Raw genomic sequence first — 55,490 nt, 5'->3', positions numbered from 1 at the left:
AACAGATGGGCGCCCGCCAGACGTTTGCCTGCGACGTTAGCGCCAAGGCCGCCAAGGACAGCGGTTACCGTGGTGCCGATATTGGCGCCGATGGCCAGGGCCAGGGCGTTCTCATAGGTGATCTGGCCTGTGGTAATGCCGGCCAGGGTGAGGGCCAGCGTTGCATGGCTTGATTGCATGATGACCGTCGCGAGAATGCCGAGCCCGGTATACACGATCAGCCCGATTACGCCAGTCATCGCGTATTCTCGCAGGTTCACCGCCGACTGATAGCCTTCGAATCCGTCCTTCATGAACTCGATGCCAAGAAACAGAAACCCGAGGCCAGCCAGAATTGCCCCGGTGGCTTTCAGGGTGCGGGAGCGCTGGAAGTTCATGACAACGCCGAACACCAGCATCGGCAGTGCAAAGGCCGACAGACTCATCTTCATGCCGATGGTGGCGAACAGCCAGGCGCCAGTCGTGGTACCGAGGTTGGCACCAAAAATGATGCCGATGCCGCTGATCAGGGGCAGCAGGCCAGCACTCAGAAAGGAAATGGTGATGACCGATACCAGAGAGCTGGACTGCATGATCGAGGTACTGACAATGCCAAAACCGACGCTTTTGGGGATCGTATCCGTGGTTCCCTGCAACAACCTTTCCAAAAAACCACCGGTGAACTGGCGAAAGCCGTTCTCCAGCGAGAGCATGCCGAACAGGAAGATGGCGACCCCGGCGGCGATCTGCTTGAACTCAGGGCTTGCCCAGAGCGCAAAGGCAAGCAGGCCGAATACTCCGGCGAGGGTAAATTGACGGTAGTTCATGGGCCTTCGTTTACTGTTGTTGTAATAGGTTGGGCACCAGCAAATCAGAGTGTCACATCATCAATATGGCAGGATTTTTATCAGTTATAGCTTTTGTTGTTCACAAAACGGGCGCTGCCAGCCTCGATAGTTTCACACCCAGCCGCCACCAGAGCGGTCGATGTGCGAGGCTGTCGGGGTCGATCGGCTCGGCGTGCGCGAAGTCCTGTTCGAACATCGCTTCCATCTGCGCGGCGAAGCCCTCATCCAAGATCACGGCGGCGACCTCGAAGTTGAGGCGGAAGGACCGGTTATCAAAATTGTGGGTGCCGACACTGGAGACACGATCGTCGATCAGCATGACTTTTTCATGCAGAAATCCGGGCTTATAAGCGTAGAACCGGATGCCGAGCCCGCGCAGTTCCTCGATGTAATGGAATGCCGCCAGATAGACGGGCAGGCTGTCGGGCGTGCCGGTGGTAATGATCCGCACATCGACACCGCGCAGGGCGGCGAGTTGCAGCGCTTTCATGACCGCTTCATCGGGCACGAAGTAGGGGGCAGACAGCCAGATGCGCTTCTGGGCGGCGCTGAGTGCAGAGACAAAAAACAGGCTGGCTTGCTCCACGTGGCCGATGGGGGCAGTGGGCAGTATCATCACCTGCTGATCGGCCCCGGTAGCCGGTGTCGCTTCCCATTCCAGTTCCGGCAGTTCCCGGGTGGCCCAATACCAGTCCCAGAGGCTTGTCAGCTGAACCTGGATCGCCGCCGGCCCTTCAATTTTCACGTGGGTGTCGCGCCAGGGGCTGAAGTCCGGGTCCAGTCCGAGGTATTCATCCCCCACATTGTGGCCGCCTACCCAGGCGACGCGACCGTCGACCACCACCATTTTCCGGTGGTTGCGGAAATTGAGCTGGAACCGGTTTCGCCAGCCCTGATTGGGTTTGAATGAGCTGACTTCAATTCCGGCGGCGCGCAAATCGTCCACGTAGCTGTCTGGTAACCCGGAGCTGCCAACCTCGTCGTACAGCACCAGAACTTTAACGCCAGCGCGCGCCCGTTCCGTCAGGGCATCCTTGACCCGCGTGCCCAGACCGTCGTCGTGGATCATGTAGAACTGGAACAGAATATACCGTTCCGCCTGGGCGATGCCCTTAAGAATGCTGTCGAAGGTGGCCTCGCCATTGATCAGCAGTTCCACCGAATTGCCTCGAACCAGGCCAAATTCGGCCAGTTTGTGGACGGCGTTGTACCAGGACGGCGCCTCGCTCCTCGGAGTTGTCCATGGTGTCAGCAGCTCGCGATAGCCATCAATGATCGGGTCGACTTCATCGGCGCGCTCTTCATACGCCTCCACCATGCCCCCGAACTGGTTCCGGCCGAACACCGCGTATGCCGGCACGGCGATAAAGGGCATGGTCACCAGTGAGACCGTCCAGGCCACCGCACCGGTTGACGTGCGTGTGGTCAGCGCAGCATGCATCGCCATGATGATCCCCATGACGTAAAAGCCGGTGACTAGCAGTCCAATCATGCCTTTTCTCGTAAGTCTCAACGTATTGAGTCCGTCCGTGGCGGTGGGCTGGTTGCTTTGCGAGGCCTGCCTTAAAAGGTAGCTGAAAAGCGCCGGAAGGCCACCTGACGGGCAGGGAGCTAGGGCAGGCCCTGCGCGAGCAACTCCTGCACCATGCTGTAACTCAGACCCCAGATGCAGTAATCCTGGTACCGGCAACAGGGCATGTTCAACGTGCCCAACGGCGTGCGCCAGGGCCGCCTGCCCTGGTTCTCCTCGGCGGCCAGGAAGTCGAGGGGCACCCAGACCAGGTGCTCAACCTCGTGGTTGAGCGTCACGGCTTTCGGGCCTTTCCATTCGTAGAGGTAGGGGGTGACGACCATTGGTCGCCAGCGGCTATGGTGGCGGGTTATCAAGTCGGAAAGGCGGGCCCGGAAACGGCCATGGCGACCCAGGTCGAGGCCGGTCTCTTCCAGGGTTTCCCGTTCGGCGGTGGCCCGGGGGCTGGCGTCTTCCGGTTGCATGCGGCCGCCTGGGAAGGCCATATCCCCGGACCAGGGATCGCCTTCCCGCCGGGCGCGCTGGATAAACAGCAGCTGTGTGCCGCTGTTATCCGTCCGCCGGTAGATCAGCGCCACGGCGGCCCGGGTCATGCGACGCCGGAACGGGATCTCCCGGGGTCTCAGGCTCCAGCGGTTTGAGGGTGCGGAACGGTGTCCTCTATTGCCTGCCAAGCCGCTGCTCAGGCGAAGTCATAGTCGCCGCCTTTTTCCAGGGCCCGTTGGTAGGCAGGTCTGGCGTGCACCTTCTCTACCCAGGCGGTGATGCTCGGTCGGCTGGTGCCGACGATACCCCGTGCGACGGAGGCCTCCAGCGGGAAGCTCATCTGGACATCAGCGGCGCTCAGGTTATCCCCCAGAAACCAGGTGTTTCTGGCCAAGTGGGCTTCGACGAAATCCAGGTGGGTTTTGATCATTGGGCCAATGAATACCTGGTTGGTTTTGTCGGCAATGCCTTTCGCTACCGGCTTGATGAAGAATGGCATCGGGCTGGTTTTCACCTTTTCGAACACCAGACGCATCACCAGTGGGGGCATCAGGGAGCCTTCGGCGTAATGCAGCCAGTAGGTGTAATCCAGCCACGCCTGACCGCCGTTGGGGGGCAGCATGGTGTCTTTGCCGTAAGTGTGGGCCAGGTACTCGATGATGGCGCCGGATTCGGCCACCACCAGGTCGCCGTCGGTGATCACCGGCGACTTGCCGAGCGGGTGAATCTTCTTGAGGCTGTCAGGGGCCAGCATGGTTTTGGGATCACGTTCGTAACGCTGAATCTCGTAGGGCACCCCCAGCTCCTCCAGCATCCAGAGCACGCGTTGCGAGCGGGAATTGTTGAGGTGATGAACGGTAATCATGCAGAACTCCTTGTGCATCAAAAGAATGGGCAGGGTAGCAGAGTAGGGTGCAAATGATTGTTTGGTTCACTTTCCGTGTGTTGTGGGTCGCTTTTTTGGAACAAAAGCATGAGCCTGGGCTCCCTAGAGCAAGCCTGATCGAATCAAGTCAAAGGTGTCCAGAATCCGGGCGACGAACTGGTCTTTCGGGCGGAAGCTGGTCCGGGTGCGGTCCGCGAAGTCCCTTTGCAGGTGATCCAGCAGCTTGTGCAGACGCCGGCGATGCAAGCCAACGACCGCCTGCACCGGATCGAAGATCATGCCCGACAGGGCCGCAAACGCCGACAGCGTCCCCATTACGACCAGCAGTGCGCCGGCGGTGGTTGCCACTGATGGTTCGGGAGGGAACCAGCTGTAGTACCAGGTGCCGATGGTTTCACCCAGGATGAAGTCCCGCGCGGCCAGGGCCTTGGCTAGCATCGCCGCCAGCACCATGCCAATGCCAATTCCGCCGGGGGTGAACTTCTGGAAGGCAAACGCACCGAGCACGGTGCAGGAAATGCTGTTGGTAATATCGGCCGAGGCGGTGCGGGTCACCCGGTACTGGCTGAGAGCGTCCGAGATCAGTGGTTCAATGGTTGTGGTGAACGCCCGATGATCAACCGGCTCGCGGCAATGGCGGGCATAAACCGCCTCCAGCGCTTCAATCAGATGACGCTCCAGCAACGAGCCTTGCGCACCGTTGTTCAGCAGGTCCATCAGAATCAGGTCCGAGATGTGCTGCTGTACCGTGGTGGTGAATCCGGCCGGCACCCGATCGGCCAAGCTATGCAGCCAACCCAGCCGGCGTCGGCCCTGCGTCAGTAATTTTAACAGGCATGCCAGTGCGAAAAAGGGTGCCCAGAGCAGATTTGCCGGTGCCTTGAGCATGTCCCAGCCCAGTGCTTTCCGGTTGGTGGCGATGGCGCCGGGGTAGCGGAAATGCCGGTCGATGAACCCTGGAATCCGTGCCCGGCAGTCGTCGAAATAGCGTTCGACCCCTGTGCCAATGGCCTGCGTGATTTCGGCGTTCGGGATGGTTTGCGGGGGTGGCGTAACAACGGGCATAGTGGCGCGTATCTACAGCAAATGAGTGGCGGGTGTATTAAACCGTAATCCAGATAGACCGGCCATAAGGCAAACAGGAGTAACGAATCATGAATCTGAAAACCCTGCAGGAAATCGTTGCAGAAACCAAGGCTTCTGTGCATTGCTTGACACCCCAGGCGGCCAGAGAGCTGCTGGCCAATAACGCTGATGCCCTTGTCATCGATGTGCGTGAGCCGGGTGAAGTGGCTGAGAAACGTGTCGCCGGCACCATCAATATTCCGCGCGGCGTGCTGGAAATGAAAATTACTGAGCACACCACCGATCCGGACCGGCCCATCCTCCTGCACTGTGCCACCGGTGGCCGGGCAGCGCTGGCCGCAGCATCTCTCGAACGCATGGGTTTTAACAGCGTCAGTGTGATTGATTGCAGCTGCGATGACCTGATCGCCCATCTGGGGGACGCTTGAGATTCGGTCAGTGTGCCAACGGTTGAGGTGTGTCGAAATATTAAACAGATGGTAGCGGCCTGACGTAGATGGCGTGTGTCGACGACTGATAAGGGAATGATTTAGCGACATAAAAAAATGTCGGTTTATGGCTGGTGCAAAACTTGCTTCTGGTAGCCGTGAGGTGGAATGACAACAAGAATCGAAATTTCACCGCGATAAACGAATTCGAAGGCCGCGCACGGCTAAGAAGTTTCGACTTCTCTGTGAAGCAAGAAAAAGGACAGCGCAATGCAACAACTCAAAAGAGCCTTAGCCTTAAGCTCCTTACTCGCGTTGGGGGCGACGTCAGCAAACGCGACCATGATCATTTTCGATGGCAACAACGGCGGTACACCGAAAATGGGCATCGTTGAGACGGCAACCGCCGCGAATTCGGGTAACCCGGATCGCTACGGCATGGTGTTAGAATTCAATGACTTTGATGTGTACGGTGGGCGCTCGGTCGGTGATAATTTGAACACTGGGTCCTTTCTTCGGGGAGACATACTCCTTACGACCGTCGATCAGGATTTGAGCCCCAATCACGGCGGCCTGGGTGTCTGTTCAGAGAGCCCTACCTGCGCGGGTGATTCGGATAGCTTTTCATCAAACTTTGGCAGTGATCCCGGGAAAGATGAAGTCCTGTTTTTCGACTTCATGTCCGCAGTGACGGTGGATACCTTCTGGCTGAACGGGGATCACAGAGAGACGGTAGACGGGGTCCTTGGCGGAGACATCAAGAACTCTGCGAATGCCCTGTTCAATGTTTACGTAAGTTCCGACAAATCCACGTACATGAACATCTTCCCCGATCAGGTTCAGCCTACTGACCTGGAATACATTGCTACCGGTCAGACCATGTCTTACCAGTACTGGGCAATTGCGGCGTCGGGCTGGGATCCGCACAGCAGCTACGTTGAAGCCATCTCCTATGTGCCCGAGCCAGCGGCGCTTTCACTGCTTGGTCTTGGCCTGCTTGGTTTGAGCGTCAGGCGTCGGCGGAGCAAGGCGTAAGCCGATCTCGGTCTGAAACACCTTTGTTAGAGTTGAGGCTGCCCCACCGGGGCAGCCTTTTTTGTTGCCAACCCAAGCGGCGTTGTCGTCTGGGTATCTGTTTGGTTCAGCTTCGATGACGGACCGCCAGAGCGTGGCGCTTCAGATCTTTGATGATTTCAGGCACCTTGAGCGGCAGCAGGTCCCGGGCGGTTTTCAGCAGGTTGATGAGGAGATTCATCCGTTTGTGCCAGAGCAGCCGCCCAACTCGGTTCTTCATCGGGTAATAGCCTTCCATGCACAGCTCGTCCACGCATTTGGCGTTGTTGGTCTGGCTGTATCGGCTCAGGTCCAGCGGTACCGCGATATCTGCCTTTTTCAATTGTTTGCGCGTATTGAAGTCAATGCCGATGTTGATGGCGTTGCTGATCACATCGAAGGTGTCTTTCGGTTTCGGGTAGCGGCTGACATGGCTCAGGTCCACGGCCACGGTAATACCGGCGCCCATGCGCTTCAGTGGCGAAATCGGCACATTCTCAACCAGCCCGCCGTCCACCAGAATCCGGCCGTCGATCTCCACCGGCACATACAGGCCCGGCACGGCCATGGACGCACAAACGGCATCCGCCAGGTTCCCCTTGCGGAAGATCAGCTGTTCTCCGGTTTCGATATCCGTGGCGCAGATAGCGAGGGGAATATGGGCGTCTTCGATGCGGCAATCCCCGAGATCCCGCTGGATCATTTCCCGGATCGGTTGGGTGCTGAACAGGCCGCCGCGCTCCAGGGTGAATTTGGTGATCTTGGAAAGGTTCAGTGTGGAGCCAATGGACAGGATGGAGTCGATCGGGCGTCCGAAGGCGTAGTAGCTGGCCACCAATGCCCCGGAGCTGGTGCCGGCGATGCAGTGAATCGGGATCTGTTCTTCTTCGAAGGCTTTCAGCACCCCTATGTGAGCGATGCCCCGCGCTGCACCGCCGCCAAGGGCCAGGCCGATTCGGGTATTAAAGGGATTGAACTTCATGTACCGGCGCCTGCTGTGTTGTGAAAGGGGAATCCGAACGAGCGATTCTAAATGATTGCTACAGGTCGACAAACCTTGGAACCAGCATCAGCCCAACGCCCACGGCGATCATTGTGTAGACATTGGTCATCAGGTAAGGGTACAGAATCAGCGCAAAGCCGCTCCAGCGTGCGGCCATGTTTGACTGTCGTCGGCCGTAAACCAGGTAGCCAATGCCAACGGCGCTGAAAACCAGCCCCGATACCAGTAATGCGGTGTCCATAGCGGGTAATTCCAGTTCGTTGCCCGTATGCTGGATAGGCTGCTTCGAGACGCACCGGAATTCAAGGAATTAGGCCGCAGAATGCACGAAACCGGGCGCCGTTCACAGTGACGCCGTTTTGACGGCGAACCGGGGGCGTTTTACGGTATGAACGTGTTCCGGCTGACGTTAGGGAGAGATTGGCCATGGGTACATTGCTGACGATTCTTGCGGTGCTGTTCATTGCTCTGATCGTAATTATTCCGCTGCTGGAAAAATACGCGGCCAGGGGCGGCGAGCCGAAGAACTATGGCCATCTCACGCGCTGGTTTATTCCGCTGATGATGCTGATTCTGGTGTTGCAGTTCTTGCGGCACGTTTTCGGCTGAAGCACATGGCATCCATGTCATAGCTTGAGGCGGCCACCTCTCAGGCTGAGCTTCTTCATTGCCGCGTATTTGAAGCCAGCGGGCACAGCTTCTAGGCTCGGGGAACTGGTTGTTAAATACTCAGCCCCGGAGACGATACCGTGAAGTCGGTCTCAAGCCTCGGATTTGCCCTGTTTGGAGCGGCGCTGACCGCGATCAGTTATGGCCTGGCACGCTTTGCCTTCGGTCTGTTCGTGCCGCCGATCCGAAGCGAACTGGAACTGACGCCCCGCCTGATCGGTATTATTGGCTCGCTGCCACTTATCAGTTTCCTGCTGGCCTCGCTGGTCGCGCCGTGGGTGGCGATTCGTCTGGGTGCCCGCAACGCTGCGGTTATATCCGGTAGCTTTGGCGTTGCAGGACTGGTGCTGATCAGTCAGTCCACCGGTGCCTTGTCTCTCGGCGTGGGCGTCTTCGCTTGCGGCATCTGCACTGGCCTGATGATGCCGGCATTGACGGCGGCCATGCAGGTGCTGGTGGACCGCTCGGTGCACGGACGGGTCAGCTCGATCATGAACGCCGGCACCAGCGTGGGGGTCGCCCTGGCGGTGCCTGCGGTGTTGTTCCTCGCCGGCATCTGGCGTTCCGCCTACATGGCGTTTGCCGCCCTGGCTGTGGTTGGGGTAATCGCCGCCTGGTTTGTGATTCCTTCCGTGTCGCGGGTGACGCCATCCGATGCCGCCCCGCCAAAGCCGATCAGTGCCCTGCAGTGGTGGCGCCTCCTCAGGCTGTCCTTGTTTGCCTTCGCCATGGGATTTGTGTCGGCCCCATTCTGGATATTCGCGCCTGATCTTGTCGTCAATCTCGGCGGCTTGCCCGGCAGTGAGACCGGTTGGCTCTGGCTCGCCGTGGGTATTGCCGGGCTGGGCGGCGCTGTGGTGGCCGACCTTGCAGATCGCAACAATCCCCCGATCACCCAGGCGCTGATGCTGATGATGCTGGCGGCAAGCCTGGCCCTGCTGGCGGCGAGTCCGGGACAGATTGTGCTGGCGGCGTTCTCGGCACTGGTGTTTGGCCTGGCTTACATGAGCCTGACCGGGCTGTACCTGATGACGGGCATACGGCTGTTACCCGGCCGGCTATCCATGGGCCCCGTTCTGCCGTTCATGGCGGTGTCGCTGGGGCAGGCGTCGGGCTCGCCGCTCGTGGGGCTGCTGGTGGACAACCTTGGGTATAGCACTGCGTTTGCGGCCTTTTCCGTCTTCGGCATCGTGGTGGCGCTGTTGTCACCACTGTATCCGCACTACATCGACTTCGGCACCGAGGAGCCTGAGGACGAGGAAACCGGCCTGCAGGCGGCGTACGACTACCAGCTCCAGGATGAAGAAGGCGAACCGTACACCTACGACACCGAGGACAGCGAAAGCGCTTCGAGCGATAACACGCCGCTGACTCAGGCCAGATAGAACCGTCGAACGCCATCCAGCAGCCGCTCGACATCCTGCCGGCTTACATCCAGGTGCGTCACCAGGCGGATCGGATCGCCCGCCGTGATCAGGATGTCCTGTTTGGCGAGGTAGTCACGCAGTTGCGCGGATTTGCCGGACTTGCATCGGGCGTAGACGATGTTGGTCTGGGTGCTGGCTGGGTTGACCTCCAGTTGCGGCAGCTCGCTCAGGGCGTTGCTCAGGTACCGGGCGTTGTCGTGGTCCTCGTGCAGCCGGAGCGGCCCCTGTTCCAGGGCGATTTGCGCGGCCGCCGCCAGAATCCCCGCTTGCCGCATACCGCCGCCCACCATCTTGCGAAGCCGGGTCGCCCGATCGATAAAACTCCGTGAACCGAGCAGCAAAGACCCGACGGGCGCGCCCAAGCCTTTCGACAGGCACACGCTGACCGAATCGTAGTGCCGGGTTATCTCTGTCACGTCACAGTTGGAGTTCACGGCGGCATTGAATACCCGGGCGCCATCCAGATGCAGCAGCAATCCGTGTTCGTCGCAGAAGGCGCGGGCCTCGCGCTGGTAGTCGAGGGACAGCACTTTGCCGCCAATGGTGTTTTCCAGTGAGAGCAGGCGAGTCACCGCAAAGTGAAAGTCGTTGGCCTTGATGGCGGCGCGGGCTTTATCCAGGCAAATGCTGCCATCCGTTTCGTTCTCGATCGGCTGAGGTTGCACACTGCCAAGCACAGCCGCACCACCGCCTTCATAGCGGTAGTTGTGCGCCGACTGGCCGCACAGGTATTCGTCGCCCCGGCCACAGTGGCTCATGATCGCCAGCAGGTTGGCCTGGGTGCCGGTGGCGGTAAAGAGTGCCGCTTCAAAACCAAAGCGTTCGGCTGCGAAGGCTTGCAGGCCGTTCACGGTAGGGTCATCACCGTAAACATCATCGCCTACCTCGGCGCGTGCCATGGCGTCGCGCATTTCCCGGGATGGCCGGGTGACTGTGTCACTGCGGAAATCGATCATGAGAGTACTGCCTTGTAATTAATCTGGTTTGCGGCATTCTACAGGGCACTGAATCGACAGAATAGGAGACCCATCATGGCGGATTCATCACTCAAGGAACAACTGAACAGCGCGGTAAAGGATGCAATGCGCAACAAGGAAAAAGAGCGTCTGGTGACGCTGCGCATGGCCCAGGCCGCGGTTAAGCAGATCGAGATCGATGAGCGCCGTGAGCTGGGCGACGAAGACGTGCTGAAAGTTCTGGACAAGATGCTCAAGCAGCGTCGCGATGCGGCCAGTCAGTACGACGACGCCGGCCGTCAGGAGCTGGCGGATAAGGAACGGGCGGAAATGGCCATTATCGAGGAATTCATGCCCGCGGCCCTGGGCGATGACGAGCTGGAGACGTTGATTCGGGCCGCCATCAGCGCTACCGACGCCCAGGGAATGCAGGACATGGGGCGTGTGATGAATGAGCTGCGGCCTCAGGTCACGGGCCGCGTTGATATGGGCCAGTTGAGTGGGAAAGTTAAAGCCGCTTTAGTCGGTTAATGGCGCACCTCGGGCGTTAATGCTCGGCGGCAAACATGCCCGGTCGCGCCGCTCATGAATTTGTGTTGATGCCCGGGCGGCAGTTGTGCGCAATTATACCCCACATGTAGCTAGTTCTTTTTCGACATTCCGATGGAGTGCGGATACAATTTTTTCCACGGCTTTGCGCTCAGATTCTTGGAACACTCCGTCGGCGTAAGCGATCGCCACCGTTAATTGAATTGTAAGTCTGCTTAATTTGTCTTTTCTCCGAAGTGGTGCGAGCACCTTTAAGACCTCTTTCTGGCGATGATCAGCATCTCCACTACGCCACAGATCGGTCTGATTAAGCATGTCTTCCATCCCTGTCTCGATTTGGAAATCCAGAATATTATGCTCGGCCAATTTGCCTAGGGTGTTACGAAAAACTTCGCGCTCCGTATCGTCCACTAGGCCATCTGCAATCGCTGTCGCTGCGGCTGCGGTTACAAGGGCGCTACGCAATTCATCTCGTTGCAATTTGCCAGCTTCGATTCGTAACGCTTGGCGGTGATTGTCAATAAAGCGGGAAATTCGCTGTGTGGGGGAACTGTAGCGGCTGGTACGGAACCAGTGGGGAACTAGCAAACCATTCAATAAGCCAGCCGCGAGACACTGTGAAAGAAGTTCAAACACGTCTAGGAGGCTGTATACTGGGGGGGTGCCTGGAGGCTGTCCTTGGGGGGGCGATTTCGTTGCATTGCCTTCGAAGATAAAGAGGCCATACATGGCCATAAAAGTGATGCATCCGGCTAAAATCATAATGACTGCTAATAGAGTACCGTCTGCGATGCGTTGCTGGATGGTTGACCATTTCTGCCAGTCGATATCGCATACGAAGGCGACTCCGAAACCCATTGCAAAAGAGAGGAAGAGATAGGGGTAGGACCAGAATAGGTTTCTAAGTAGCTCTTCAAAAGCCTCGTCGTAGGTGCCACCTTCAAATGTGTAACGGGTGAAGCGTAATGCTGAAATGACCAGAAGGCTTGCGGCAACGGCCAATAAACCGGAAGCTAGATAACCGGCCCAAGGCCTTCGATGGGTTGCCTCAATGTCGGCGAATCGCCAATGCTCTTTAGGATAGATCCCTATAAATGCTGATGCTCCGTAGTTGGCAGCCATTAAAAAGCCAAGAAAGACAACCTCACCAATAGTTTCTCCTTTGGTAGCAAACTGGGTAAGCGTAAGTGATAACCCCATAAATGTCAGCATCATCAAAGCGATCAAGTTTAATAGCTGCGACGCGTTAAGGTTTTCCCGACCATCGTCTGCCAACTCAAACCCAAGTTCCTCAATCGCCTGATGTCGGGCATTTACACCTGTCTCGGAGTCAAGGACGGCATTGGCCGCGAGGCGGCATAGTTTCATGAACAGGTCTCGGCTGTCGCTGATTAACGTCTCACGAAAATCATGTTCAATTTGCTGCAATTTGCCGTCCATTTCGTGTACCCGCCGATAATAGGCAGCAAGGCGTGCACTCAAGGTTGCGAAATGCATTCTTAAGGCTTCGTAGTCACTCTCGCGGCTTAAAATAAACCGCTGATAGCGAGGTTTATCGTCGCTATGCCATCCTTTTATCTCCAAGAGAAGGGAGTATATAGCTGCCCACGTGAAGGCTGGCGAGCGACGATCTTTAAGATCATCTTCATTAAGCTGGATATCAAAAGATCGCGCCTTTCGTTCGATGTCTTCGTGCTTTGTGGGAAAGATATAATATGGAGCTCGGTACATCCGATGGGCAAGTTTCACCGCATGTCCCGGTATTTCTGCCAAATCCCAGAAAATCTGCAGTAGGCGCTGGTCGACTTTCTTTAACATGGGAAAATTTGGAAGTAACGTGGTAAAGATAAGCGCAGTTGTAATTGGGCTACGATATAACTCTCGCTTCTCTTCAATGGACTCAGCTCCACTCGGAATGTAATTGACACTGGCGTTGCCAACGAATTCTGATGAAACCGGAGTAGTTACACTTAAACTGTCCCCAACTTCTCTCTCCAGCGCCTCAATCGCTTTTTGAAAGGTTTCTGGTGTTGTTTGAGTGACCCCGCTAGATCCGCCGCTTGTTCCTTCTCCAAGCGCTGAGATTAGCCTGTCGAAAAACTCTGGAGAAACTTGAGCCGCCCCACTAGTGCCGTTCCCTGGTATTTGACCAAGATTTGAGACAACCTTGTCGTAGATTTCTGGCGCAATTTGAGCAATAACAGTAATAAGCCAGTAAACGCTCAGAAGTGCTGCGGCGTATAAGGCAAAGCAAGCAACGAATCTAAGGCGGGTGGTTGAGCAACGGTTTGACTGGGGGGTGTTATAGCGACCGTAGGCGTGCATTGCGACAAAAAGAGCTCCAAAGGCAAACTCTATAAACAGCCCAGTAGAATAATGGCCTAGCATGAGAGATTCTCCTTTTTATTTCGCTCAAAGATAGTACTGGGGCACCTTACATTCCATGTGAGGTGGTAGATTCACCGTGTTCTCTTGATTATGGTTTTCGCTACCAGTCAAGCTTGATGCACGCATAAATAGCATCCCCCAAACGCAGATCCACGGTGCCTGCCTCCAGATCCTGATATCGAACGCGGGTATCGATGCTCGCGCCAATGCCCACAACCACCGCCGGCCAGCTTTGTTTTCGATCGCTGACCCGGTAACTCAGTTCGGTTCTCCACTCGCGCAGGTAAAGCGCGCTTTCGAGTTCCCGGGTTGCATCGAGCGTGGCCCAGCGGTCACCCTCACGCGCCACCTGAAAGGCCCAGCGGTTGCCCGGGCCTTGCCAACGCAGCAAAACGGGCAGATCCACCAGCCAGTGGCCGGCCCTGCTGGTATCTTCCCAGCGCAGTCTGGGCAGCCAGCGGAAGGACCCGAAGCGATGATCGCCGCCGATCCCCAGGCTCACAGGCGGGTGCCGACCGACGGACCGAAACAGGGCAATTCGCCCGTTGATCACGTCGCTGTGAAAGTCGCGGTATTTGAACATATTGGAGGTGCCGGCGACGCCAGCCCGGGCCTCCACGCGAAAGCGTCGGTGCTGCCACTGGCCGCCGACCATGAGCCGGTGCAGGTGGCCGTTGTGTGCGGGAGCACCGGTGCGAATGCGCAGCGGTTGGTAGTCGTAGTCAAAGCCGATATCTCCGGAAGGCGCCTGACGGCGCCAGCCCAGCAGGCGTTGGGTGCGGCTGACATCAGAAGCCGAGGGCGCCTGCTCAGGCCAGGCATAGGGCTGCCATTGTCGGTACCCCAGGTAGAAACCGCTCGCGGCTTTGGCGGTGCAGGTCTGGGCCGTGGCGGCAATCAGCAGTGCCACCACAGAAAATTGCCGCAGTTGCCTCCAGCCTGTGAATTGCATGGTCTTTGCCCTACGCTTGTAGCCATACCGTGATCAGCCCAAGCGGATTTCAAGATCTATGTCCGACAAAGAGCTTCGCACCAAATCCGATAAACAGTCTATCGATCAGTTTATCCAACAGGTCCGCAACCTGCCCAAACCGGCGGCGGGCGGCAGCCCGGGACGGCTTATCTTTGCCCTCGATGCCACCGCCAGCCGGGAAGCGACCTGGGACCAGGCCTGCCACTTGCAAAGTGAGCTGTTCCTGGCGACGCGTGACCTCGGTGGCCTGGCGATTCAGCTGTGTTATTACCGGGGCTTCAGCGAGTTCAAGGCGACGGGCTTTGTCGCCGAAACCGGCCAGTTGCTGGACCTGATGAACGGGGTTGCCTGCCGCGGTGGCCGCACCCAGATCGCCCGGCTGTTGGCGCACGTTCTGAAAGAAACCCGGGCAGAGCCGGTCAGGGCCGTGGTGTTCATCGGGGACTGTTGCGAGGAACCCGTGGATGATCTGTGCCACAGCGCCGGGGAACTGGGCCTGCTGAAAACCCCGGTGTTTATGTTCCATGAAGGCAGCGATCCCCACGCCCGAGCGGTGTTTCAGCAGGTCAGCAAACTCTCTGGCGGGGCCTATGCCCCGTTTGACCGCAACAGCCCTCAGGTGCTGAAGGATCTTATGGCCGCTGTGGCGGTCTATGCTTCCGGGGGAGCCAAGGCTCTGCAGGATTTTTCCAGCCGCAGCTCCGCCGAAGTCAGGCGCCTGACCCGGCAGATCCGATAACGCCGTTGCCCATCCATTGATGATCGACCAAGACCAAGGAGTGTGAGTGCCACTGACGTTACTGCTAATTGGCCTGGGATTCATTGCCTGGGTCTGGCTGCGCGGCATGCCGGCCAGTCGGCGCAAGCAGGCCATCATGAAACTGACGTTGGTGGTCGGCATCTTCATAGTGGTATTGCTGGCCGCGACCGGTCGTCTGCACTTCGTGTTTGCCCTGCTGGCGTTTCTGTATCCCCTGCTGAGAAAAATGTTTCCCTCGTGGTTGGCGAGCCTGGCATCCGGTGACACTGGTCAGGCAAAAACCGGCCGACAGTCGCAGGTTTCCAGCGACATTCTTGAAATGACTCTGGATCACGACTCCGGAACCATGACGGGCAAGATCCTGAAGGGCTCCATGGCCGGCAGGATGCTGGCGGATCTGAGCGAGAGCGAATTTCTCGAGCTGTTACGGTACTGTCGGGCACAGGATGAAGACTCCGCCCGGTTGCTGGAAACCTACCTCGACCGCCGGTTCGGCGACTCCTGGCGCGCGGACGATGACGCCGGGAGCAGCGGAGGTGCGGAAGGGGAGGCTTCCGCTGACAGAGGCAATGGCAGCTCGAATCTGACGGAAAGCGAAGCGCTGGAAATTCTTGGTCTGGAGCCCGGTGCCAGCCGGGAAGAGATCATCCAGGCCCATCGACGGATGATGCAAAAAGTCCATCCCGATCACGGCGGCAGCAACTATCTGGCTGCCCGCATCAACGAAGCGAAGCTGCGCCTGCTAGGCTGAGGGTTCACGCTCTGCCGGTTGCCTGTATGCAGGCAGGCGCGCAGGTCGAGTCAAGCGGCGAGTCCATCCTCGATTACAGGAGATATCTGACATGAGCACCTACAAGGCAATCAAGCTGGTGAAGCGGCCTGCAGGATCCATCGGGCCGGAGCTGTTCGAGGTGGAGGAGAAAACCGTTCCAGAGCCTGCTGAGGGCGAGATTCTGATCCGGCAAACCTATATGTCCCTGGATCCGGCCATGATGGGCTGGATGAGTGAGGACACCGACAGCTACATTCCCCGGGTCGAGCTTGGTGATGTCATGCGCTCGTCGGGCATTGGCGAGGTGATCGCTTCCAAGCACCCGGACTTCAACGAGGGTGATCAGGTCATGGGGTTGTTTGGCTGGCAGGAGATGGTTCTGACCGATGGCACGGGCGTGAACAAGGTGGACAAGTCGTTGCCACCGGAAATGGTTCTTGCGGTCTTTGCCCTGCCCGGGCTGACTGCCACGCAGGGGCTGTATGGCTATGGCCATCCCAGGGCGGGGGAGACGCTGGTCGTGTCCGGTGCTGCCGGCTCTGTCGGTTCCATCGTCGGGCAGTTGGCCAAGGCCGATGGACTCAGGGTTATTGGTGTGGTCGGCACGGACGAAAAGGCGGACTGGATCGTCAACGAGCTCGGCTTTGACGGTGCGGTGAATTACAAGACCGATGATCTGGGGGCAAAGCTGGATGAATTGGCTCCGGACGGTATCGACGTCTATTTCGAGAACACCGGTGGCCCAATCCTGGATTATGTGTTCGAGCGAATGAATGCTCATGGTCGCATCGTGGTGTGCGGCCTGATTGCGGATTACACCTCGGAAAATCCGCGCCCCGGTCCCAACTGGATGCGCATCATCAAGAAGCGCTTGTCCATCCAGGGCTTTACCATGCCGGATCACTGGGACAAAACCAAAGACCTGCAGGCCAAACTCACCCCCTACGTTCAGAAGGGACAGATCAAATACCGTGCGCATGTGCTGGACGGTCTGGAATCGGCCATGAGCGGGCTGGGGTTGTTCCTGACCGGGGACAACAAGGGCAAGCTGATGGTGAAGCTCTAAGCTCGACCTCTCTCGCTGGCGCATTGGCCTGCAATGCGTCAGAGGCACATCTGAACGGCGTCGCCGATGGCCAGTTCACCCCCTTCCACCACACGGGCTGTGATACCGCCGTGCCCGCGCATGGCGTTGTAGCCGCCAGGCCCCAGGGCCGTCTCCATCTTGCTGCAGGGATGGCACAGGCCAGTGTATTCAAGCACCACGCTGCCGACCCGGAAGCGTTTCCCTTTCAGTGCCAGAAGATTCAGACCCGAGACCACAATATTGCGCCGGAACACCTCTGGCGGGATAGCCTCACGTCGCAGGCAGGAGGCGATGGCATGCAGGTGCTCTTGCTGAATCAGGGTCACCTGCCGCTTACTGGTCTCCCGGCCTTTGAACCGGTCACCTTCCAGGCCTTTGCCAGGGGTGACGGCGACCTGGTTTGGGGTGGTCATCGCCTCGCCACGAGCCGGGCGGATGCCGATCCATGCGACGCGCCCGCATTGGGGCAGGGTGTCCAGTAGGGATTGAAGTGAGGACCTATCTGACATGTTTGCTCGCTCTGTTTTAAGTGCTTGAAAGATTAGGGCAGACAGGTTATCTGTTGCCCTTTTGTCATCGCGCTCTCCGTAACCTTCATTGCGATGGACAGCTCGTTTGCTTTGATACGTTAAACAACACGCAAGGAACTAACATGCCCGCTCAAACCGTCTGGATTACCGGCGCCTCCTCTGGCATCGGCGAAGCCCTGGCCATTCAATACGCAAGGGATGGTGCCCGTGTCGTGCTCTCCGCCCGCCGCAAAGAGCAACTGGAACGGGTGGCCGGTCTTTGCCGTGATGCCGGCTTGTCGGAAGATGGCGTGCTGGTGCTCCCCCTGGACGTAACCGACTGGGCTTCCTTGCCCAAGGCAGTTCAGACCGTGCTGGATACCTTTGGCACCATCGACCTGCTGGTGAACAACGCCGGCGTGTCTCAGCGTTCGCTGTGCAAGGACACGGATATGGCGGTGTACCAGAAGCTGATGGATGTGGATGTGATGGGGCAGATCGCGCTGACCAAGGCTGTGCTGCCGCACATGCTGGAGCGTGGCTGCGGGCACCTCGCAGTGACGGCCAGTGTGGCCGGCAAGGTGGGGGTGCCCCAGCGTACCGGTTACTGTGCCGCCAAACATGCAGTGATGGGGTTCTTCGATGCCCTGCGTGCTGAAGTGGAAGGGCAGGGTATTGATGTCTCCACCATTGTGCCGGGTTTTATCCGTACCGATATTTCCCGCAATGCGCTGGCCGGTGATGGCTCGGCATTCGGCAAGGTGGATGAGGACATCGCCGGTGGCATGGATGTCGCGGACTGCGCCGAAGTGATATTCAAAGGACTGTCGGCCAGGAAGCGGGAAATCCCCGTGGGCAAGGGCAAGGAAATGGCCGCGCTCTGGATCAAGCGGGCCGCGCCCGAAGCCTTGTTCCGTATCGTTCGGGCGCGGGCCTAGCAGCCAAATCTAACGCATCGGCGCGTTACTGCGTGACTTTCGTGCGGGCCGGTGTCGTTTGCCTGACCGTGGCCTTCTTGCGCACGCGTCGCTGGGTCTGCTTGGCGGCTGGTGTTGGCGGAGCGGGTAAGTTTTTCACATAGGCCCCGGGCGCGGGTTCAATGACCGGCAGAGCTTCTTCCTCGACCTTTCGGGCTTTGACCTCGCCGCCACCGAAGTGTTCGGCCCAGGCGACCCAGTCAGGCCACCAGGAGCCCTCGAACTGCTCGGCGCCTTGCAGCCAGGACTCGGTATCCAGATCCGTGTCCTCGTTGACGTGGTAGCCGTACTTTTTCTTGTCCGGTGGGTTGATGATGCCGGCGATGTGACCGGAGCCGCCAAGAACGAAACGCACCGGCCCGCCCAGGTTGCGGGAACCCTTGTAGCAGGAGGTCCAGGGAGCGATGTGGTCCTCAATGGCCGAAGCGAAGTAACAGGGGATTTTGACCTTGCCGAGATCAATCGGAGTACCCGCCAGTTCGATTCCGCCGGGCTCCCGCAGGCGGTTATTCAGGTACATGTTCCGCAGGTAGAAGCTGTGCATGGCAGCGGGCATGCGGGTGGTGTCGCAGTTCCAGTAGAGCAGATCGAACGGGGCGGTATCCCGTCCGAGCAGGTAGTTGTTAACGTAAAACGACCAGATCAGGCTATTGGCCCTGAGCATATTGAAGGCGATGGCCATGGAGGAGCCATCAAGGTAGCCCTGCTTTTCCATAGCCTTTTCGATGGAGCTGATGGCGTCTTCGTCGATAAACACCTTCAGGTCTCCCACATCCGAGAAGTCCATCAGGCTGTTCAGGAAGGTCGCGCTTTTGACCCGATCGTCACCACGGGCGGCCAGCCAGGCCAGCGTGCTGCCCAACAGGGTGCCGCCAATGCAGTAGCCCACCGTGTTGACCTCGCGTTCGCCGGTGGCCCGTTCGATGGCGTCCATGGCCGCGATCGGCCCTTCCAGCATGTAGTCTTCGAAGCCCTTGTGGGCCAGCTCCGGTCCTGGGTTGACCCAGGAGACGACGAAGACCGTGTGGCCCTGTTCGACCCAGTAGCGGATGAAGGATTTTTTCTCGCCCAGATCCAGGATGTAGTACTTGTTGATCCACGGAGGGATAACCAGCAAGGGCCGGCGGTGTACCGATTCGGTGGTTGGCCGGTACTGGATGAGCTGCATCAGGTCGTTCTGAAAGATGACGTCGCCCGGCGTGTTAGCCAGGTTGTCGCCGACGGTGAAGGCGTCGGGGTCGGACATGCGGAAGGGCATCGGGCCCTCGCCCTCATCCAGATCTCTCAGCAGATTGGCCATGCCTCGAAGCAGGTTCCGGCCCCGGGTCTTGATGGTGGTGCGCAAGACCTCCGGGTTGCTGAGAATGAAGTTGCTCGGGGCCATGGCATCGGTCATCTGGCCGATGAAGAAGTGCAGTTTTCGCCGGTTATGATCGTCCAGGCCGCGAACATCGTCAATCGTGTCCATGATCCAGCGGGCATACAGCAGATAGCCCTGTTTGATGGCGTTAAAGGCCATGGTCTCGTTCCAGGCCTGGTCACGGAAACGCCCGTCACCTGACTCGGGTTCCGCCACCTTCAGTGGTTTGTTGGCGACGCTGCTGGTCAGCAAGCTGATCCAGAAGTTACTGGCGTCTCTCGCCAATCGCATCTGGGCAAACAACACTGTATCTGGCTGCGTGGCCAGCTTGCCGCCGAGCAAGGCAAAGGGTTTGATCAGGCTCTTGGTACTGGCCGGATTGGGCGGGGCGCCGCGCAAACGGCGCGCAATGGAGCGCTTTAACAAGTGGCCGGCATGAGTCCCGGCCCGCGCCAGCGAGCGGCGCACGACGTTGGGTTCAAACTCTGGCGTGGTTGAGGCCTTCACCGGCTGCTTAGACATCGTCACTCTCCGCCTTCGAATCACCGGGAATGCCGGACTACATGTACACGCCGCCGTTGACGTTGATCTGCTGGCCGGTGATGTAGTCGCCTTCCGCTGCGAGGAACACCACCGCGCGGGCAATTTCCTCGGGCTGGCCAAAGCGGCCCATGGGGATGCGGGCAATGATTTGTTCGCGGATGTTTTCAGGCACCTGTTCGAGCATCTCAGTTTCGGTGAAGCCCGGGGCAATGGCATTCACGGTAATGTTGTACCTGGCCATCTCCAGTGCGAGGGTTTTGGTGAACGCGATAATGCCGCCCTTGCTGGCCGCGTAGTTTGCCTGCCCGAAGTTGCCGGCCTGACCCACGAACGAAGTGATATTGATGATCCGGCCGAAGTTCTGCTCCATCATGATTTTCAGCACTTCGGAGCAGGTCGCGTAGACGCTCCCGAGATTGGTATCAAGGACGTCGTTCCAGTCTTCGTCGGTGAGTTTCTTCATCGACTTGTCGCGGGTGATACCAGCGTTGTTGACCAGAATGTCTATGCGTCCCCAGTTGTCATGGACCTGATCGATCAGGCTGCGAGCTTCTGGCATCTTGGAGAGATCCGCCTGAATGGCGAGGGCACGGACGCCCAGCGCTTCAATTTCCTTGGCCACCTCGTCCCCTTCAGACTGGCGAGAACGGTAGTTGATGGCAACATCGGCGCCGCGCCGGGCAAGTTGAAGGGCTATGTGTCGGCCGATACCGCGGGAGGCGCCGGTGACGATGGCGACCTTGCCTTTGAGGTCTTGCATGATACTCTCCTTAGACTCATGTTTGTGCCGCTTCCAGGCAGGCCATTTTGTTTGTTATATGACCACTTTGAAGCTAGCAGAGCTTCCATTGCCTCACAAGAAATCGGCCCAAGGCGGCCAGTCAGGCTGAGCGGATAAAGGCCTGTAAGCGAGGCGAGATTTCCCCGCGCCAGTGGCTGCCGTTGAACACACCGTAATGACCGACACCCGCCTGAACATGATGCACCCTTCGTGCGTCCGGCACATTAATACATAGGTCGTGGGCGGCCCTGGTCTGGCCGGGGCTGGAAATGTCGTCCTTGGCGCCTTCGATTGTCATCAGTGCGGTGTCACGGATGGCCGCCGGATTTACCCGCCGGCCCCGATACCTGAAACAGCCGCGTGCCAGGTGGAATTCCTGGAAAACGCGTTGAATGGTATCCAGATAGTAGGTTGCCGGGAGATCCATGACCGCGAGGTATTCGTCGTAGAATTCGCGATGGCGGTTGACCTTGTCCGACTGGCCTTCGCGCAGAGACTTGAACAGCTCACGGTAGGCGCCAACATGGCGGTCGAGATTCATGTTGATGAACCCGGCCAGCTGAAGGAAACCCGGGTAGACTTTGCGCATGGCACCGGGGTAGGGCGCGGGCACAGGGTGAATCAGGTTGCGCTTGAACCAGCCCAAACTGTGTTTGGTGGCCAGTTCACAGGGCTCCGTGGGATCGATGCGGCCGTCGATCGGGCCGCTCATCAACGCGAGTGAACGAGGCGTTGCCGGGTGGCGATCTTCAGCCATAATGGCGGTAGCTGCGAGCACCGGTACGACCGGCTGACAGACGGCCAGCACGTGGGTATCCGGGCCCAGGTGATCGAGGAAATCGATGACATAGTCGATGTAGTCGTCAAGTCCGAAATCGCCCACCGACAGAGGCACCCGGCAGGCGTCGCGCCAGTCCGTAATGTAGACATCGTGTGCTGGCAGCATGGCTTCCACCGTGCCTCGCAGCAGCGAGGCAAAGTGTCCGGATAGCGGCGCAACGATCAGCAGTTTGGGGTCGTCGGGGCGCACGGTGCTGCGCTGGAAATGTTTGAGCTGGGCGAAGGGGTTGCGTTTGACAATGACTTCCTGGACGTCAACTTGCTCGCCATCACAGATCGTTGTGTGCAGATTGAAGGCGGGTTTTGGGTAGCGGCGAGTGAGGTCACCGAACACGCCGTAGGCCGACGCCAGGCTGCGTGCACCCGGAAGGCTGGACAACGGGCTTTGCGGGTGGCGAAGCAGTCTGCTCTGGGCGCCGGTCAGCATGCGGATGGGCATCAGTGCTGCGCGGCTCATTTCATGGGCGAAATACATCATGGCTCGGTCCTGCTTGGGGACTGTGTGGGGGCATCGTCGAGCCAGTCCTTTGCCTCATGCACACCTGACGTTTATGTCCAAGGGTTTACCTTTAAGAAAATACAGTATCACAGTTAAGGCAAGGCGCGATTTATGCGTCTGATCTGTGGAAAGGAAACAGTTCGATCAATGGATGGCGGAGTGCACATGTCAAAACCAATGGAAGCGCAGCAACGGGCAGCACTGGCGCGACTGGAGAAATTCAGCCGCTTCACAGACAGCAGCATCCGGATACCGTTCACCAAAACCACGATTGGCGCAGAGGCGCTGATCGGTCTGGTGCCGGTGGTAGGTGATGTGGCCGGACTTGTGCTGGCAAGCTATGTGCTCGTCGAGGCGCAGCGCGCAGGGGCCAGCAAGCCTGTGAAGGTCCGCATGCTGCGCAATATGGCCATCGACTTTTTTGGCGGGCTGTTGCCGGTGGTAGGGGATGGCTTTGACGCCGTGTACAAGGCCAACACCCGAAATACCCGGCTGCTGAGAAACTATCTGGAAGAGCAACTTGCGGTAGAACCCCCAACACCACCGTTTCCCTGGAAAACGGTTATCGGCTTATCGATTCTGTTCGCTGTCATCACGGCCGGGTTAACGCTTATTTTCTGAGGGCATTCCAGCCCGGAATAAGCGGGCGTGCGTCTGCGGCGTTCAACCTTTGAGAGAAACAGCAATGACGTCTACCGGAAAAAGTCCACCGCACCTCTGGATCACCTTTCTGGCGCACGTGTTCCTGATTCTCGTGGCCTGGACCGTGTTCATCAAATATCTGTTCCCGATCGGTTTTGCGTTCGCCAGCGGGGAGGGGTGGGCGACTTATATCTACTGGGATTTGTGGCCCGTCGCTCATCTCTGGCTGGCCTGGGCCTTGCTCACCCAGCCCCGCTATACTCGTGCTCTGGCCGTGGCGATGTCCGTGGTTGAGATTCTGATTATCGTCACCTTGTTCACCCGTTTCCTCGCAGATCCGGAGTGGTCGATCTGGCGCACAAACTGGTTTGTGAACAAGGTATTTGTGCTGGCGGCATTTGCACTGGTGTTGGGTACGGCTTTGCTGAGACCCGATCTTGTACGTGGTCGCTCTGAATAAACCGTGTAACGTCTCAGCGAGGCTATTACCAAATACATGCGACAGGCCTTTCTGGGCCTGCAGCGTTGGAGCAGAAACATCATGAGTGAAGACCTGTATGACCAAGTACTCGAGATGGATGGCGAGGAACGATACGACTATTTCCTGGATGCGGTGGTCGCGGAACGAGAGATCTGGATTCTGGTCAATGCGGCCAGCCAGTTTCTGAAGATCGTCTCGGAAGAAGACCGTGTGGCTTATGTGCCCGTCTGGCCCAGCGACGCATTCGCCCGCGAGTACGCCAAAGGCGCGGAAGACCTTTCGCCAAAAGCGATTTCGCTGCCGGACTTTTTCAAAAAGTGGGTGCCAGGGCTAACCAGAGACGGGATAGACATTGGTGTCATTCCGGGCACCGAGCGTGAACTCTGGATCACGGAACCGGAGCAGTTGAAGCGGGACTTGCAGGAAGTGCTTTCGACCCCGGGCTTTTAGCAAGCCACGCCTGGGGTTTTGGGCGCGTCAGAGGCGAGCCTGAGTCGGCAAAGGAGCACAAAAAAAGGCAGCCGGGGCTGCCTTTTTCACGAAGCGCTTGTCGTCTGATTACAGAGCGACAACGTTCTCCGCCTGAGGACCTTTCTGGCCCTGAGTCACTGTGAACTCAACCTGCTGGCCTTCGGCCAGAGTCTTGAATCCACCGCCCTGGATGGCGCTGTAGTGAACGAATACGTCGGGGCCGCCTTCACGAGTGATGAAGCCGAAGCCTTTTGATTCGTTGAAGAACTTAACGGTTCCGGTAACAGTAGACATATATATAAATCCTGAAATCAATCAAATAATGTGCGGGTTGCCATCGTTATGAGGGCTATCCCAACGGTGTGCAGGAACTAATAACAGGCGGAATCAAAAACAGGAAGGTACATCTACTTCAGAAACGCCTTGTTCGTGAGTTGTTTGACCAACTCCTTCCAACGCCTTTCACTTTACGCCCATTTTCCGGAAAAAGCCAAGCTTTTCAGTCGGGCGCATATCATTATCCGAATTTTCGCCGAATTGAGGCAGGGTTGCTCGTTCAGCTGCCTCAGTTCGGCCTCCTGAGCGGGCCTTGTCATCCGGGTACAAAAAAAGGCAGCCGAAGCTGCCTTTTTGCGAAACGTTTGTCGTCTGGTTTACAGAGCGACAACGTTCTCCGCCTGAGGACCCTTCTGGCCCTGAGTTACGGTGAACTCTACCTGCTGGCCTTCGGCCAGGGTCTTGAATCCACCGCCCTGAATGGCGCTGTAGTGAACGAAAACGTCCGGGCCGCCTTCGCGAGTGATGAAACCAAAGCCTTTGTCTTCGTTGAAGAACTTAACGGTGCCGGTAACTGTAGACATAATAAATATCCTGTGATCAATCAAATAATGAGCTGGTCGCCGTCGATGTGACGGACAATCCAACGGAATGCGGAAACTAATAACAGGCGGGATCAAAAACAGGACGGCTACAACTACTTTAGAAACGTCTTATTCGTGAACTGCTTTGCTAACTCTTTCCTACGTCGACCACTTTACGCCCGTGATGATGGAATGGCCAGCTTTTTTCGTAAGGAAAACAACCTATGCGGCGGAGTTATTTGGCGAGTTGTTCCTCGCAGGCGTGCAACAAACTCGGTCTCCTCGGCCAGATCTGGCAAGCGTGGCTGGCAACAAAAAAAGGCAGCCGGAGCTGCCTTTTTGCGAAACGTTTGTCGTCTGGCTTACAGCGCGACAACGTTCTCCGCCTGAGGACCTTTCTGGCCCTGAGTCACGGTGAACTCAACTTGCTGGCCATCGGCCAGGGTCTTGAATCCGCCGCCCTGAATGGCGCTGTAGTGAACGAATACGTCCGGGCCACCTTCACGAGTGATGAAGCCAAAGCCTTTAGATTCGTTGAAGAACTTAACGGTTCCAGTAGTAGTAGACATAGGTAAATATCCTGTGATCAATAAATTGTTGTGGGCGCCCGTCTTTTGCGACGGCTCACCCGGGGTCGTGCGGGAACTAATAACAGGCGGAATCAAAAACAGGACGGCTACAACTACTTCAGAAACGTCTTATTCGTGAACTGCTTTGCTAACTCTTTCCAACGGCCGCCACTTTACGGGATTGTTTATTAATTGACCAGATCTTCTTGATAAGGACAAGAACCTATGGAGGTTGATGCCCTTTTGGCTGCCCGGGGGCTATCGTCCCGTTACCGGATTTCCGCCTGGGCGGTGTTCACCAAGGGAGTGTTCAGGTGCCGGGGACGTCAGTCGTTGTTGCTACTCAGGCGTGTAAGCGTCCGGTCTTTTTCCAGTCTGTATGTTTCAAAGTCCTGCGCAAGAAACAGTTGCCCGTGATAATGCTGCATCGCTTCGGCGGCCACTTGATTGATGTGGGGCGTGCCGACCGGTCCGGACTGGTAACGGGAGCTGAAGTGGGTAAGAACCAGGCTGGGCAGTTGTACCTGCTGCGCAAAGCGAGCCACCTGCTCGGCTGAGCTGTGTTGCGGCCAGGGGCCGACCCGGTCGGCAACCTCTTGCGTGTAGGTGGATTCGTGGATCAGTACGTCGCTGTTTCTGGCAGCGTCTGCCAGCAGTTCAGGCGCATCGTTATCACCGGCCACAATCATGCGGCGTGCAGGGCGGGGGATGTGAGTGTATTCGTCGCTTCTGAGTAGGTGCCCATCCTCAGATAACACGTCTCTGCCTTTTTGCAGTTCGCCCCAGCCAGGCCCGGGTTCGATGCCGTCTTGTCTCAGTTTTGCCTGCAGAAGTTGCCGTTCCAGGTTTTGTTCGGTGAATGTGTAGGCCCGGCAGGGTACACGATGCGACAACGCCACATTGGTGACCTCGAAATGGTCATCCCGCCAACGAAAATCCGCTGCCTCGGAATTGATGAAATTCAGTGGATAACTGAGGCTGGAGTCGCTGTTGTTGATTACCTCGTGGACAAGACGCTCAACCTGAATGGGGGCAATGATATCCAGTGGTTCCGTTCGGCCCAGCATGGAAGCGCTGGTAAGCAACCCCGGCAGGCCGAAGGTATGGTCACCGTGGATGTGGGTGATGAAAATCGCCCGTAGTTGCATTACCGAGTAGCGGGTGCGAAGCAACTGGTGCTGGGTACCTTCGCCGCAGTCCACCAGATACCAGGGCTTTGGCCCGTGCAGGCAGAGTGCCAGCCCTGTTACGTTGCGGAACCGTGTTGGTGTACCGGCGGATGTGCCTAAAAAGGTGAATTCCATGATGCCTCTGGGATTCTGGCTTATTGAACCATGAAGTTTCCGGGCGCCGCAGGTTTGAAGCCCGGCCACTCATCGGCTCCGGCGTCCGCCAAGCCATCCGTCCGGATCTGTCCGTCGACATCGAGGGGTGCATCGGGACTCACCGTTAAACGGTCCTGGAAGAACTGACCACCGTCCTTAACGTGCAAATCGGCATTGTCGGGAGCCACAAACAAGTCCGGTGTGGCATTGGCATAGTTTCCGGATCGAGCGTAAGTGCCACCATTCCTGGTACCGGTTCCGGCATCCGTCAGGTTGTTTCGGGACTCGGATCCTGCTGTGTTGAAGCGAAACTCAATCGCAAGGTTCAGGTTGCCGTTGGTAAGAATGGTGTTGTGCAAGACCTTGGTATTCGGTGAGCCCCAGACAATGATGGCTCCGTCCGATCCGGACTTGCGTGCATTGCTGTAAAGCCCGCGATCGTAGGTGATCATGTTGTTGCGGATGATTCCACCTGAATGATCGTTGCCCCTGTCGCTCAATCCAAAAGCGATGGCCCGGTCAACATTGTGAAAGACATTGTTCTCAACAATTGTGTCGGCTGCACCATTCCACATCAGGATGGCGGGGTTCCAGAGGTGATCGGCCGAGTCCGGGGTATGAAAGTTCACAAAGTAACTGTTGCGGATGACCCAGTTCCGACCGGCGTGAACGTCCACCCCGTTGGTGTAACCGGTACCGCCGTCATGGTCCGTGGTGGGCGGTCCGGATTCATACTCGAAAATGGCGTATTCGACCTTGCCGTTGTCCACGCCGTCACCGAACGAGTAGGGGTTCGCCTTCACAAACTGCTGGCCGCTGTTGAAGATGCGGACGTTATAGATCTCAGGCGCTTCGGCGCCCGGGTTCAAGATGATGCCGTGGTAGTAGACCTCTTCAATGCTCAGGTTCTGTACACGAAAGCCGGTGGCGTCTGACCAAAAGCCATGCCCCCTCTGGAGGCGGTTTTCCATGCCCGGAAACACCAGTCGAACGTCATCACAACGGTCAGAGTTGCCGCGTATCGTGACATTGTCCTTGCGCACGAACAGCGTTGAGGGAACGTTGTAGACCCCCGGTTCGATGAGCAGGGTCTGCCCTCCGGACAGGTTGCCGATGGCCGACTGAAGCTCGCTGACGGTGCGGATGGAGACAACGTCGCCGGTTGGGCTCGCAAGAGCCGGTGCATTCAGACAGGGTGTGGCCGCCATCGAGAGCCCAGGTAACAAGCTGCCTAGTGCAAGTCCCGCGATCAACGTGAGTTGGATGGTTCGGATATATCTGCGGGGCATGCCGCCGCGTCCTTTGCCAATCATTGTAAAGGTCCCTTTTTATCTGCTGTCGATGCTGTAGAGCTAGGGTATCTCTTCAAACAATGTACCCAAGCTTGGTTGCGGTGTCAGTTTCCCGCATAGCCTCAGGGCCTCCCAGAAGCTGACCTGATTGGCGGTGAGCACGATAGTGCCGGTGGCCTTTTCCAGTTCGGTCAGCCAGGCGGCGGAATGCAGAGCGGTGTCCGGGATGAGCAGGGCATCGACATTTTGCGGCGTGTTTTGACGCGCGAAATCGATGACATCTTCTTTTTCCAGCGTTCCCACTTCAGCGGCGGTCACGATGCCCCGACTCGAGTGGTGCACCACGTCGATCTCGAAATGGCCGAGGAACTGTCTAAACAAAAGCGCCACGTCTTCCGGGTAGGTGGCAGCGATGGCGACGCGCCTGGCATCAACGGCTTTGACCGCCCGGGCAAACGCCATGGCGGTTGTCGATGCCGGCACCCCGAGTCGTTTTTCCAGTGCGTCGATCTGCTGGCGGATACCATCCAGGCCCAGAACGAAGCTTGCGCTGGTGGACGACCACATCACCGATTCAATGCGCGAGCCTTCCAGAAATGCCGCCCCCTGTAACAGGCGCTCGACACTACCCATTTCGCTCAGCGCCCCGACGCTGTGCGCATCTTCCATGAACTCAGTATGGATCAGGTGGATCTCGGCCGGCGGATCCAACATGGCCCCCATGCGCGGGTAGTCATCCTCGGCGGCGTAGCCGGGATAGAGAAATCCGAGCCGGGCGGGTGGTGGTCTGCGGGTCACGCTTATCTCCTTGCATGAACGGTATGCATGCTCGGGCCAGTGTCTTCAGCTTAGTTGCTGGTGCATGCATCGGGAAAGGCCCGCAGTCGCGAACGCGTCTACGCTTAGTAAAGGCCCTACATACTCAGTGCGGGAGGCGCTCCGATGCGAATCGAGTCCATGGCGGTATACACAGCGGAGCTGGAATACGCCGGCAAGGCTTACGCGTTTGCTGGCGGCCGATCTCATACCGTCTTCACCAGCACGGTGGTGGCGCTGACCACCGATATCGGGCTGACGGGGTATGGGGAGGTGTGCCCCTGTGGGCCGAATTACATGGCGGCGTTTTCGCAGGGCCTGCCCTCCTGCCTTGAGGTTTTGGCCCCCGCTGTGATCGGCGAAGATCCACGGCAGGTGGCCAGCATCAACGCCCACATGGATCAGGCGCTGACAGGCCACTCAGTTGCCAAGGCAGCGATTGATATCGCCTGCTGGGATCTGCTGGGTAAGGCCGCCGGGCTGCCGGTATACACGCTGCTGGGCGGGCTGCTGAGCCCAGCCATGCCGCTGCACCGGATTGTGCCGCTTGCGGATCCCAGAGAAATGGAGGCCTCATTGCGCCAATATCGTTCAGAGGGATTCCGTCATATCCAGATCAAGCTGGGCCACGAGGTCGAGGCGGATATTGAGCTGATCCGGACCCTGGGCCGCCTGAAGCAGCCGGATGAGCTCTGGATCGGTGACATAAACGCGGCATGGCGTCGGGATCAGGCTCTGCGGTTCTCAACGGCGTTGGAAGATATCGATATCCTCCTGGAACAACCGTGCGCGGGATACGAGGAATGCCTGTCGGTTCGCCGGCGTGCCCGCCACCCGGTCAAGTTGGACGAGAGCCTGAACTCACTGGCGGATGTGCAGCGGGCTTTGCGCGATGACGCCATGGATGCCATGGCTCTGAAAGTCAGCAAGTTTGGTGGACTGACGCGCTCCCGGGTTATTCGGGACGTATGCGTGGACGCAGGCATCCCCATGACCATCGAGGATGCCTGGGGCAGCGGCATCGCGACGGCGGCCTATGCCCATCTGGCCGCCAGTACGCCTGCCCGGGCGCTGCTGAATACCACGGATCTGCACAACTACAACACGTCGCAGTTGGCGAGCGGCGGGCCTCAGGTTTCCGACGGCCGTATGATCCTCAGTGACCGGCCGGGGCTGGGGGTAGAACCGGATTTCTCGGCTTTGACGTTGCATGAAGTATTTGAGTGATGCGCGACACGGATCGTCGTTTAGTCTTTGGGTTCAGCCGCAGTTTGGCGGCTTTCCCTTCCACTGAGTACCCCGATCCAATACTGGACCACCCTGAGCGCGGCAGAAAGCAGGGGGGCGATCAGCCAGAGCAGCCAGCGGGCCAGATAGAGCGCGGGTAACAGCAACAGAAACCACCCCAGAATCTGAACCGCCAGGGCGGGAATGCCGAAGATATCGGCCAGCTCGACGAACAGGTCATTGATCAGGCTCGGATGGGACATCACCAGATAGCCGGCCCCGATGATCACCGGCCACTTGGCGTATCGGGCGCTGCTGAGCACCATGCGAGCGCTCTGGTTGGCGCGGGCCGCGAGCGCGGCGGTGCGGGTGCCCCGACTGGCCCCGCGAGTGGTCACTGCTGCCGTGCGTCCCAGCCTGAGTATCTTGGTGGCACTGGCAAACAACAGCACATCCACTGATGCCCAGCCGATGTCGCCGGCAGAAATGGGTTCATCCGCCCGGTATTTGATTTCCAGATCACGAATACCGCTGGTGAAAAACTGATTCAGCCCTTCCAGCACCCGTTCGGTTGCGATCCAGTGCGTGACTCCCTGGGCATCGACATTGAACTGGCCAAGAAAGTCGTGGCCTTCGCTCTGGATGAAGTTGATCGCGTACCAGCCACGGTCTTTTGGCGTCAGCTGTTCGCCGGATGCAGACGTCTGGTCTTCGGGGGCTTCGCTCGAGGGTTCGCCGTAGATAAAGCGTTTGATGGCCTCGTACTGTTCGGCGGCATCCCGCATCCATTCAATCGATCGGATCGGGTGATTTACGAAGTACTGAATCGGGGGCAGGGCATGCTCGCCGTAACGCCTCAGGATGTTCTGGAATTCCGGTTCCGGGCCATACATCGGCAACAGCCGATGGGCCATGTCCGGATAGCGCAGAAGTGCCGCTTCCGCTTTCAGAAGCAGCAAACGATCATTGGCAATATCCAGCAGGAATGCCTGTACCTCGATGGGCTGCCGGTCCAGCTCCGGGAAGTCTTCCAGCACGTCAGCGGCATGAACCGTTACTAAACGTTGCTCAATGGGAACGGGGCGGGCGGCCAGGCTCAAAACAACCGCCAGTATCAGGGCGAGGCTGCTGATCAGGATTAGCTTCTTCACATTCCGTCCCTGCGTTAGGGGTCATACAGGCTGAGACCGCTGAGTCGTCCAGATGATGTCTCAATCTATTTGAGCTCATTTTCCGCGGGTTGTCAGTGTGAGCGCCGTTACTTCCCGAGAATCTCCCCCAGGCCACGCAAGTTGGCGACGTGATCGCAGATGGACTTGGTGATCATCAGGATCGGTGTGGCGACAATCAGGCCCACCGGGCCCCACAACCACCCCCAGAACAAAAGCCCCACGAAGATGGTGACCGCGTTAAGGCTGGTAATAAAACTGGTCAGCCAGGGCGTCAGCAGGTAACCCTGGACGCTGCTGATGGCGAGTGACAGCCCACCAACGATGATCGCCATATTCAGTTCTCCGAATTGCACAAACGCCGCCAGCCCCGACCCTATCAGCACAAGAAAGGGGCCCAGATACGGAATGGCGCTGGCGATGCCCGCCAGCACACCCCAGAGCGCGGCCTGATCCAGATCCACCGCCAAAAAAGCGAGCCATGTCACGAGCCCGACAAACAGACCACTGAGCGCCGTCACAAACAAGAAACGGCGCACCTGCCGGTGCACGTCGGCCATGATTCTGGCGGCTTTGCGCATGCGGGCGATGGACGGGCCGGAGAGTTTGACGATCTTGCGCTGGTAGATGGACCCGGCGGACAGCAGGAAATAGACCAGGAACAGCACTGAAAACAGCTGCGACACCAGCACCAGGGCTGCCGGCGTGCTCTCGATGACGTACTGCTGGATGTCAAAGGGTTTCTCCACCTCCTGAACCCGGGTGACGCCTGTGGGGGAGCGTTGCGATGCCTCTGCGTCGCTCGATGCCGTGTCTTCAATCTCCTTGGCGACTTTCTGGGCCTTTTCGACAATGCTTTCTTCATCGGGGGTGTTCATTTGCTTGCGCTGGAACTTGTCAAAGGCCGCCGGAATACGATCCAGCATGGTGATGGCTTCGTTTTTCAGGGGAACACTGGCGAACCCGATAATGCTGACCAGCAATGCCAGGATGATGGCGGCCCCAAGAGGGCGCGGAATTTTAAGCCGCCGGAGGCCGGACACCAGCGGGTCCAGCGTAAAGCTGATCAGTATGGCGACGACCAGCGGCAGCAAAACCGCCTTGGCCCATTCGATGAAGTACAGTGACACCATGCTGGCGACAACCAGAAGCGCAACACTGCGAATGTTGACGGCATCCAAAAGAGGCGGGTTGGGGGTTCCCGGCCCTGCATTCCCGGCGCTGTCCTGGTTGTTGGGTCCGTGTTGTTCCATCAGTCAAAACACTCGTCTTGTCGGGCCGTATGATTAGAGAGTCTAGTGGCTTATCGGTTAAAGGGGGGCGTTGCGAAAGGCTTGAGCTGACAGGCGGGCCAAATCCTTCGGTTTCGTGCCACTGTGCTACGCTTTCCCGATGATGGTGACCGGTTGCGTCGCAGGTGGTTCGGGGCTCCCGGTTTGGCTGTACCTCATTTGCAGTGAACTCAAATCAAAGGAGGCAGGCAAATGGAAGCGAAATCCGGTAAGGACGAATACAGCCAGGTAAAACAGGACTTGCAACAGCTTCGCGATGATCTGGCAACACTCACGAAAGCCCTCACGGAAGAGCAGAAAGGCAATATCAGCAGCCTTCGTGATGAGATCCGGCGCGAAAGCCAGCAAGCCTTTGATCAGGTTCGGCAGAAAGGCAACGAGGCGGTGGACCGGGCCAAGAATGCCGGCGACAAGGCCATCCATGATGTCGAGCGGAAGATCGAAGAACGCCCTCTGCTGAGCGTCGTCATCATGTTTCTGATTGGCGTGCTGGTTGGCAAGCTGCTCGACCGGTAGCGACATGATCGACTCTGTGGTGGTCAAAAATGCCGTTCGGAAAGTCATCGCGGGGATCGTTGGGCTGATCGTCGCGATCATTCTGCTGTGCGCGCTGCTGATTACCTCCTTCTACCTGCTGGTTCAGGCCTCGATACAGGCGCTCACGCCGCTGGTGGGCAACACTCCGGCCATGGCCATTGTAGGAGGAAGCTGTGCGCTGGTTCTGGTGCTCTTCTTCCTGGCACTGATGGCACCAATGTCGTCTTCGAAATCATCGTCGAAACGGAAAAAAACGGCGGGCGGGCGCAGTGCCCTGTCCGTTGACGGGGTCCGCGCCATCATTCGGGAACACCCGATGGAGTCCGCCATGACCGCTTTTGCCGTGGGTGTTGTACAGCAGACAGATCCCAAGCTGAGGTCTGTTCTGTTGCAGGGGGGCTTCGAGTTGATGAAGCACCAGGATTTGGGGCCGGGCGCTGGCCAGGGTGAACCGCCTGTTTGAGCGCGCCCTGAGCATCCGAGCTGTCAGAAATAGAGCGCGCCGTACAGACGGAACCCGCGATAGAGGTCTTTCACGGTGCCGTTCAGGTCGTCGTCATTTACCTCCACGTCAATAGCCAGGCGGGAAAGAGACCCTCCGATGGCAAGGTTATCCAGCAGGCGGTACTCCGCACCAATTTGCAGCTCCAGAAGGGAGCCGCGAATCTCGTCCTGAAAATCGAAGTAGAAGGAGTCGGTTCTGACCCGTGTGGTCAGCCGGGGCGTGACGGAGTAATCCATCCGGAACCCGAAAATAGGCATAGGCGCTGTCGTTGAGGCCGTTTCGGCAAACCGCTCGCCTGATCCCCTGAGTTCCGCTTCGTAATCGAGCACATTGAAGCCGGCAGAAATGGCCAGTTCGACTTTGTCCAGGTGGTAAAAGCTGTAGGCATAGGCAACTTTGTAGAAGGTATTTTCGATGCGGCTGGTTACCTCTGCCGATGCGGTGAACGTGCGATTACGGAAGGTGATTTCACGGGTAATCGACTGGTTGCCCTTGCGGTCCAGCTGGAAGGCACCCAGCTCAATTCTGTGCCGATCATTGAAACGGTAAAACGCATCGAAAAAGGGGGTGGTAAGCTTGGTATCACCATCGAGGTCCCGTTCGAAATCAATGGTGGTGCCCAGACCGGTCTGGACCCCGTTGGCGGTGAGGCTGGTTGCGGAATCAAATACGGAAAACGCGCCAATGTGGAGCGCGATTTTGTCCGGAAAAAGGTCACCGGCAGGGAACGCGTCGTTTTCCTCTGCGACGGCAGAACGAGAACCAGTGACTGCCGCCAGAATGACGCCAAGGGTGGCCAGGGTAATTGGGGCGAGCAGTTTCATGGGGACCGACCTCTTCGTGTGTCCTGAAGTGACAGTACGGCCTGATCTGCGGATTGCATTCACTCCGGAGTATTGGGTACGACCCCGATTTCCGCAAGCGGGGTGGGGGCTGAGCTGTCTCGGAATCGCTTTGCGTCAATCGCTGCCCGTTTCGCGGTCTAGACTCTCCACTAGCGTGTGCTTTCGGCTGGCGAGGGCACAGCGATACCGGGAGGGTAACCATGACAACGTTCCTGAAACCGCGTATTCAGCGAATTCAGAGGCACCTGGGCATCACCGCTGATGGCGTTATTGGTGTCGAGACCCTGACGGCCATTGAAAACCAGTTGTTCGGGCCGCCCAGCGGACTGGAACTGGCGGCCGGCGAGTCACTGGTGGTGTCCAAACAGGGTTTGAAAAAGCTGGTCGACCACGAGATCAGCTCCCCCGCGTACTACCGGCGTCATCTCTGTTCCCCGGTTTATCCGGGAGGGCAATCCGGCGTCACCATCGGTATTGGCTACGATCTCGGATACAACACCGCCAATCAGATCCGCAGCGACTGGGCGGGTCTGATCAGCGACAGCGCGTTGGAACAGCTGATGGTGGTGTGTGGGCTCAAGGGCAGTTCGGCAAAGTCGGTCATCAGGAACCTTGGCAGTCTCGACATCCCGCTTGATGCGGCCGAGGAGGTGTTTTACCAGTGCACCTTGCCGCGCTATGCGAAAAAAACCGCACAGGCCTACCCCGGTGTGGAAACGCTCTTTCCGGATGCCCAGGCCGCCATGCTGTCGCTGGTTTATAACCGGGGCACCCGAATGTCTGGCGCCCGTCGGCGAGAAATGAAAGCGCTCCAGGACTGGGTCAAGAACCGGGATTACCAGGCGATGGCCGAAGCAATCCGGGCGATGAAGCGCCTTTGGGTTGATCAGGGGCTGCCGGGCTTGCTCAAACGCCGCGACGACGAAGCAAAACTGGTGCTGGGAGCCGACAGGGAGTACGCCGACGACGAGCTGATTCGGTTGTGAGTCGTCAGCAAAGGGGGGGGTTATCCCGGGCGGGTGTAGAGTCCTGCTCCATGAACCGATATGATCTGCGGCCATCGCACCGCTTCGGACGAGTCTCTATGAAATTTCCCAAGGTCACCGTCATTCTGGTCACTGGCGCATTGCTGTACGTTCTGTGGGAGCAGTATCAGGCGCCCTCCGAACCCGTGGAGGCCAGCCGGTTCGAGAATCTGCGGGCCAATCCCGTGGAACGCAGCGTGGTGGTGGACTATGTGATTGAGCAGGCCCCAGCGTTGTGCCAGCAGACCACCGGAGAGGCTGCCGGAACTGACGCCCATGCCGGGTGTGTGCAACAAAGTGAAAGCCGCACCTCGCCCTGTCGCCGGACCATGTACGACCAATTTCCCGAGATTATTGCCTCTGACAGGGTGTTCCGGGATCTCTCAATCAGCATGATGAACTGCCTGATGCCCCGGTCCGGGGTGATCGACCCGGCTTCCTAATCACTCCGATAAGGCCCGTCCAATATGTCTGAAGACCCGCTCAAATCCCTGTCCGACATCGTCAGCGATGCCCATGCAAACATTCAGGCCGCGCATGAACACATCAACCCCGTGGTGGAGGTGCGCCGCGGCATGCGGGATTCTGGCATTCCTGCCGATGTCATCACCCTGGATTGCCTGCGCACTCGCCGGCGCATCACGCTGATTCTCCATGACGAACAGCCCGGAGTGCTGCTCTACCAGTTCATCACCATCGAGGAAGAAGTAGGGGATAACTTTCAGGGGATAGCGTTGGCAGAGGTCAGTGCGAAAAAGCTGTGTGAATGGATGGTGGAATACTTTGGCTGAGTGCCCGGCTCCTCAGGCCTGAAGAGCCGGGCTGTAAACGGTTAGTAACCCTGTTACTTCACGAGTTTGTTACCTTTGTACTCCATGTCATTCTTGAACTTGCCGAGGCCTTTGCCCTTATCGGTACCGTTCACGGATGACGTGGTCATGGCGAACGTCAGCACCGCATGAGCCACCGCGTCAGACATCTGGTCCAGTGCTTCCAGGCTGATGTTGTCGAAGGTGTCGCACGCCAGGTGGTAGCAGGGATCGTACTGATCACCGGCAGTGCCGCCGTAGAGTGCCGCTTCATCCGGGGTTTTGATGCCTTCGGCCCCGGTGAAGAGCCCCCCGGCCGGAATGCCGACGGCGATGAACGGGCCGTAATCGGAACGACCGTCGAAGGCGGTCGGTTCCACCGGCAGGCCCACCTCAGAGAAGTACTTCAGGAATACGCTTTCGATTACCTTGGAACCGTTCGGCCCCGCCTGGGGCGTGTCTGAACCATCGCCGTCATAAACGAAACGAACGAAGTTCGGTGAGCCGATCATGTCGAAGTTCAGGTTCAGGGCAATGTTCTTGATGTCGCGATCACTGAGATTCGCCACATAGAACTCGGCGCCCAGCAGACCCGCTTCTTCCGCACCCCACCAGGCAAAGCGAAGCTTGTTACGCGGTGTGATGCCCAGGCTGGCAAGCTGGATGGCCGTTTCAAGAATCGCCGCCGAACCACTGCCGTTGTCCTGAATCCCCGGCCCCTCGGCCACCGAATCCAGGTGTGCACCAACCACCACCACCCGGTCATCGCGGCCTTCGGTGGACTCGGCAATCACGTTCGAGGTGGTGCGGATTTCCGAGGCTGCATCCACCAGCATTCGGGCGGCTACTCCTCCGGCGGCCAGTTCGGTGCCTACCTCAAAGGAGGCGCCGACAACCGGTACGGTAAAGCCCGGGCCGCCCAGGGTGCCCAGGAAGTTGTCGGTTCGGCCCGGTTGGCCTTCATTAAAGATGATGACCCCCACCGCGCCGGCGTTCTCGGCATTCGTTGCCTTCTGTGCAAAGGAACACGAACCGCGCTGTATCACCGCAATGTTGCCTGCGGTGAAGCCGGCAAAATCCTCGGCTTCACAGCCGCTGGTCGAGGTGTTGGCGTCCGGTGCCGGGGGCAGTACCAGATCGACACCTTCCGCTATCGCCGTCACGTCTCCACTGCCAGAGTACGACATGGTGGCGAAGCCATTCGGAACGCCAAAGTAATCGTAGAGTTTTGGTGAGGGGGCGATCTGTTCCAGCGTGGCAGGAATATTTTCCTCAAAGAAAGGAAAGTCGAATTCCTGAATCGTTACCTCATAGCCCGCGGCGGCCATCTGACTGGCAACGTAATCGACCGAGGCCTGATAGCCGGGTGACGAGGCCTCCCGTGTGCCTCCGTTGGCGTCTGCGATGGCCTGGAATTCCGCCTGATGGCTACGAACACTTTCCAGGGTAACGGCTTCACGCAAGATGTAGGTTTCCGGCCCGACAGCTGCAGACGCGGGCAGGCTCGCTGCCCCCGCCACCACCAGTGTCAGGGATGAAATGTACGTATAGGGTTTATTCTGCATAGTACCTGCTCCGTGTTCTCTGTTGTTTTTGTCTCTTACCTTCCTGATACATCAGGTATTTTCGGACTGTCGAACACGACGATACCCGTCCTAAGCGTACCAGCAACCGCGGACTCCGCTAGTTTTTGACGAATAAAGGTTTTGCCTCGGTGGCGCGTGGCGCTGTGTTCAGGCGGTGAGGCCGGCCGGGGCGCGTTGATTAGCTGGGTATGATGCCGTTGCCGACGAGTAATGGCTGAAGGGGTATGTGTCGGAAAAAACTTCATAAGCGACTACCCGGTCAATTAATCATCGTTTTGCCGGAGGCCCCGGGATTGAAGGCAGGGGAGTATCTTTCAAGCCTGTGCTCACAAAGTTATCCACAGATTTTGTGGGTAAGCCTGGTGAGCGGATGGTGATGGCGAGTGTTCCTGTTGCCATATTTTGGCCGGCACTCTTTTTCTCCCACCTAATTAAACAAAAGCGGACATTCGAAGCTCTTCGTTTTCTATTATTTTTCGACCCGTTTCGGCGAGTGATGCACATTGCATAAGATCGGAATGAATTGGAAAGTTGGGGGCAGGTCACAGCGGTTTAGAAAATTCGTTGGAAACAAGCCGCGCGGTGATGACGTAGCTCACGCTTCGACGATCATGAAGAGACAGGTGGACGGGAGGATCGCAGGGCCTGCTCACTAGCCCTGCCAGAGATTGTGTATAAGAACGGCGCATAGAATACGCTGAGAAATTTCCAGAGCAGATGGTCTGAGATCTGGCACTTACCTGACGTTCTGCATATGCTCCCGAATGAGGGCAACGATTCGGTAATGATTTCGCTGAGCTGCCTCATCTTCAGCTGTTTTCCCAAATTTGTTTTTGATGTCAGTCCGGGCACCATGCTTCAAAAGCAGCTTAACTATGTTTTCTCTATTGTTGACGCCCGCAATCATCAGAGGTGTTACCAATTGATCGTTTAGGGTGTTGGGATTGGCACCCGCTTGAATCAGCTGGATGACTATGGTTGCATCAGCGCTATGCTTAGTTCCGCCATCATTTTTCTTTCGAGCGGCGTGGTGAAGGGCTGTCCAGCCCTCATCATTCTTAACTTCGAGATTCGCTCCAGCTGCAAGCAAAGCTTTGACCGCTTCTGATCTACTGCTGGCTACCGCACGCATCAATGGGGTCGCCCCCTTTTCACCAGGAAGATCTGGATTAGCGCCTGCCGCCAACAAAATCGTACGGATTTCTGGGCGATCAAACTCAATGGTGTTGTAGAGAGGCGTTACAAAATTGCTTTTCCTTGCATCGGGATTCGCTCCAGCATCTAACAACAGTCGAGCTATTTGTTTGTCATGGGTTCTATTGCCAATATCGGTGGGAATAGTTGTGAGGTGCAGGGCAGTAAGGCCAAGATCGTTCGTTGCTTCAAGGTTTGCCCCTCCTACGATTAAGGCTTTAACCGCTTCGGTGTTACTGCTCATGACTGCACGCATCAGAGGGGTCATCCCGCTTTTATCAGCGAGATCTAGGTTGGCGCCCGCGGCAATTAATCTATTAACGGCTTGTTCATTCCAGTCTACAACAGCTTGCATGAGAGGGGTCGATCCTTCTGGTCCCGGAGTGTTGGGATCTGCTCCAGCTTTAAGCAGGATATTCCGGATTTCCGGTCGATTGAACACGAAGGTGAGGAAGAGCGGGGTTGGAACCTCATCGCTTTTGATATTGGGATTAGCCCCTGCATCAATTAACAGTTCTGCGAGCTGTGGATCATTAACTCTGTTGCCTGTTTTGGTGCTGGCAGCCGTATAGTGCAAAGCCGCATAACCGTCGCTGTTTGTCGCGTCGAGGTCGGCGCCGGAATCGATGAGTGCTTTCGCTGCCTCAATATTGCCAGTCAAGAAGACGGCCATCATAAGTGGTGTATCCCCATTCGCATCTGTTAAGTCAGGGTTAGCGTCACTCTCAAGCAGTATGCTTCTTACCTCGGCGCGATTATAGATGATTGATTTGAATAGAGGAGTTTTCTTGTTGTCTTGGTGGGCATTTAGGTTTGCTCCACTTCTAATCAACATTCGAACGATTTGGGCGTCGTTTGATCGGTCACCCACATCAGCAGGTAATACAGCAATATGGAGGGCGGTTTGGCCCCTATCGTTCTTCCGTTCAAGATACGCTCCGGCGGAAATTAATGCTTGAACAGCATGAGTGTTGCCATTTAGGACGGCGAACATCAGGGCTGTCATGCCATCCTCATCCGATGCATCTGGGTTTGCTCCTGCTTCAAGAAAAAGCTGGAGAATATCCGGTCGATTAGATGCAATTGCCTCAAAAATTGGGGTCGAGTCGTCTTTTTGCCTGGCATTCACGTTGGCGCCGGCGCTAATCAGCAATTGAGCAAGTTTCGTATCGTTGGCTCGGTTAAAGTAACTCGAATCAATCGCAGTGAAGTGAAGTGCAGTCAGTCCGTCTCGGCTTTTAGCTTCTAAATTGGCCCCAGATGAAATCAAGAGTTCTGCTGCAGCAATGTTTCCTTTCAGCACGGCATGCATAAGTGGCGTCCATCCTCCATCGTTGGCGAGATCGATATCTGCATGGCTCTCCAATAGCTCTGACATGTACTCAGTTTTCCCCGGGACGCCAGAGAGTGCGATCAACAGGCTATTGTTTTGGTCGTCCGCGGGAGCATCGACATAAAAAGACGCTGCTTTCAATTCAGACGAAAATTCATGAACCGAAATGGTTCCTTCTTGAATCTGGGCTAGCAGTTGTTTTGCTCTGAGGGTGCTCTTTTCTACTAAAGCTTGCGCCCAACTGTAAGTTTCACTGCTTTTGGGCGCGTTTAATCCCAACGATACGGCTGATTGTCCTTTTTCGTCTGGTTTGAAGGGGTTGATACCCGCTTGCACCATTTCTCTTGCGCTTTCAACATCATTTTCAGAGAGCGCCTTCATTAAATTTTTTTGCGATGCGCATCCTGAAAGCACGATGCTGATACTAAGTAATGTAGCGATATGGAGTCGCAGAATTGGAAAAAATGCGGTTTTTCTCATGAATACACCGTAGATTTCAGGAGTGAAAATTTGGAATCAAAGCAGCAAGGAGATCAATCGTAAAAATAGCCCCAGTTGCCGATAATCTTTACTTTTAGCCCATTCTCGATCTTTGGATATGTCTCGCCAGGGTGATAAATAAGGTAATCCCACTGAGTTAAGCCGCTGGCCGCGTCTGCTTCCAAGGCCCACTGTTCAGCTCCAAACTCAGCTAACCGATAAGGCTCTCTAACGATCTCAAGGGGAGGTAGCTTGGCCGGCATCTTGGGCAAGTATTCGGGAATAAGAGAGTCTAACGAAGTTGGAACGTGCCCCAATTTTTTAACATAGGCCTTCATTGCCTCAGTCACTGGCTTCGCTCGTTCCACCGCCAGCTCAAATCCGAGTATCCTTAGCTTTTCAGAAGCATAAATCCCCAGCACGAAACCAGCTACGCAGCCGAACAAAACCTGGGTGTTCGTTGTGCGCCTTATTGTTGGATCTTGTTGTATTGGTGCTAGACGAGAAGTTACACGAATGACTCCGACAAACGTCAGCACCAAAATGAGTACCAGAAAATATCCAATTCCGGAAACCGCCCAGCTACCGGTTCCATAAACCACCTGAATACCGGGCAACAAAATTGGCAGTGCCGTGAGCGCTGCAAACCCGCACGTATTGATAAATTTTTGTTTCAACGAAATCCCTTACTGCAATCTGTGTTTTCAGATTAAAGAATCATTGTCTTGTTGTTTCCTATCCTGACGTAGGTGGAGGCATTAATCCAGAGCGAAACAGGGTGTAAACAATTCGAATTCAAATACTTCTGTTTTGGGCGTCTTGCTGGTAGGAATTTTCCCGGTCATGGGCATTCCGTCAGGAACTCATCGTAATGATTTGACATTGTGATCTCGATGTTTAGTGTGGTTCGCAGTTCAACTAAAGCGAGCATAGTTTCAGCCAGCCACACGGCAGTTTCTAAAATTGGCTTCGTATTTTTCACAGCCGGCCTATTGTTTGGCGCAATTGTCATACTGGTTTTGGTTGTACACGCTTTCAAAAGACGGAGTGAGACTTACGCTAGCTGAATTGCTTCAACTTCGTCTTAAAGTTGTTACCGAACCGAAGATCTTTGGCACCTTCATCAAGAGGAATATATGCCTTTCACACCAATCCATATGGGCCCTGGAATCCTCATCAAATCGCTATTGCAGGGAAGTTTTAGCCTGATGGTGTTTGGCTGGTCTCAGATTGTAATGGATATACAGCCGCTGTTCGTGATGATTACCGGTGAGGGTCATCTTCACGGGTTTTCCCACACATTCGTTGGTGCGACCTTGCTCGCGATTGCTGCGGCCCTTTCCGGAAAATATCTTTCGGAGATTGGGTTATACCTGCTGTTGAGAGATCGTGAGGCATGGGGCGTCATAGGTTGGCCGGTTGCGTTCTTCTCCGCTTTCACTGGAGCTTTCAGCCATGTTGTGTTGGACGGGATAATGCATGCAGATGTTCAGCCGTTCTTCCCCGTTGCCTCCAACAATCCGTTTCTTGGACTTCTGACTATCGATGCGTTACACGGGGCTTGCCTTATTAGCGGAGCGGTTGGCGGTATTGTTTACTTTGGGTTGCAAATACTGCGCGGCGAATTTCGCTTCTCAAAACCACTGAAGCTGGATTAGTAGCGCGTGCAAGTGGATGAAATATCAGTGATGGCAACAAAAACCAGTTTAAAATTTGGTAGAGCTGGGCTTGTCGGATTTAGTTCGCGAGAGGGAAGCGGGTAAAACGGCCATTCTGAATGTCCGCTTTGCGACCTGAACGTCCCAATTATGGTGGCAATCTCCGGCCACAATATGGGGCATGACCAGCGAGGAGTGTGGGCTGGTGACGATGGAGGGCGGTGCCTTGCGGTGGAGTCGGGGGCGCACCTGCGAACAGGTGTGCCCCGCTAAGCCGTCGCGCTGAATGCGCTGGGACTTAATTACATTGTCCGGCTTCGAACACGCCCTCTGATGTCTCTTTTACCCAGGCGTAGGTGCCTGACAAGGCGCCAAGGTAGTCGTTACCACCCACGGTGTAATAGCCCGCGGCGTAGTAGGCTCGATTGGCGATGTCGTGGTTCAGGTTGCTGTCGTTCCAGTCCTGACAGGCCGGCTCGCTGCCGCCACCAGTGCCTCCGGAGCCAGTGCCACCGCAGGCTTCAGGCTTGACGGTGTACCAGAGGCCCGGGTCGCCCTCGTACAGGGTGACCAGCGTCCAGGTATCGAAAGAGCCACCGATATCCACGTTGTCCCCCGTGGCAAAGGCACGCAGGTTGGAGGTACCTCCGGCGTACGCCCTGTCGAACAGAACATGGTAGTAGGGGGCCGCAGTGACTTCCTCACAGGTTGCCGTGGACGCGTTCGGATCATAAACGATCACTGCCCGGTCTTTGGCCGTGGTGTTGCCGTCACTGTCTGTGGCGGAGTAGTTGCAGCTGTATGTGCCCACGGTTGTTGTGTCTACCTGGCTGCAGTCCGATGTCACCGTCAGGGAGCCGTCCTCGGCATCCTCAGCAGTCGCGCCGGGATCGGTAAAGGCGCTGTTCAGCGCAACGTCCATGGGATTGTCGCCGATCAGGGTTATGGCGGGCTGACCGCTGGGCTGCGAACCGTCCCGGCTGTGGCGGCTGAAGAATTCCCAGATGATATCCGGATAGCTGGGGCCAACCCGCACCGACCATCTGCCATTGCCGCCATTCTCTCCGCCTACCCAGTAGTGGCCGTGATCCGTGTCTGTGGTGTCCGGTGTGGCCAAGGGTCCGTCCAGGAATACGGTCTCAACCACTGAGCGTGTGCCCATGGTGCCGTCCTGTGTATAGCGGGTGTGTATGCAGCTGTGATTGTTCTGATAGTAGGGCGCGCAGGCGGCTGAACCGGCTTCCGCGTCCGTCGTGGTGGTGTAGGGCGTGGTTCCGAAAACCTGGAGGTGGGCATCGCGGATATTTTCGGCGCCCTGCTGCAAAACCGTACAGTCATTCTTGTTCTGCAGAATCATGGTCGGAATCGGATAGCTGTCGTTCAGCTCGGCCTGCATGTCGGACACCACTCGGGATACCGGATGAAATGTCGCGCTTCCCGGACACTGTCCGGATAAGGAGACAGACGCTGAGTCTTCACCGTAGGGCAAGCCCGCCGCCGGTGCCGCTGCCGCCCAGTATTCGTTGTGCGCCACGGCCGCCACGGCGGTCATCGCGCCACCCGAGGACAGGCCCGTGATGAAGCGGCGGTTGGGATCAATGCTGTAGTTTGCTTCCACCGCCAGGGCAATCTGGCGCAGATCCTCCACCTCGCCGGCACCTTCATGGCGATGGTGATCGAACCAGAAGCCCCAGCAGTTCTCGTTACGCAGTCCGTCGTAGCTGGTGATAAATGGTGCCACCAGAATGAAGCCGTACTTGTCGGCTGCGGCTTTCATGCCCCAGTCGGTCAGAACGTCGTCATTGGTCTGCTTGCATCCATGCAGAGCCATCACCATGGGCGCGGGAGTGGCGACGTTGGTCGGCACGTAGACCTTGTAGTTTCTGCTCCGGGACTGGTTATAGGCTTGTTGTGGCAGGGTGTAGGAGTCGGTCTGGCCAGCCACCGAATGGGCTGCCGGCAGCATCAGGCTGGCAGACAGGGCCAGCGTAGACGCCGCGGCCACGAGACGTGGCACGAACGATAGTTTTGGCATGTAAAGCTCCTTATTGGATTTATTGTACGGCCGTACCAGCTCAAGAAATTATCGTGCCAGCTTTCTTGTTGTTGAAAGATATGGGTTTTTGGTTATTTAGGTTGCGCAAGAGATGGTGGATGTCCGGAATCTGGGACGATGTGTCTTGGGGAAAGGACGATATGTATTTGTTGGTGGCATATATGCCTGTGGGTGTTCGTGCGATCAAATTATCGACACAAATCGGCAGCGCTTGAGTTGCGGGGGGCGGAGCGACCTTTCAAGCGTGTGCTAACACAGTTATCCACAGTTTTTGTGGGTAAGTGGGATGTTCAGGCCGCCAGCTAGGACTCGGTGAATCGTTTGAGCCATTCGACACCAAATCGTACTCCGAAGCCCTGAATCTCGCTGGGGATGGCGCCCAGGCCGCCCTTGTGTGCGCTGGTAGGGGCGATGTCGATGTGCAGCCAGTCGATGCCGCTTGCCACGAACTGGCTCAAGAACCGTGCCGCGTAAATGTGGTCGCCCGTGCCTTCCACCCGGCATTGCAGGGTGTCGGCAACGTCGGATTTCAGGTCCTCGTCGTAATCGTCCTCGAAAGGGAACGGCCAGACCCGTTCGCCACACTGCTCCCCGGTCTGAATGATGGGTTCAATCCAGTCTCGCCGGTTGGTAAAGCCGCCGGCAATGCGTTGCCCCAAGGCGCTCACGCAGGAGCCGGTCAGGGTGGCGTAATCCACAATGACCCGGGGTTGTGAGCGGGAGGCGAGCGCGAGAGTGTCGGCAAGCACCATACGGCCTTCTGCATCGGTATTGACGAGTTCGATGGTGGTGCCATTCATGGCGGTGACCACGTCATTGCTTTTGGCTGCCCTCGAGCCGATGTGGTTTTCCGCCAGCGCCAGCCAGCAATCGACGGGGTGCTGGAACTTGAGTCGTGTCAGTGCGAGCAGGGTTCCCAAAGCCACCGCGCTGCCCTGCATATCCCCGTTCATGCCGCGCATGTGGCCACCCACTTTCAGATCGCTGCCGCCGGTGTCGAAACAGATGCCTTTGCCGGCCAGCGCAAGGGGCGGCTGGCCAGTATCGGAAGCGCGGTACTGAAGATGCAGTATGCCGGCATCCGGCTCCGGGCTGGCCTGCACCACCGATAAAAAGGCACCCGCTCCGAGTTCTTTCAGCTGATCAATATCATAGAACCGGGCTTGCCATCCCTCACGTTGGGCAAGCGCCTCGGCATAGTCCCGGTATAACCCGGGTGTCAGGTAGTTACCCGGCAATTGCGTCAGCCAGCGGGCCAGATTATTGCCCTCGGCCGTTGCTTGAATGCCTCGCAAATCCGCGTTATCGAATTCGCCATAGAAATTCATCGCGCGCAGTCCGGCGGTTTCATCCGGCTTACTCGAGATTTTGGGTAGCCTGAACAGACGGGCAATCGCGGCGGCAACCATCGCTTCGGCCATGGCGCTGGCCCTGTCGATGTTGCCGAGGAAAGACACCACGTTAATGCTTGAGGCGCGTTCGTTCACCAGGGGTTCCAGGGTTTTGCGCGCCAGCGTGTGATAGCGAAAGGTATTTGGAGTATCCGGAACCTGCAGGATGGCTGTGCGGTTGCCCCGGGGGCCACTCAGCAACACCGGGTTGGTGGCTGTGGAAAAGTCCGTCAGACGTAGCGCGAGGAAATCGCCCCACGGAGCTTTGAGTACGGATTTTCGGTCTGATTCCGGTATCAGCAGCACCACGCTGACACTGGTGTCGAAGTCCCACGCAGCGGGGACCCGGTGGTCGGTGTCGATTTTCAGTTCTGGCAACTGGGGAAGGTCAAGTTTCATGGCGGCCCTCTGCGGTGGCAAACGATGCCTGACTCAGAGCATAGTCGCGATCCGTCGGTCTGCCACGCGGGCCAGTCTGTTGCCGCTTTTCTAACCGTTCTGGCTCAATGTTTCTGACCCTGGTTGTTTTCCACTCACTTCAGGCGCACGCCTGCTAACCGGCGCTTTGCCGTTCCTTTCCCGTCAGTGCTAACAGAGTTATCCACAGATTCTGTGGGCAACTTGCCCCGTGCCGCCGGTGGACAATTTTCGTGGCACCGTATTGTGGCCGGCTCGCTCTTTGGCCACCGAATGAACAGCCTGAACTCGGCGGCAGGAGTTTAGAGCGATGTAGTCGTTTGCGAACCACGCCCTTGCTGTGCAAATCGCCCCCATGAATACTGACTGCATTCTTTGTTCGGGCAATGCCGGTGGTTCTCACATTGATGATGACGCCGCCTGTTTTGAACGGTTACGGATCACACCTCCGATCTGGCACACTGATGCCGAAGGGGCAGGGAACGTCCATATTATCCACTGGCTGTCCCAATCGGCGTGTTCGAGGGCATTTATGGCAGAGAAGAAAGCGAAACAGCCAAACTTTCTGATCCGGGAAGCAATCGATACCGATCTTCCTGTGCTTGTGGAGTTTCTTGCCAAACTCGCGCTTCATGTCGCGGGTTCTGCGCCAAAGACGCTCAAGGAGGGTGAGTATCAGCGCCTGCTGGAGGTGTTGCACTCTGCACTGGGCGACGAGAACAAGCATTTGCTGGTGGCGGAGCAACCCGGGCGTGGCCTTATCGGCATGGGGTATGTCTATGTTTGGCGAAGTCAGGGCATCTGGGAACAAGTCGAGCCCGTTGAATATCGATCGGCCGTTATTGATGACGTATGGGTGGAGCCCGAGTTTCGCAGTCTGGGTGTTTTCAGGGCCTTGCTAAAGCATCTGGTGGCATTTGCGGAAAGTCACCATGCGCACGAGCTGGTCCTCGAATACGCGGCAACCAACAAGCAAGCCAAGGCGGTTTGGACCAGGATGGGTTTTGAAACCATCGGAGTTCGTGCCTCGGCGTTTACGTCAACGGTAAAGGCGGCCTTGGCTGAGTAACATCAAGTGCTATCAGCTCTTAAAGCGAGGGCATTCCGGTTTTTCGAAAAAGGACGAGTTTCATGATTGGCGATCGCAGCGTTCATGTTTTTTATGACGACATCATGTTGGAACACAACCCCGAAGTAGAGCTTCCGTTCTTGGCCAGTCGTGTGGAAAAACGCGTCAGGAGCATTCTCCAGGGGCTGAACTTTAAATGGAGTTACCCCGAACACCCTGGGCGGCTTTCAGAAATCAAGGCGCACCTGGACAAAAACCCCATCCCCGGGGTTCAGATTTGTGGCGGTGCCAAACCGGCAAGCTACGAACAGCTCGCCCGGGTTCATACAACGTCTTATCTGGACCACCTCACTTCGCTGGCGGGCAAGCGCGCCTGGCTTGACAAAGATACAACGGCCGTCTCGCCCGCAAGCATCGATGCCGCGTTCGCCGCTGCTGGCAACGCAATTGCTGCCGTGGAGAGCGTTGTCAAAGGCGATGCTCAAAGCGCGTTTGCGCTTGTGCGACCTCCGGGCCACCATGCGGAACCAGTCCGCGCGCGCGGATTCTGCCTGCTCAATAACGTCGCCGTAGCCGCCGCGCACGCGCAGGCCAAATTGGATTGCCAGCGAGTGCTGATCGTCGACTGGGATGCCCACCACGGCAATGGCACGCAGGATATCTTCTGGGCAGATCCGGATGTGTTGTTCTTCGATACCCACTGCGCCGCGCCGTTTTATCCGGGCTCCGGACATCTCGAGCAAGTGGGCGATGGTCTTGGCGAGGGCTACACGATCAACGTGCCGCTGCCAGAGTCCGCTGGCGACATTGCCTTTGAAAAGGTGTTCCGAGAAATTCTTGTGCCTGCGGCTGACTACTTCAAACCCGATATCGTGCTTGTTTCAGCAGGCTTCGATCCCCACCGCAACGACATGGCCCTGAACCTGTCCTTCGACGGTTTTAAAGCAATCACCCGCATCGTGCAGGACATTGCCGACAAGCATTGCCAGGGGCGATTAGCACTGGTTCTGGAGGGCGGCTATAACCTCACCTCGCTCTCCCATGGGGTACACGCCGTGTTGGAAGTTCTCGCTGGCGGCGATGTTCCCGAACTGTTTGAAACTGGCGTCAAAGAAGCTCAAGCCGCCAAAGAATTCCATCAATCTGCGTTCTGCGATGAGGATGACGCCGGTTCGGATTAGGGCTCTTGGCCTGCGAGTGTTTCTGGTTGGCTTTTACCGGGGCCTCAGTGGTTCAGAGTATTTTGGTGATTTGGGTCATGCTGGCTTTTTTCGGGGGCACCTGGTTGTGATCAACGATTCCAAATAGTGATCACAATGCTCCAACTGTTCCCAAATGTATGTCGGTGACAGGCCTCTTAAGGATCAACTGACCGACGGCTTGTACTTGAGTATAACGAGTGGCTGTGTTGTCAAAATCGTTTCGGTGAACTCCACTGATCGGCGGCACTCCCACAACCTGAATGTCCGCTTTGCGACCGTCGAGACCTCCCAGGTTTTCTTAAAGCTAAGCCGGTAGCATTGGGAACAGCTATTAGATTCCATCAAGAACTCTCTTACTCGCGTAAATCTCTGCAAAATATTCGAATTTCGTGTATGAATTCCGCTTCTTTGCATGGGGATTGTGCAGTCTAACGAGAGGCGAGTTGCTCGAAGACGCGAAGGTCGTGGGGACCAAAAGGTCAGATTTTTAAAAGATCAGATACTTCTGCTTAATTGCTGTTTTGCGAAATAGAAACCAGATCACTGGGTAAAAGTTTTCGATGTGTTAAGGTTCGGAATCACAAACATAATGGAGATTTTCATGTTTAGAGTTTTAGTGCCGTTTCTAATCATCTTTGTTAGTGGGTGTGCGAATAATAATTATGATCCATACGCTGATAATCCTGTGTTTAAAGTTCATCCCGACAAAATTGTTGTCACTGAGCACGATATAGACAATAAAAGGTATAGGATTCTTGATGATATTAAAGCAAAAGCGAGAAAGACCACATTATTTCATGATGACCCGACACAGGAAGACGTAAACAAGCTCTTAAAACAAAAAGCCTCTATGCTTGGCGCTGACGCGATTATCTTCGTTAGATACGGCTCGGTGGGTATTGGAGCATTGAGTTGGGGAGAGTTAGAAGGACAGGGCCGTGCAGTCAAATTTGTTGAGTAGAGCACCCCTGTTTCTTGTGTTGGCTTTGAGTGCCTGTGTGACTCCGCCCCCAGATCTCCCGAGAGATATTAGCTCTATCGATGCTACTGATAAGCTGTCGGAAAAAGAGTTTAATAAGCCGGATCTAGAGAAAAGCTGTTCTCAACTAAGCGAGGAGATCAACGAAATAGCACAGGCCAGAGAGGAACTCTATTCTAACGTGAGCGAGAAAAGAGCTGGTGATCAGGCAGCGGGTTTCATTGGCGTGTTAATTTTCCCTCCTGCGTTGCTTTTTGTGGATCAAAGAGAGGGCTTAAGTACTCAGCTTAATGAAATCCATAAAAGGCTCGATACCATTAACCAATTAGTGAAATTCAAAGGGTGTTCTGGCACCAGAGGTATAAAGGCGTAAAATGGCGCAAGCGGATATTGGGCTGGTGAATTTTGCGACCAGAATCAGGTTGTGAGTGGCTCGTGAGTTAGCCAAATGCTGCAAGGCCTGTTGGGCTTGCTCTCGGCGCAAAAGGCACCGAGAGCCATGTGTTTCAGAAATTGTAGCGGGCGCCCAAATTGTATTGGCTGCCATCATCATAGAAGGTTCCACCAACCTGAAGTCCCAAACCTGTCGTCAGAAAATAGATGCCTTCAAGTGTGAGCTCGCTGGACGAATTTCCTACCGTGTAGTGATCTGCACGCAAACCTGCCTGGAGCGTATCGGTGATGTTTCGTCGGTATCCGATGGATAAGATCGCTCCGGAATCATCACCACTGCCAGATGCAGTTCCCGACTCGAAATAGCCGGGTAGATTGGGAACTCGATTGCCATTCGAATCTCGGAAAATATTGGTGTTCTCAAGTTCGATTTCGACCTTTGTATGTGCATAGCCGCCTGCTAAATATGCACTGCTCATGTCATCCTGGAAGAAGATGTAGCCCGCGGATATCGTCACCAAAGAGCCCGTTAGGTCAAGTTCAATATTATCCTCGTTTGATGTGGCGCCAGGAGGTATAGCGTCCGGCGAGATATTGCCTAACGGAGTTTCAATAATGTGGTTGGTTTCTCCGTTGATTTGTTGGAATCGGACTTGCCCGAACCAGTTGTTTCCGAAATCAAAGCTGGCCGCCAACTGAAGGCCGTCAAATGTCACATCTTTTTCAGGAATCGAAACGTAAGTCTCGATATTGAGTGGTACATCCTTGAGTTCGGATCTCAAATAATCAACCGATACAAAACTGTAGGAAGGGGGCGCAGCGTGTGTGTTGGTCGAGAGAAGACTCAATCCTATAAATGTGAGTGCAAAACTGTTTTTGGCAGACTTCATTTGGGCTCCTTGCCGATTGTCCATTTGGGGCAACGTGGTGTGTGCAGAAGGCACAAGACCCTGCTTTCGAGATACGTCCCCATGACGACAAATATCGATTTGTCGTACTGTCTTATACCAAAATTTGGAATGTGGGCTGCTGCCCTAATTCGCACGATTATTGTTTTTGGGAGGTGCCTCAAAAAAATAGTGCGGGATGTTGATTGTTCAGCGCCGATAGCGTGAGAGCAACTCGCAGGAATCGAGGTCTTGTGATTGCGCTCAACGCCCTGTGTTTGGGGCTGGTGGGGCGTTACTGCACACTCGGGATGCCCGCTTTGCGACCCCTGCCGCCAATTCATGGTGCCACTTTCCGGCCACACGATGGCGGCACGACCATATCAGCTATGGCCTCCAGTCCCGGAAGCTGGCACAGTTCATCCGGTTTGAATCAACAGCGGATGAGGAGAAAAAACCGGTGACCGAGCTTGTAAGCTATGAACTGAACGATGGTGTCGCGACTGTCACGATTGCAAACGGCAAGGCCAACGCCCTGAGCCATGAGGTCTTTGAGGCTCTGAATGCCGCCCTGGATCGTGCTGAACAGGACAAGGCCGTGGTGATTCTGACCGGGCAGATGGGTATTTTTTCCGGTGGCTACGACCTGAAAGAAATGCAGAAAGGACCGGAAGCCGCCACTGCACTGGTGACCGTCGGGTCTACCTTCACGCGTCGTCTGGCCGGGTTCCCGTTGCCGGTGATCGCCGCGTGTAACGGGCATGCCATCGCCAAAGGCGCGTTTGTTCTTTTGTCTGTGGATTACCGCATCGGCACCGAAGGACCGTTCAAGCTGGGTTTGAACGAAGTGGCGATCGGAATGACGATGCACCATGCAGGGCTGGAGATCGCGCGCCATCGCCTGGCACCAGCCCATTTCTATCGTTCGGTGGTGAATGCGGAAATCTACAGCCCCGAGGGGGCCATTGCAGCCGGATTCCTGGATGAAATCGTGCCGTCCTCCGAGTTAATGGCGCGTGCCAACGAGCAGGCCCAGCAATTGCGCCAGCTGAACATGCGGGCCCACAAAGAAACCAAGCGTAAAGCCAAAGCGGATTACCTGGCGTTGCTGGACCGGTGTATCGAGATGGATGCACAGAACCTTGGTCTGTCAGGTTAAGAGGTTTTCCCCAGCGGCGTAACCGGCTGAAATCCGAACAACCGGGCAAGTATAAGGTCTGGAAAAGACTGTATCCGGGTGTTGTAGATAGTGGCGCTGTCGGTTTGACTGTTTCTTAGCAGGGCCAGGTAGTTTTCCGTTTCTGCCATGATCGCCATGAAACGACTCACGACAGCGTGGCTCTTCAGGTCCGGATAGTCTTCTATCCGGGCTTGAAGCGCGGCGGTCACGCGCCTTTCCCTGTCCAGGCGATCGCCCGTTTGCCGGGCTCCTTCCAGTCCAGATGGCTTAGCTGCCCTGAGGGCGGCTATGGTTTCCAGCAGCTGTTTCTCATGTTGTAAAAAAGCGTTCACTGCGGTTTCCAGGTTCGGCCACAGGTCGTATCGCTGTTGCAAAATGGTATCGATGTTGGCCTCAGCACGATCGACGCGTTTTTTCAGGAACACCATGTCGTTGTAATGCAGGATCGCCAGATACAGGCACAGCGTGACAGGCACCACCAGTGCTGAGGCAAGCAGGTTTCCCGGGCTGAAGCTGCCATCGGCAGCAAGCACGGACGTCGCGGAAAACAACGCCAGCGCCAGCGCAGCGGCGGTGATGAGGAAGCCCCGAGCACCACTGCTTTCGACAATTCGGGCTTCGGTTTTTGCGCTCAGCAGGAACGGGTTGTCGGCATCGTCCTGCAGCACCAGCTGATCGGGCTGTTGTTGGTTCAGGCCGGCGAAGCCAAGACAGAAAAGACGGGTGCCCGGCGGGAGCAGTTGCACGGTATAGCGCCGGTCGCCCCGGGTTTCCGAATACCGTTTGGGAAAGTCGAAATCCGCGCCTTCCGGCTGAATCCGGGCGCGGCCGTGGCTGTCTTCCAGCCAGAACGGAACCTGATCGACGTCGCGCTCGACAATGCGCCAGTTGTTCTCCTTGTCAGTACCCCGTTTTTCTTCCACCCGATAGTTATAGGCCACGCAGGGTTCATGGCGCAGCGGGTCGCTGAGGGTACCGGCATGTTCATCGGCACGGACAGTTCCGTTCAGTTCCGCCAGGCCATAACTGAGCCCCGTTGCGCTGCTGGTGGGCACGGCTTCGATCAGGCGCTTGAACTTGACCTGTCGAATTGCAGCAACCAGCAGTAATGCGGCGGCTGCCGCGGCCGCAGCCGCCAGTATCCAGCTCACCCAGGTGTGTTCATAGCGGGTTTGGGGCTTGGCGGCTACCAGTTGTTGCACCAGGGCTTTGGCCTGGGCGTCGAGGTCAGGTACCGGCAAGGGGGTTGCCACGGTGCGCCGGTACAGCCAGGTGTCGAGCCAACCATGTGTGCTGCGGTGAATCAGTTGCTGGAACGCCGCGACGTCTGCCAGCACAAGTGCGTTTTCCGGTTGCGCCAGCAGGCCCTGGTGACGGGTGTCATACAGGGTAGCGACCGACGCCCACTCTTGGCTGAGTTTCGTCGCGCCCATGACACAGAGCGTGCCGGCGACGGCAAAGAGCATCGCCACCACGAACACCCAGAACCGGTGCACCCGGGCAAAGGTCAGCAGCAGGGCTACGCCCAGTGCCAGCAGGCCGGTGCCGGCAGAGATCCGAATGGCAACGTCCAGGAGCCGGTCACCACCGGCTACGCTGAGGCCGCGTGTCGAGACCAGCGCGGGCAGGCTAAACACTTCAAGGCCCGAAAACACCAGCTGATCTTCCTGGCTGTCGTAGCGTCCGAGGGTGTTGACTGTGTCTCCGGGCGACAGCGCCCACTCGGAATAGATCCGGTCGCCTTCCTGACGCTGGTAGGAACGTTCAATCCGCCACTGGAGGTCCTCCGCCGAGCCGGGGGCTATGCGCAGGGCGCCTGTCGAATCGGTCAGAAGAAACTCGCCACCGGCCGTGCCTGAGTCCAGCGTGCGGGTGTGGCGGTCGCCGTCGGAATCCCGGTACTCCTCTTCCAGCGTATAGCGGTAATAGACAGCGGCGGTGCCGGAGTAGGGGGTGCGCACGGTGGTGTTGTTTGCTGCCACCTGACCGCGCAGGGCGTAGGGGCCCTGGGTCACGGCACCCAGAGGCGTGTAGGGCAGGCGCTCCATCTGGCGTGCTTCGGCCAGCTGATTGAGGCTGTTTTCAAGGAGCAGGTAAGCGCCAATGATGGCCACCATACCCACTATGGCGGCGAAAATGCGTCCGGTGCTTCTGGCCTTGCCAGTCTCTGTCATGGTCACTGCATCCTGCAGGTATGGCCTGTGGTAGTGTCGAGTATAAGGCATCCGGGCATTCCGCTGTTGCGACGGAGTCATTGTCTTTGGGCCATACTGGCAACGGAACGGTTTACCCACCGTGCCTCGTTCAGCCCGGCGGAGCACACTAATGTATAGGCACCCGTTCATTGACGGGTGAATCTGAAATCAGCAGAATTTCAACCTTTTTTATACCGTTGAGGAGGCGCATCGTGTCCCAGTTCGAGCAATTCGCCAGTGATAATTACAGCGGGGTATGTCCGCAGGCGTGGAAAGCAATGGAAGCTGCAAACGCGATGCCTGAGCCTGCTTACGGTGAAGATAGCTGGACGCTGCGCGCCGCCGATTCGCTGAGGGCGCTGTTTGATGCCGACTGCGAAGTCTACTTCGTGTTCAACGGTACCGCGGCGAACTCCCTGGCGCTGGCCTCTATCGGGCAGTCGTTTCACAGCGTGATCTGTCACGAGCTGGCGCATATCGAAACCGACGAATGCGGCGGCCCGGAATACGCCTCCAATGGCTCCAAACTGCTTCTCGGTGAGGGTGCCGACGGCAAGCTGACGCCCGACAGCATCGAACACCTGGTCACCAAGCGCACCGATATTCACTACCCCAAACCCAAGGCGCTGAGCCTGACCCAGGCTACGGAAGTGGGCACGGTTTACACTCCGGAAGAGCTGAAGGCGATTAAATCGGTGGCGGATACCCACCGACTGAACATCCATATGGATGGCGCCCGTTTTGCCAACGCCGTTGCCGCGCTGGACGTTCATCCCTCTGAAATTACCTGGAAAGCCGGGGTGGATGTCTTGTGTTTCTCTGGCACCAAGAACGGTTTGGCCATGGGTGAAGCGGTGGTCTTTTTCAACCGCGCGCTGGCGGAAGACTTTGAGTGGCGCTGCAAGCAGGCCGGCCAGCTTGCCTCCAAGATGCGGTACATCTCGGCGCCCTGGTGCGGTTTGCTGGAAAACGATGTCTGGCTGGAAAATGCCCGCCATGCCAATGCCTGCGCCGAGCGGCTGGCCAGCGGCCTGGCCGGCATACCCGGTGTGTCGCTGCGATACCCGCGGCAGGCCAACGGGCTCTTCGTGACCATGCCGGATTCTGTCCAGGAAGCGCTGCGCGCCAGGGGCTGGCGCTTTTACAACTTTATTGGCGGTGCCGCCCGGCTTATGTGTTCCTGGGCGACGACTCACGAGCGCGTTGACCAGTTCC

General features: G+C 56.9%; 56 protein-coding genes (3 of these 56 running past the window's edge). 25 read left to right on the top strand and 31 right to left on the bottom strand.

Annotation, left to right across the window (positions count from 1 at the left end; translation table 11 throughout):
• The 5 genes from LPB19_RS16840 to LPB19_RS16820 all read right to left on the bottom strand — a co-directional run.
• On the bottom strand, window positions 1-806 hold the beginning of the coding sequence (locus tag LPB19_RS16840; RefSeq protein WP_206644032.1) for a Na/Pi cotransporter family protein. It extends 1,003 nt beyond the left edge of the window; 806 of the gene's 1,809 nt are visible here — the first part of the coding sequence; its start codon is at window positions 804-806; the stop codon falls past the left edge of the window.
• Between the two features lie 100 nt (window positions 807-906).
• Entirely contained in the window at window positions 907-2,319 is a 1,413-nt protein-coding gene (cls, locus tag LPB19_RS16835) for a cardiolipin synthase (RefSeq protein WP_206644031.1), read from the bottom strand.
• Between the two features lie 119 nt (window positions 2,320-2,438).
• Entirely contained in the window at window positions 2,439-3,032 is a 594-nt protein-coding gene (locus LPB19_RS16830; protein WP_228289152.1) for an NUDIX hydrolase, read from the bottom strand.
• A gap of 8 nt (window positions 3,033-3,040) precedes the next feature.
• Window positions 3,041-3,709, bottom strand: coding sequence for a glutathione S-transferase family protein (locus tag LPB19_RS16825; RefSeq protein WP_206644030.1), 669 nt, complete (start codon window positions 3,707-3,709; stop codon window positions 3,041-3,043).
• Window positions 3,710-3,832: 123 nt separating this feature from the next.
• Complete coding sequence (locus LPB19_RS16820) at window positions 3,833-4,795, bottom strand: DUF6635 family protein (RefSeq protein ID WP_206644029.1); 963 nt, start codon at window positions 4,793-4,795, stop codon at window positions 3,833-3,835.
• 89 nt (window positions 4,796-4,884) lie between these two features.
• On the opposite strand from LPB19_RS16820, the gene LPB19_RS16815 reads away from it, so the two are divergent.
• A complete protein-coding gene (locus tag LPB19_RS16815) occupies window positions 4,885-5,244 on the top strand; it encodes a rhodanese-like domain-containing protein (RefSeq protein ID WP_206644028.1) in 360 nt (119 codons plus the stop codon).
• 342 nt (window positions 5,245-5,586) lie between these two features.
• Window positions 5,587-6,279 carry a PEP-CTERM sorting domain-containing protein gene (locus tag LPB19_RS16810; RefSeq protein WP_228289151.1) on the top strand — a complete coding sequence of 231 codons (693 nt, stop codon included), beginning with the start codon at window positions 5,587-5,589 and terminating at the stop codon, window positions 6,277-6,279.
• A gap of 106 nt (window positions 6,280-6,385) precedes the next feature.
• Here the strand turns inward: LPB19_RS16810 and LPB19_RS16805 are convergent, their stop codons facing one another.
• On the bottom strand, window positions 6,386-7,279 hold the full coding sequence (locus LPB19_RS16805) for a patatin-like phospholipase family protein (RefSeq protein ID WP_206644026.1): 894 nt from the start codon (window positions 7,277-7,279) through the stop codon (window positions 6,386-6,388).
• Window positions 7,280-7,337: 58 nt separating this feature from the next.
• Window positions 7,338-7,541, bottom strand: coding sequence for a hypothetical protein (locus LPB19_RS16800; protein ID WP_206644025.1), 204 nt, complete (start codon window positions 7,539-7,541; stop codon window positions 7,338-7,340).
• Window positions 7,542-7,726: 185 nt separating this feature from the next.
• Between LPB19_RS16800 and LPB19_RS16795 the strand changes: the two genes are divergently transcribed.
• Complete coding sequence (locus tag LPB19_RS16795) at window positions 7,727-7,909, top strand: hypothetical protein (protein ID WP_206644024.1); 183 nt, start codon at window positions 7,727-7,729, stop codon at window positions 7,907-7,909.
• Between the two features lie 140 nt (window positions 7,910-8,049).
• Window positions 8,050-9,354, top strand: a complete 1,305-nt coding sequence (locus tag LPB19_RS16790; RefSeq protein WP_206644023.1) for an MFS transporter — start codon at window positions 8,050-8,052, stop codon at window positions 9,352-9,354.
• On the opposite strand, the gene ltaE is transcribed toward LPB19_RS16790, so the two are convergent.
• On the bottom strand, window positions 9,342-10,352 hold the full coding sequence (ltaE, locus tag LPB19_RS16785; RefSeq protein WP_206644022.1) for a low-specificity L-threonine aldolase: 1,011 nt from the start codon (window positions 10,350-10,352) through the stop codon (window positions 9,342-9,344). The two genes, LPB19_RS16790 and ltaE, sit on opposite strands and share 13 nt — an antisense overlap.
• Window positions 10,353-10,427: 75 nt before the next feature.
• Here ltaE and LPB19_RS16780 point away from each other — a divergent pair, with 75 nt between their 5' ends.
• Window positions 10,428-10,883 carry a GatB/YqeY domain-containing protein gene (locus LPB19_RS16780; RefSeq protein ID WP_206644021.1) on the top strand — a complete coding sequence of 152 codons (456 nt, stop codon included), beginning with the start codon at window positions 10,428-10,430 and terminating at the stop codon, window positions 10,881-10,883.
• A 93-nt stretch (window positions 10,884-10,976) separates the two neighbouring features.
• On the opposite strand, the gene LPB19_RS16775 is transcribed toward LPB19_RS16780, so the two are convergent.
• The gene (locus LPB19_RS16775) at window positions 10,977-13,289 is read right to left on the bottom strand and encodes a TerB family tellurite resistance protein (RefSeq protein WP_206644020.1); all 2,313 of its coding nucleotides are present in this window, start codon (window positions 13,287-13,289) and stop codon (window positions 10,977-10,979) included.
• 100 nt (window positions 13,290-13,389) lie between these two features.
• Window positions 13,390-14,241 (bottom strand): hypothetical protein, encoded by an 852-nt coding sequence (locus tag LPB19_RS16770; protein WP_206644019.1) that lies wholly within the window; start codon window positions 14,239-14,241, stop codon window positions 13,390-13,392.
• A gap of 58 nt (window positions 14,242-14,299) precedes the next feature.
• Here LPB19_RS16770 and LPB19_RS16765 point away from each other — a divergent pair, with 58 nt between their 5' ends.
• The 3 genes from LPB19_RS16765 to LPB19_RS16755 all read left to right on the top strand — a co-directional run bounded on the left by LPB19_RS16765 (window position 14,300) and on the right by LPB19_RS16755 (window position 16,860).
• Window positions 14,300-15,001: a VWA domain-containing protein gene (locus tag LPB19_RS16765; protein WP_206644018.1), complete on the top strand. Its 702-nt coding sequence runs from the start codon at window positions 14,300-14,302 to the stop codon at window positions 14,999-15,001.
• A gap of 46 nt (window positions 15,002-15,047) precedes the next feature.
• Window positions 15,048-15,773: a J domain-containing protein gene (locus LPB19_RS16760; protein ID WP_206644017.1), complete on the top strand. Its 726-nt coding sequence runs from the start codon at window positions 15,048-15,050 to the stop codon at window positions 15,771-15,773.
• Window positions 15,774-15,864: 91 nt separating this feature from the next.
• Window positions 15,865-16,860 (top strand): NADP-dependent oxidoreductase, encoded by a 996-nt coding sequence (locus tag LPB19_RS16755; protein WP_206644016.1) that lies wholly within the window; start codon window positions 15,865-15,867, stop codon window positions 16,858-16,860.
• 38 nt (window positions 16,861-16,898) lie between these two features.
• Here LPB19_RS16755 and LPB19_RS16750 read toward each other — a convergent pair whose 3' ends face one another.
• Window positions 16,899-17,390, bottom strand: a complete 492-nt coding sequence (locus LPB19_RS16750; protein WP_206644015.1) for an MOSC domain-containing protein — start codon at window positions 17,388-17,390, stop codon at window positions 16,899-16,901.
• A 143-nt stretch (window positions 17,391-17,533) separates the two neighbouring features.
• Here LPB19_RS16750 and LPB19_RS16745 point away from each other — a divergent pair, with 143 nt between their 5' ends.
• Complete coding sequence (locus tag LPB19_RS16745) at window positions 17,534-18,328, top strand: SDR family oxidoreductase (protein ID WP_206644014.1); 795 nt, start codon at window positions 17,534-17,536, stop codon at window positions 18,326-18,328.
• A gap of 25 nt (window positions 18,329-18,353) precedes the next feature.
• Here the strand turns inward: LPB19_RS16745 and LPB19_RS16740 are convergent, their stop codons facing one another.
• From LPB19_RS16740 to LPB19_RS16730, 3 genes are all read right to left on the bottom strand, one after another.
• Window positions 18,354-20,249, bottom strand: coding sequence for a PHA/PHB synthase family protein (locus LPB19_RS16740; protein WP_206644013.1), 1,896 nt, complete (start codon window positions 20,247-20,249; stop codon window positions 18,354-18,356).
• A gap of 37 nt (window positions 20,250-20,286) precedes the next feature.
• Window positions 20,287-21,030 (bottom strand): 3-oxoacyl-[acyl-carrier-protein] reductase, encoded by a 744-nt coding sequence (gene fabG, locus LPB19_RS16735; RefSeq protein WP_206644012.1) that lies wholly within the window; start codon window positions 21,028-21,030, stop codon window positions 20,287-20,289.
• A gap of 121 nt (window positions 21,031-21,151) precedes the next feature.
• Window positions 21,152-22,369 carry a polyhydroxyalkanoate depolymerase gene (locus LPB19_RS16730; protein WP_206644011.1) on the bottom strand — a complete coding sequence of 406 codons (1,218 nt, stop codon included), beginning with the start codon at window positions 22,367-22,369 and terminating at the stop codon, window positions 21,152-21,154.
• 186 nt (window positions 22,370-22,555) lie between these two features.
• On the opposite strand from LPB19_RS16730, the gene LPB19_RS16725 reads away from it, so the two are divergent.
• From LPB19_RS16725 to LPB19_RS16715, 3 genes are all read left to right on the top strand, one after another.
• The gene (locus tag LPB19_RS16725) at window positions 22,556-23,011 is read left to right on the top strand and encodes a DUF4112 domain-containing protein (RefSeq protein ID WP_206644010.1); all 456 of its coding nucleotides are present in this window, start codon (window positions 22,556-22,558) and stop codon (window positions 23,009-23,011) included.
• Window positions 23,012-23,075: 64 nt separating this feature from the next.
• Window positions 23,076-23,492 carry a hypothetical protein gene (locus tag LPB19_RS16720; protein WP_206644009.1) on the top strand — a complete coding sequence of 139 codons (417 nt, stop codon included), beginning with the start codon at window positions 23,076-23,078 and terminating at the stop codon, window positions 23,490-23,492.
• A gap of 81 nt (window positions 23,493-23,573) precedes the next feature.
• Window positions 23,574-23,963, top strand: coding sequence for a DUF2750 domain-containing protein (locus LPB19_RS16715; protein WP_206644008.1), 390 nt, complete (start codon window positions 23,574-23,576; stop codon window positions 23,961-23,963).
• 108 nt (window positions 23,964-24,071) lie between these two features.
• On the opposite strand, the gene LPB19_RS16710 is transcribed toward LPB19_RS16715, so the two are convergent.
• From LPB19_RS16710 to LPB19_RS16685, 6 genes are all read right to left on the bottom strand, one after another.
• Window positions 24,072-24,278 (bottom strand): cold-shock protein, encoded by a 207-nt coding sequence (locus tag LPB19_RS16710; protein ID WP_206644007.1) that lies wholly within the window; start codon window positions 24,276-24,278, stop codon window positions 24,072-24,074.
• A gap of 359 nt (window positions 24,279-24,637) precedes the next feature.
• Window positions 24,638-24,844 (bottom strand): cold-shock protein, encoded by a 207-nt coding sequence (locus tag LPB19_RS16705; RefSeq protein ID WP_206644006.1) that lies wholly within the window; start codon window positions 24,842-24,844, stop codon window positions 24,638-24,640.
• A 362-nt stretch (window positions 24,845-25,206) separates the two neighbouring features.
• Window positions 25,207-25,413 carry a cold-shock protein gene (locus LPB19_RS16700; RefSeq protein ID WP_206644005.1) on the bottom strand — a complete coding sequence of 69 codons (207 nt, stop codon included), beginning with the start codon at window positions 25,411-25,413 and terminating at the stop codon, window positions 25,207-25,209.
• Between the two features lie 326 nt (window positions 25,414-25,739).
• Complete coding sequence (locus LPB19_RS16695; protein ID WP_206644004.1) at window positions 25,740-26,717, bottom strand: ribonuclease Z; 978 nt, start codon at window positions 26,715-26,717, stop codon at window positions 25,740-25,742.
• Window positions 26,718-26,737: 20 nt separating this feature from the next.
• Entirely contained in the window at window positions 26,738-27,946 is a 1,209-nt protein-coding gene (locus LPB19_RS16690) for a right-handed parallel beta-helix repeat-containing protein (protein WP_206644003.1), read from the bottom strand.
• 144 nt (window positions 27,947-28,090) lie between these two features.
• Window positions 28,091-28,828 (bottom strand): maleate cis-trans isomerase family protein, encoded by a 738-nt coding sequence (locus tag LPB19_RS16685; protein ID WP_206644002.1) that lies wholly within the window; start codon window positions 28,826-28,828, stop codon window positions 28,091-28,093.
• Between the two features lie 144 nt (window positions 28,829-28,972).
• Between LPB19_RS16685 and LPB19_RS16680 the strand changes: the two genes are divergently transcribed.
• Window positions 28,973-30,073 carry a mandelate racemase/muconate lactonizing enzyme family protein gene (locus LPB19_RS16680; protein WP_206644001.1) on the top strand — a complete coding sequence of 367 codons (1,101 nt, stop codon included), beginning with the start codon at window positions 28,973-28,975 and terminating at the stop codon, window positions 30,071-30,073.
• Window positions 30,074-30,093: 20 nt separating this feature from the next.
• On the opposite strand, the gene LPB19_RS16675 is transcribed toward LPB19_RS16680, so the two are convergent.
• Together LPB19_RS16675 and LPB19_RS16670 are read right to left on the bottom strand one after the other, a co-directional pair.
• Window positions 30,094-31,224, bottom strand: a complete 1,131-nt coding sequence (locus tag LPB19_RS16675; RefSeq protein ID WP_206644000.1) for a hypothetical protein — start codon at window positions 31,222-31,224, stop codon at window positions 30,094-30,096.
• A gap of 107 nt (window positions 31,225-31,331) precedes the next feature.
• On the bottom strand, window positions 31,332-32,495 hold the full coding sequence (locus LPB19_RS16670) for an AI-2E family transporter (RefSeq protein WP_206643999.1): 1,164 nt from the start codon (window positions 32,493-32,495) through the stop codon (window positions 31,332-31,334).
• Between the two features lie 231 nt (window positions 32,496-32,726).
• On the opposite strand from LPB19_RS16670, the gene LPB19_RS16665 reads away from it, so the two are divergent.
• Window positions 32,727-33,050: a DUF883 family protein gene (locus tag LPB19_RS16665; protein ID WP_206643998.1), complete on the top strand. Its 324-nt coding sequence runs from the start codon at window positions 32,727-32,729 to the stop codon at window positions 33,048-33,050.
• Between the two features lie 4 nt (window positions 33,051-33,054).
• On the top strand, window positions 33,055-33,534 hold the full coding sequence (locus LPB19_RS16660; protein ID WP_206643997.1) for a hypothetical protein: 480 nt from the start codon (window positions 33,055-33,057) through the stop codon (window positions 33,532-33,534).
• Between the two features lie 23 nt (window positions 33,535-33,557).
• Here LPB19_RS16660 and LPB19_RS16655 read toward each other — a convergent pair whose 3' ends face one another.
• Window positions 33,558-34,400: an outer membrane beta-barrel protein gene (locus tag LPB19_RS16655; RefSeq protein WP_206643996.1), complete on the bottom strand. Its 843-nt coding sequence runs from the start codon at window positions 34,398-34,400 to the stop codon at window positions 33,558-33,560.
• Between the two features lie 221 nt (window positions 34,401-34,621).
• On the opposite strand from LPB19_RS16655, the gene LPB19_RS16650 reads away from it, so the two are divergent.
• The 3 genes from LPB19_RS16650 to LPB19_RS16640 all read left to right on the top strand — a co-directional run bounded on the left by LPB19_RS16650 (window position 34,622) and on the right by LPB19_RS16640 (window position 36,237).
• A complete protein-coding gene (locus LPB19_RS16650) occupies window positions 34,622-35,407 on the top strand; it encodes a lysozyme family protein (protein ID WP_206643995.1) in 786 nt (261 codons plus the stop codon).
• A gap of 98 nt (window positions 35,408-35,505) precedes the next feature.
• A complete protein-coding gene (locus LPB19_RS16645; protein WP_206643994.1) occupies window positions 35,506-35,889 on the top strand; it encodes a hypothetical protein in 384 nt (127 codons plus the stop codon).
• 24 nt (window positions 35,890-35,913) lie between these two features.
• Window positions 35,914-36,237: a hypothetical protein gene (locus tag LPB19_RS16640; protein ID WP_206643993.1), complete on the top strand. Its 324-nt coding sequence runs from the start codon at window positions 35,914-35,916 to the stop codon at window positions 36,235-36,237.
• 53 nt (window positions 36,238-36,290) lie between these two features.
• Here the strand turns inward: LPB19_RS16640 and LPB19_RS17185 are convergent, their stop codons facing one another.
• The 3 genes from LPB19_RS17185 to LPB19_RS16625 all read right to left on the bottom strand — a co-directional run bounded on the left by LPB19_RS17185 (window position 36,291) and on the right by LPB19_RS16625 (window position 41,525).
• Window positions 36,291-37,820 (bottom strand): M28 family metallopeptidase, encoded by a 1,530-nt coding sequence (locus tag LPB19_RS17185; RefSeq protein ID WP_206643992.1) that lies wholly within the window; start codon window positions 37,818-37,820, stop codon window positions 36,291-36,293.
• Between the two features lie 757 nt (window positions 37,821-38,577).
• Window positions 38,578-40,848: an ankyrin repeat domain-containing protein gene (locus tag LPB19_RS16630; protein ID WP_206643991.1), complete on the bottom strand. Its 2,271-nt coding sequence runs from the start codon at window positions 40,846-40,848 to the stop codon at window positions 38,578-38,580.
• 53 nt (window positions 40,849-40,901) lie between these two features.
• A complete protein-coding gene (locus tag LPB19_RS16625; protein ID WP_206643990.1) occupies window positions 40,902-41,525 on the bottom strand; it encodes a hypothetical protein in 624 nt (207 codons plus the stop codon).
• Window positions 41,526-41,984: 459 nt separating this feature from the next.
• Between LPB19_RS16625 and LPB19_RS16620 the strand changes: the two genes are divergently transcribed.
• Window positions 41,985-42,506: a metal-dependent hydrolase gene (locus tag LPB19_RS16620; protein ID WP_206643989.1), complete on the top strand. Its 522-nt coding sequence runs from the start codon at window positions 41,985-41,987 to the stop codon at window positions 42,504-42,506.
• 298 nt (window positions 42,507-42,804) lie between these two features.
• Here LPB19_RS16620 and LPB19_RS16615 read toward each other — a convergent pair whose 3' ends face one another.
• On the bottom strand, window positions 42,805-44,541 hold the full coding sequence (locus LPB19_RS16615; protein ID WP_206643988.1) for an extracellular catalytic domain type 1 short-chain-length polyhydroxyalkanoate depolymerase: 1,737 nt from the start codon (window positions 44,539-44,541) through the stop codon (window positions 42,805-42,807).
• Window positions 44,542-44,864: 323 nt separating this feature from the next.
• Window positions 44,865-46,352, bottom strand: a complete 1,488-nt coding sequence (locus tag LPB19_RS16610; RefSeq protein WP_206643987.1) for a M17 family metallopeptidase — start codon at window positions 46,350-46,352, stop codon at window positions 44,865-44,867.
• Window positions 46,353-46,902: 550 nt separating this feature from the next.
• Between LPB19_RS16610 and LPB19_RS16605 the strand changes: the two genes are divergently transcribed.
• The 4 genes from LPB19_RS16605 (at window position 46,903) to LPB19_RS16590 (ending at window position 49,993) form a co-directional block, all read left to right on the top strand.
• Window positions 46,903-47,439, top strand: coding sequence for a GNAT family N-acetyltransferase (locus LPB19_RS16605; RefSeq protein WP_206643986.1), 537 nt, complete (start codon window positions 46,903-46,905; stop codon window positions 47,437-47,439).
• 62 nt (window positions 47,440-47,501) lie between these two features.
• On the top strand, window positions 47,502-48,620 hold the full coding sequence (locus LPB19_RS16600) for a histone deacetylase family protein (RefSeq protein WP_206643985.1): 1,119 nt from the start codon (window positions 47,502-47,504) through the stop codon (window positions 48,618-48,620).
• Window positions 48,621-49,242: 622 nt separating this feature from the next.
• Window positions 49,243-49,602, top strand: a complete 360-nt coding sequence (locus tag LPB19_RS16595; protein WP_206643984.1) for a hypothetical protein — start codon at window positions 49,243-49,245, stop codon at window positions 49,600-49,602.
• Window positions 49,580-49,993, top strand: a complete 414-nt coding sequence (locus tag LPB19_RS16590) for a hypothetical protein (RefSeq protein WP_206643983.1) — start codon at window positions 49,580-49,582, stop codon at window positions 49,991-49,993. Before LPB19_RS16595 ends, LPB19_RS16590 begins: the two co-directional genes overlap by 23 nt.
• A 133-nt stretch (window positions 49,994-50,126) precedes the next feature.
• Here the strand turns inward: LPB19_RS16590 and LPB19_RS16585 are convergent, their stop codons facing one another.
• Window positions 50,127-50,903 carry a hypothetical protein gene (locus tag LPB19_RS16585; RefSeq protein WP_206643982.1) on the bottom strand — a complete coding sequence of 259 codons (777 nt, stop codon included), beginning with the start codon at window positions 50,901-50,903 and terminating at the stop codon, window positions 50,127-50,129.
• 457 nt (window positions 50,904-51,360) lie between these two features.
• Here LPB19_RS16585 and LPB19_RS16580 point away from each other — a divergent pair, with 457 nt between their 5' ends.
• The gene (locus LPB19_RS16580; RefSeq protein WP_206643981.1) at window positions 51,361-52,059 is read left to right on the top strand and encodes a crotonase/enoyl-CoA hydratase family protein; all 699 of its coding nucleotides are present in this window, start codon (window positions 51,361-51,363) and stop codon (window positions 52,057-52,059) included.
• Here LPB19_RS16580 and LPB19_RS16575 read toward each other — a convergent pair.
• Entirely contained in the window at window positions 52,056-54,254 is a 2,199-nt protein-coding gene (locus tag LPB19_RS16575; RefSeq protein ID WP_206643980.1) for a LemA family protein, read from the bottom strand. The genes LPB19_RS16580 and LPB19_RS16575 overlap by 4 nt on opposite strands.
• Window positions 54,255-54,484: 230 nt before the next feature.
• Here LPB19_RS16575 and LPB19_RS16570 point away from each other — a divergent pair, with 230 nt between their 5' ends.
• Window positions 54,485-55,490 carry the 5' portion of a threonine aldolase family protein gene (locus LPB19_RS16570; RefSeq protein WP_228289286.1) on the top strand. 62 nt of this gene lie beyond the right edge of the window, so 1,006 of the gene's 1,068 nt are visible here — the first part of the coding sequence; it begins with the start codon at window positions 54,485-54,487; its stop codon lies off the right edge, out of view.
• On the bottom strand, window positions 55,446-55,490 hold the end of the coding sequence (locus LPB19_RS16565; protein WP_206643978.1) for a helix-turn-helix domain-containing protein. It continues 1,047 nt past the right edge of the window; 45 of the gene's 1,092 nt are visible here — the last part of the coding sequence; the start codon falls outside the window, past its right edge; it ends in the stop codon at window positions 55,446-55,448. The two genes, LPB19_RS16570 and LPB19_RS16565, sit on opposite strands and share 107 nt — an antisense overlap.

This window comes from Marinobacter salinisoli, assembly GCF_017301335.1.
GTDB lineage: Bacteria > Pseudomonadota > Gammaproteobacteria > Pseudomonadales > Oleiphilaceae > Marinobacter > Marinobacter salinisoli.
This window is presented reverse-complemented; position numbering and strand designations above follow the sequence as displayed.

Bases quoted from the DNA above. Each gene is read 5' to 3' on its own strand.
- LPB19_RS16820 (WP_206644029.1), bottom strand. From the start codon at position 4,795: ATGCCCGTTGTTACGCCACCCCCGCAAACCATCCCGAACGCCGAAATC.
- LPB19_RS16705 (WP_206644006.1), bottom strand. From the start codon at position 24,844: ATGTCTACAGTTACCGGCACCGTTAAGTTCTTCAACGAAGACAAAGGC.
- LPB19_RS16655 (WP_206643996.1), bottom strand. From the start codon at position 34,400: ATGAAACTGCTCGCCCCAATTACCCTGGCCACCCTTGGCGTCATTCTG.
- LPB19_RS16670 (WP_206643999.1), bottom strand. From the start codon at position 32,495: ATGGAACAACACGGACCCAACAACCAGGACAGCGCCGGGAATGCAGGG.
- LPB19_RS16795 (WP_206644024.1), top strand. From the start codon at position 7,727: ATGGGTACATTGCTGACGATTCTTGCGGTGCTGTTCATTGCTCTGATC.
- fabG (WP_206644012.1), bottom strand. From the start codon at position 21,030: ATGCAAGACCTCAAAGGCAAGGTCGCCATCGTCACCGGCGCCTCCCGC.
- LPB19_RS16650 (WP_206643995.1), top strand. From the start codon at position 34,622: ATGACAACGTTCCTGAAACCGCGTATTCAGCGAATTCAGAGGCACCTG.
- LPB19_RS16700 (WP_206644005.1), bottom strand. From the start codon at position 25,413: ATGTCTACTACTACTGGAACCGTTAAGTTCTTCAACGAATCTAAAGGC.
- LPB19_RS16745 (WP_206644014.1), top strand. From the start codon at position 17,534: ATGCCCGCTCAAACCGTCTGGATTACCGGCGCCTCCTCTGGCATCGGC.
- LPB19_RS16695 (WP_206644004.1), bottom strand. From the start codon at position 26,717: ATGGAATTCACCTTTTTAGGCACATCCGCCGGTACACCAACACGGTTC.
- LPB19_RS16620 (WP_206643989.1), top strand. From the start codon at position 41,985: ATGCCTTTCACACCAATCCATATGGGCCCTGGAATCCTCATCAAATCG.
- LPB19_RS16775 (WP_206644020.1), bottom strand. From the start codon at position 13,289: ATGCTAGGCCATTATTCTACTGGGCTGTTTATAGAGTTTGCCTTTGGA.
- LPB19_RS16710 (WP_206644007.1), bottom strand. From the start codon at position 24,278: ATGTCTACTGTTACCGGAACCGTTAAGTTCTTCAACGAATCAAAAGGC.
- LPB19_RS16740 (WP_206644013.1), bottom strand. From the start codon at position 20,249: ATGTCTAAGCAGCCGGTGAAGGCCTCAACCACGCCAGAGTTTGAACCC.
- LPB19_RS16755 (WP_206644016.1), top strand. From the start codon at position 15,865: ATGAGCACCTACAAGGCAATCAAGCTGGTGAAGCGGCCTGCAGGATCC.
- LPB19_RS16815 (WP_206644028.1), top strand. From the start codon at position 4,885: ATGAATCTGAAAACCCTGCAGGAAATCGTTGCAGAAACCAAGGCTTCT.
- LPB19_RS16765 (WP_206644018.1), top strand. From the start codon at position 14,300: ATGTCCGACAAAGAGCTTCGCACCAAATCCGATAAACAGTCTATCGAT.
- LPB19_RS16660 (WP_206643997.1), top strand. From the start codon at position 33,055: ATGATCGACTCTGTGGTGGTCAAAAATGCCGTTCGGAAAGTCATCGCG.
- LPB19_RS16825 (WP_206644030.1), bottom strand. From the start codon at position 3,709: ATGATTACCGTTCATCACCTCAACAATTCCCGCTCGCAACGCGTGCTC.
- LPB19_RS16605 (WP_206643986.1), top strand. From the start codon at position 46,903: ATGGCAGAGAAGAAAGCGAAACAGCCAAACTTTCTGATCCGGGAAGCA.
- LPB19_RS16665 (WP_206643998.1), top strand. From the start codon at position 32,727: ATGGAAGCGAAATCCGGTAAGGACGAATACAGCCAGGTAAAACAGGAC.
- LPB19_RS16810 (WP_228289151.1), top strand. From the start codon at position 5,587: ATGATCATTTTCGATGGCAACAACGGCGGTACACCGAAAATGGGCATC.
- LPB19_RS16800 (WP_206644025.1), bottom strand. From the start codon at position 7,541: ATGGACACCGCATTACTGGTATCGGGGCTGGTTTTCAGCGCCGTTGGC.
- LPB19_RS16630 (WP_206643991.1), bottom strand. From the start codon at position 40,848: ATGAGAAAAACCGCATTTTTTCCAATTCTGCGACTCCATATCGCTACA.
- LPB19_RS16600 (WP_206643985.1), top strand. From the start codon at position 47,502: ATGATTGGCGATCGCAGCGTTCATGTTTTTTATGACGACATCATGTTG.
- LPB19_RS16690 (WP_206644003.1), bottom strand. From the start codon at position 27,946: ATGGCGGCCACACCCTGTCTGAATGCACCGGCTCTTGCGAGCCCAACC.
- LPB19_RS16715 (WP_206644008.1), top strand. From the start codon at position 23,574: ATGAGTGAAGACCTGTATGACCAAGTACTCGAGATGGATGGCGAGGAA.
- LPB19_RS16750 (WP_206644015.1), bottom strand. From the start codon at position 17,390: ATGTCAGATAGGTCCTCACTTCAATCCCTACTGGACACCCTGCCCCAA.
- cls (WP_206644031.1), bottom strand. From the start codon at position 2,319: ATGATTGGACTGCTAGTCACCGGCTTTTACGTCATGGGGATCATCATG.
- LPB19_RS16595 (WP_206643984.1), top strand. From the start codon at position 49,243: ATGTTTAGAGTTTTAGTGCCGTTTCTAATCATCTTTGTTAGTGGGTGT.
- LPB19_RS16615 (WP_206643988.1), bottom strand. From the start codon at position 44,541: ATGCCAAAACTATCGTTCGTGCCACGTCTCGTGGCCGCGGCGTCTACG.
- LPB19_RS16730 (WP_206644011.1), bottom strand. From the start codon at position 22,369: ATGATGTATTTCGCCCATGAAATGAGCCGCGCAGCACTGATGCCCATC.
- LPB19_RS16575 (WP_206643980.1), bottom strand. From the start codon at position 54,254: ATGACAGAGACTGGCAAGGCCAGAAGCACCGGACGCATTTTCGCCGCC.
- LPB19_RS16645 (WP_206643994.1), top strand. From the start codon at position 35,506: ATGAAATTTCCCAAGGTCACCGTCATTCTGGTCACTGGCGCATTGCTG.
- LPB19_RS16680 (WP_206644001.1), top strand. From the start codon at position 28,973: ATGCGAATCGAGTCCATGGCGGTATACACAGCGGAGCTGGAATACGCC.
- LPB19_RS17185 (WP_206643992.1), bottom strand. From the start codon at position 37,820: ATGCAGAATAAACCCTATACGTACATTTCATCCCTGACACTGGTGGTG.
- LPB19_RS16780 (WP_206644021.1), top strand. From the start codon at position 10,428: ATGGCGGATTCATCACTCAAGGAACAACTGAACAGCGCGGTAAAGGAT.
- LPB19_RS16720 (WP_206644009.1), top strand. From the start codon at position 23,076: ATGACGTCTACCGGAAAAAGTCCACCGCACCTCTGGATCACCTTTCTG.
- LPB19_RS16805 (WP_206644026.1), bottom strand. From the start codon at position 7,279: ATGAAGTTCAATCCCTTTAATACCCGAATCGGCCTGGCCCTTGGCGGC.
- LPB19_RS16640 (WP_206643993.1), top strand. From the start codon at position 35,914: ATGTCTGAAGACCCGCTCAAATCCCTGTCCGACATCGTCAGCGATGCC.
- LPB19_RS16585 (WP_206643982.1), bottom strand. From the start codon at position 50,903: ATGAAGTCTGCCAAAAACAGTTTTGCACTCACATTTATAGGATTGAGT.
- LPB19_RS16610 (WP_206643987.1), bottom strand. From the start codon at position 46,352: ATGAAACTTGACCTTCCCCAGTTGCCAGAACTGAAAATCGACACCGAC.
- LPB19_RS16770 (WP_206644019.1), bottom strand. From the start codon at position 14,241: ATGCAATTCACAGGCTGGAGGCAACTGCGGCAATTTTCTGTGGTGGCA.
- LPB19_RS16725 (WP_206644010.1), top strand. From the start codon at position 22,556: ATGTCAAAACCAATGGAAGCGCAGCAACGGGCAGCACTGGCGCGACTG.
- ltaE (WP_206644022.1), bottom strand. From the start codon at position 10,352: ATGATCGATTTCCGCAGTGACACAGTCACCCGGCCATCCCGGGAAATG.